Consider the following 55,045-nt stretch of genomic DNA (forward strand, 5'->3'; position numbering starts at 1 on the left):
ACGTCCGTGTCCTGTTGCCGTCCCGCAACATCGAACTCGCCTTTCCGGCACCGGTGGACATCACCGAGACCGGGCGGCTCCAGCGCCGCTGGCTGGCCCATCGCAACGCCCAGGGCCAGGTGTTGCGGCACAACCTGCTCACCCTGCGCTCCACGCACGGCATCGACGTGCACGTCACCTTCCGCGCGCTGCCCTTCACCCCGCCCGTCAAGCTGTATCTCCTCAACGGGACGGAAGCCCTGTTCGCCTACTACACGGTCAAGCGGCGCGAGCAGACGATCGACCACGAGCACCTGGAGATGTACGACGCCGAAGGCACGCGGTCGGTGCTGTTCGCCTTCGAGCAGGGCGCCGGACCGCGTGACACGACGTTCGTGGAACAGTCCCACCTGTGGTTCGACGCACTGTGGGAGACGATCAGCTCGGAGCTGGTGCTCACGAGCTGACGGCGGGCCCGGTGGCGAGGAGGGCGAGGATCACGGCGCCGGCGGAGCTGATGACCGGGCTCTTGGCCTTGATGCCGACGCTGAGCAGGAGCAGGCCGAGGGCGCCGGTGGTGCCGTACTTCCACTGGATGGTCTGCTCGACACCGACGACGAAGGCGGCGCAGAGGAGGACGAGGACGGGCATGGTGGTTCCCCCCTTCCGAGACTGGAGTGGGAGGCAAACCTTCCGCCAACTCACTCAAGTTGGTTGCCAACTATGACTATGTTGTCCCCACTTGGTGGCAGCTGTTAAACAACTTTCAAACAACTCCCGCCAGATGGATCTAAGTTGTAGCGTTTGGTCGTGACCCAGGAGAACGTGGCAGTGAACGGCAGCAGGCTCTCACCGCGTGAGATCGCCGATGTCCTGCGCGAACGCATCCGCGTCGGGGATCTCAGGGCCGGTGACCGGATGCCCACCCAGGCCGAACTGGCCGACGAGTTCGGCGTGGAGCGCGGTACCGTCCGCCAGGCCCTGCGGGCGCTCCAGGACGACGGGCTGCTCACCAACGTGAGCAAGGGCAGTCCGCCGCGGATCGCGGAACCGCCGGCGCCGGACCGCGGCGAGCCGCAGCCCACGATGGTGGGTCTGGCCCCGCGGCTGACCGCGGCCTTCGGGGTCCCGCACGTGCGGATCGACGCGGCCTGTCTCACCGCCGAGAGCCTGATCCCGGCCCTGGGCGAGCCCCTGCGGCTGATCCACGCCGGCAGCATCCGGCCCCAGAAGATCGACGTCCGTATCCTGCTGCCGTCCCGGGACATCAGTCTCGCCTTCCCGGTCTCGGTCGAGGACCGCGGGGACGACGAGGACCCGGTCCACCAGCGCTGGCTGTCGATGCGCAACGCGCAGGGCCAGGTGCTGAGTTACAACCTCCGCGCGCTGCGCTCGCACGGCGTGGACGTCAACATCACCTTCCGCGCGCTGCCGTTCACCCCGCCGGTGAAGCTGTACCTCCTCAACGGGCAGGAGGCGCTGATCGCGTACTACATGGTCGCGCGCACGGAGGAGACCACCGACAGCGGAACCCTCGACATGTACGACGTGCGCGGCACCGAGTCCCTCCTCTTCTCCTTCGAGAAGGCCGCCGGTCAGCGCGACGCCGCGTTCGTGGAGGAATCCCAGAAGTGGTTCGACGCCCTCTGGGAAACCATCACGACGGACCTGACACTCTTCTAGTGACCTCTGATACGACGCAGACTGAGCAGGTGGCAGCAGGTACCGGGAACGGGAACGCGGATCTGCGGGAGTTGATCACCCGCACGAGGGTCGTCCTGTGGGACTTCGACGGGCCGATCTGCCGGCTCTTCGCCGGCCACTCGGCGGAAGGGGTGGCCGACGGCCTCGTGGAGTGGCTCGAAGCGCGGGGCTTGCACAGCCTGCTGACGGAGGCCGAGCGGGAGTCGCTGGACCCGCACGTCGTGCTGCGCGCGGTGGACCGCCGGCACCCGGGCAGCGACCTGGTCACGGAGCTGGAGGAACGCCTCACCCAGGAGGAACTGAAGGCCACGGCCACGGCGATGCCCACGGCGTGGGCCGACCCCCTGATCCGCACACTGGTCGCGCTGAAGCTGCGGCTGGCCATCACCACCAACAACTCCCCTCAGGTGGCGACCACTTACCTGGCGAGCCGCGGGCTCACCTCCTGCTTCGCGCCGCACATCTACGGCCGCACCCAGGAACTGCGCCACCTCAAGCCCCACCCGTACTGTCTGAACCGCGCTCTGCGCGCCATGGGATCGTCGCCCGGCACCGCCCTGATGATCGGTGACACCACCTCCGACTTCCTGGCCGCCCGTGAGGCCGGCGTGCCGTTCCTCGGCTACGCGCGCAACGCGCACAAGGAGAAGCTGCTCAGAGGGGCGGGTGCCACGACGGTGGTCGACTCGCTGGAGCTGTTGCTGAACGCGGTCAGGCAGCTCTGAGCAGCAGTACCACGAGCATGACGGCCGCCCCGACGGCGAGCACGTCGTGCCGGGCCCGTACGCCCACGGCCAGGGTGAACAGCAGCATCACGCCCACCGCGCCCAGCTTGGCCTGCACCGTCAACCCCGCGCAGAACGCGAGGAGTTCCCAGAGTGCCGATAACAGGAGCACGACCTTCCACCTTCCTGCCAGTCTCTGTGAAGCTTTCAAATCCCAGTCCAATTGGACTGGTTGACTTGAAGTGGATTTCCCCTGGCCGGTTGATCCTTAATCTGGCGGAGCTGTCCGAGACCTGACCGACAGTGGTTTGCAGGTGGACGGTTGGCGGTACGGTCGTCCTGTGGACGCGCAGCAGCTGAGCGGTGACGCGGGCGGCCGGGAGTTCCACCGGGTCGCCGACGAACTGCGCGCCCGGATGACGGACGGGACGTATCCGCTGCACTCCTTTCTGCCGTCCCAGCGGGACCTCGCCGAGGAACTCGGGGTCTCCAGGGACACGGTCCAGCGAGTGCTGCGGGAACTGGTCAGCGAGGGCTGGATCCAGTCCCGTCGGGGCAGCGGATCCCGGGTGGTCAAGACCCAGCGGATACAGTCGTCCACTCCCAGAGCGACCCGGCAGCGGCACGGTGTGACACTGGGGCCGCTGCTCAGCGAGGCGTTCGAACAGCCCGAAGTCACGCTGGACGTCTACACCTTGACGTCGGAGTCCCTGGACGCGCACATCCGGTTGCAGGCCGAGCGGATCCTCTCGGGCTCCATCGACCCCCAGCGCATCCGCCTGCGCATGATCCTGCCCTCCGAGAACCTGCACCTGCCCTACCCGAGCGTCAAGGCCGGCAAGGACGACGATCGCCTCCGCGACCGGCTGCACTCCATCACGAACCGGCACACGGAGTCGCTGCGCGGGACCCTGAAGGCTCTGGGGACCGACAACCTGGTGTCCTCCGTCGACGTCGAGATCCGGCACGCCCCGCTGACACCGGCCTTCAAGCTCTATCTGTTCAACGGTACGGAGGCCTTGCTCGGGCCGTACGAGGTGATCAAGCGCAAGATCGAGCTGGAGGGGGGAGAGGTGATCACCGCCCTCGACGTGCTGGGCCTCGGCGCCACGCTCACCCATCACGTCAAGGACGACGACCCGAATTCACCGGGCACCGTCTTCGTCGACACCTGGCAGACATGGTTCGACTCGGTGTGGAACCTGCTCACCGAATAGCTCCGGCGGGGTGCGCTAGCATGCCCCAATCGCGCGAGCAATCGCTCCCGTTCCTACGTATGAGACGGCGTACAAGCGAGTCTCGAGCGGCCTGACGTTCCCTGAGTGGCACACCACCCATTGGCCTATTGACCGTCACTTCGGTCGTACGGCGCGTTTACCGTTTGCCCTAACCAGCCCAGCGCGAGTATCCGGAGCGGCCAGTGGTCGACCACCTTGTTCCCCCTCGTCACCTCGGGGAACGAGCCGCCGAGGACGTGCCAGGAGCGCTGCGGACCTTCGTCAGGGCCGCCGAAGCCACCCAGGAATCCAGCGGCCACCACAATCGCAACTATGTGCTGCCGTTGACCGAGCAGGTCGCCCCTCTGGTGGGTCGCGCCCCGGGGACCTCGGTGATCGTGCGGATCAGGCGCTCCGACGCGCTGCCCGTGGTGATCAGAACCTGGCAGGAGGAGGCGGCGATTCTCGACGCCGTCCACGGTGCCCTGCCGCACGCACCCGAATGCCTGATCAAGACGCCGGGCTACTCCATCCACAGCCATGTGGAAGGCGTACCGCTCTCCACCATCTGCGGAAACGGTAAGCCTGTCGACAACCTGCTGATCAAGGCGCTGGCCGGGCTGCTGGCCCAGATGACCCGGGTGCGTCGGCAGGCGCTGCCGCCGCTGCCCGGTTCCTGGCCCGCCAACCACAGCGACAGCCAGGCCTTCCTGAAGACCCTGACCCTGTCCGCCGACGAACAGATCCGCAAGCCCAACTGGGGCGTCTTCGGCGGGCTGTTCAAGGCGCTGGGCATCTCCGACGACGCTCTGCTGCGGCTGGCCGAGCGGGTGCCCGCGATGACCCGGCGGCCGTACAGCCTGCTCCACGCGGACCTGCACCGGGACAACCTGATCGTGTCCTACGACGGTGACCCGCCCCTGGTCTGCGTCGACTGGGAACTGGCGACCTACGGCGACCCGCTGCACGACCTCGCCACCCACCTGGTGCGCATGCAGTACCCGGCCCATCAGTGGGGTGAGGTGATCACGGCGTGGGACGAGGCCATGGGACGGTTCCGGCCCGGCGCGGTCAAGGGCCGGACCAAGGACCTGCGGCACTACGTCGACTTCGAGCGGGCGCAGTCCGTCTACCCGGATGTCATGCGTGCCGCCAGGTCGCTGGAGAGGTCGTTCACCCAGAAGAGCCTGGACGAGGCGACGGCGGAGGTGCGCAGGGCGCTGATGGCCGCCGCCGAGCCGCTCCGGCTGCGGGACGTGCCGGATCCGGCGGAGATCGAGAAGGCGCTGTACCGCTGGCTGGCCTCGCGCACCGACGGCGACATCAGCGGCAGGGACTGGATCGGACCGGCCATCTTCTGGACGGCGGACCGGCGGGTCCCCCCGCACCCGAAGTTCCCGGCGAGCGCGGTCCGGGAGGCGCTGCTGGCCGAGGGGGCCGCCCCCGCAGGAAACCTGTTCAAGGGGACCGCGCACCTCAACACGGTGGTCCGCGTGAGCGGCCATGCCGAACCCGTGGTGGTGCGTCGGCAGCTCTCCAACGTCCAGCGCAGGGAGCACAGCATCCTCAGCGAGCACGCCGTGCTCCAGGCGATCGAGAAGTCGCGGGTGAAGGTCGAGGCGCCGCGGGTCCTGGCCCTGGGCGAAAGCGGCACGAAGGACCCCTTCGCCATCCACACCTATGTCGGGTCGCGCCGAGGCGGACCTCCCGAGCACCCGGTGGACGGTCTGCGCCCGCGTGAGGCGGACGCGCTCGTCGACCAGCTGTGCGCGCTGACGAAGGTCGACCACAGCCTGGTCGACCCGCTTTCGGACAGCGGCAGCTTCTCCGTGTGGCTGCGGGACCAGCTCGTGAAACTGGTGCAGACGCTGCCGAAGGAGTCGATGCAGCTGGCCCGGATGCTCGGGCTGCCCCACCATGAGCGGTTGAGCGAGATCCTGTCCCGCCACACGTTGACCCCCCGGGCGCCGGCCCTCCTGCACGGTGACCTCAACCCGTGGAACCTGGTGCGGGGCGGCCGGTACCTGCTGACCATCATCGACTGGGAGATGGCCGTGGTCGGTGACCCGCTCTACGACCTGGTCCGGCACATGCACCTGACGCCCACCCGGCCGGAGATCAGGGACCGCATGTTCCGCCGGTGGGAGCGGAACATGCCCCCGGAGTACAGCACGAACTGGCGTGTGGACTGGCCGGTGTACCGCTGGATCGAGATCATCCGGTCGGCGTACGTCGATCTCGACCGGCTGGTGACCAGGACGGGCCTGGACGCCCCCAACGTCCGCCGCGCCGTGGACTCCTACGCCGAGACGCTGGCCGCGGCCACCGCCTCCCTCGGCCTACCGGCCTCTCGGACCCCCAATCCCTATCTCGAACTGACGTTGGTCCGGGGGCGGCTCTGATCCGGGTCCGATGTGCTCCGTGGGCGGGTGGACCTGCCCCGGTGTCCGTTCACATCCCGAGCACCACCTTCCCGATCAGTTCCCGTCCCTCGATCGCCGCGTGCGCCGCGGCGGCCTCCGTCAGCGGGAACCGAGCGCCGATCACCGGCCGCAGCCGTCCCGCGGCCGCCTCCGCCAGGACGTGCGCGGTCAGGCGGCGCGCCTCGGCCTCGCCGAACTGCAGGTCCCCGATCCCGAACAGGGTGACGCCCCGCCGTTCCGCCTCCGCCGCGTCCACGGCCGCGAAGCCGCCCGAGGGTGCCCCGTGCGCGGAGAAACGCCCACCGTCGGCGGTCAACGGGAAGGCCGCGAGCCCGAGTTCACCGCCGACACCGTCCAGTACGACATCGGCGGCGGCTTCGGCTTCGGCGGCGGCATCGGCATCGGCTTCGGCGGTGGTCCCGGTGGTGGCTTCGTCGCCTGCCTCGGCGGCGCGGGTGGGCTCCGGCCGCCCCAGGGCCTGCCGCGCCCGCTCCACCCAGTCCGGCTCCGACACGTCCACCACCGCGTCCGCCCCCAGCTCCCGCACCAGCGCCGACTTCCGCGCTCCGCGTGCCGCGGCCACCACCCGGGCGCCGCGGGCGCGGGCCAGCTGGATCAGCAGGGTGCCCATGCCGCCCGAGGCGCCGAGGATCAGGACGCGGTCACCGGGGCCCACGGCGGTGTGTTCCAGCAGACCGGCGGCCGTCACCCCGTCGTGGACGAGTGCCGCGGCCGTGCGCAGATCCAGGCCGTCCGGTACGGGGGTCGGCGCGGTGGCCGGGGCCGTCACGCGCTCGGCGTAGCTGCCGGTCACGAAGGACGTCACCCGGCGGCCCACCCACCCGGCGTCCACGCCCGCGCCGACCGCGGTGACCGTGCCGGCCACGCCGCCACCGGGGACGTAGGGCGGCTCGACGGGGAAGTAGGCGCGGAACAGGCCCGTTCGGACCTGGGTCTCCACGAAGATCGTGTCGGCGTGGGCGACCTCGATCAGGACCTCGCCGGGGCCCGGGACCGGATCCGGCAGCTCCACCGTGGTCAGGACCTCCGGTCCGCCGAACGCCTTCACCTGTGCTGCTCGCATGACATACCTCCACTGCGGTGCCGTTGAATGCGTGTGCATGGAGTCTTCGACCTCAACCCCGGTTGAGGTCAAGTGGGGTCGAGGTCGAGCGGGGCCGGGCGGCGATCGGCCCCGTAGGCTCGGTCCATGAGCGAGACCGGGCTGCGCGAGCGCAAGCGGCAGCGGATGTACCAGGTGGTGTCGGACATCGCCGTCCGGCTCTTCGTCGAGCGGGGCTTCGACGCGGTGTCCGTCGCCGAGATCGCCGCGGCGGCCGAGATCTCCAAGCCGACCCTCTTCCGGTACTTCCCGGCCAAGGAGGACCTGGTCCTGCACCGGATCGCCGACCACGAGCAGGAGGCGGCCCGGGTGGTCACGGCGGCGCGGGCCGAGGGCGTCGCGCCGCTGCCCGCCCTGCGCCGGCACTTCCTCGCCGGGCTGGCCGCCGCCGACCCCGTCACCGGTCTCAACGACCACCCGAACGTGCGCGCCTTCCACGCCATGCTCTACGGCACGCCCTCCCTGGTCGCCCGCCTGTACGGCTACCTGGAGCGCTCGGAGGCGGCCCTCGCCGGCGCCCTGGCGGACGAGCTGCCCGACGCCCTCGACGCCCGGCTGGCCGCCGGTCAGATCGTCGCCGTCCGGCGGATCCTCGCCGAGGAGAACTGGCGGCGGATCGCGGAGGGGGAGCGGGTGGAGGACGTGCGGGGGGACGCGGAGGCGGCGGTGGATCGGGCGTTCGCGGTGCTGGCGGCGGGTCTGCCGCAGCTCGGCCGACCGGTTCCCACTGGCTGATACCGAGTAAAAAATGTGACTCGGTCACGTTATTCGTTACCCTTGACGTATGACGACACCCGAGCCGGTCCCTGAGGGCGACCCGAAGAGCCCGCCGGATCTCGGCACCGCGTTGCACCACGAACGCGCCCACCACGACAACTGCCGCGCCGCCCTCGCCGCGATGGTCGAGGGCGCCGACCTCCACGTCGTCACCGGCGAGGACGTCTCCGCCTCCGGCGCCGACGCCGAGGTCCTCGGGTTCCGGCTGCGCAGCCACGCCAAGGCCCTGCACGAACTGCCCGAAGGCCCCCTGTTCTTCGGGCGGCTGGACTTCGCGCACGGCACGGGCGGCGACCACGAGGGCCTCGCCCACCACATCGGCCGGCTCCGCATCAGCGAGCACCCGGCCGCCCCGCCCCTCGTCGTCGACTGGCGCGCCCCCGTCTCCCGCGCCTTCTACCGGGCGAGCGCCCGCGACCCCCAGGGCGTGGCCGTCCGGCGGCGGTTCGGCTGGGCCCCCGGCAGCCGGGGTGACTCCGCCGACCTCACGGGCCTGGAGGACGAGCGCCTCGACGCGGGCGGGCACGTCGACGGCGGGGAGCGGGCCGGGCGTCGTGGGCCGGGCGGGGCGGGGCGGCCGGGCGGGATCGTCGCCCGTGAGATCGAACGGCCCCGCGTCGGCCCCATGCGGGACATCGCCGCGACCATCCAGCCCGAGCAGGACGAACTCGTCCGCGGGGAGCTCGCCGAGTCCGTGTGTGTGCAGGGCGCTCCCGGCACCGGCAAGACCGCCGTGGGCCTGCACCGGGCCGCCTATCTCCTCTACACCCACCCGCGGCGCATCCAGCGCGGCGGACTGCTGATCCTCGGCCCCAACCGCACCTTCCTCTCCTACATCGCCGAGGTGCTCCCCTCCCTCGGCGAGACCGGCGTACGGCAGTCGACCCTGCACGACGAGATCGCCTGCCGGCCGGCGACCGGGACGGACCCCGACCCGACCGCCGCCGTCAAGCACGACGCCCGGATGGCCGAGGTGCTGCGCCGGGCGGTGTACGGACGGGTGACGGCCGGCCGCGCCGACGACCTCTCCGTCCCCGACGGCTCCTCCCGCTGGCGGATCGCGGGCGACCGGCTGACGGACATCGTCGCCGGGGTGCTCGCCGAGGAGCCGCCGTACGAGATCGGGCGCGAGCGGGTGCGCAGCCGGATCGTGCGCCGGATCCAGGAGCAGGTGGAACGCCGGAGCGGGCCGCGCCCGGCCTCCTGGACCCGCCGCATCGAGAGGGCCCGGCCGGTGAGCGCGTGCGTGGAGGCACTGTGGCCGAAGCTGCGCCCGGAGGAGGTGCTGGCCCGACTCCTCACGGACGATGCGGAGTTGGCGCGGGCCGCGGACGGTCTCCTGGACCCCGGGGAGCAGCGGGTCCTGCACTGGCCGCGGCCGCCCCGCTCGCCGAGGTCGGCCCGCTGGTCGCCCGCCGACCTCGTCCTCCTCGACGAGATCGCCGGCCTCCTCGACCATCCCCAGGGCTACGGCCATGTCGTCGTCGACGAGGCCCAGGACCTCTCCCCGATGGAGTGCCGGGCGGTCGCCCGCCGGGTCCGCTTCGGCTCGCTCACCGTCCTCGGCGACCTGGCGCAGGGCACCACCCCCTGGGCGGCGGACTCCTGGCGGGTGCAGCTGGCCCACCTGGGCAAGCCGGACGCGACGATCGTCCCGCTGACCACGGGCTTCCGTGTCCCGGCCGCCGTTCTCACCCTCGCGGGCCGCCTGCTCGACCTCCTCGACGCCGACGTGCCGCGCGCCGACTCCCTGCGTCGGGACGGCGAACTGCGCGTCCGGCGAGCCGACGGCGACCTGCGCTCCGCGGTCGTCGCCGCCGTACGCGACGCGCTCCCCCGGGAGGGCTCGATCGGCGTCATCGCCGCGGACCCCGAGGTCGACGGGGTCCGCGAGGCCCTGACCGGGGCCGGCATCCCGACCTCCGGCCCCGAGGATCCGGCCGCCCGGGTGACGGTCGTCGCGGCGACCCTCGTCAAGGGCCTCGAGTACGACCACGTCGTCGCCGTCGAACCGGCGGCCATCGCGCAGTCGGAGCTACGCGGCCTGAACCGGCTCTACGTGGTGTTGACCCGGGCGGTCTCACGACTGGAGGTGGTGCACGAACGGGAGTTGCCGTGGGAGGCGTGAGGAGGGTGGCCGTCCCGGGCCGTCCCGGGCAGGGCGGGGCAGGTCGGGTGCTTGCGCAACGCCGCCCGCCACCGCACGCCCGGCCGGCGGTGGCGTCAGCTCCAGCTCTCCAGGGCCTCCCGCGTCGCCCGGTACCCCCGGTCGATCAGGTCCGGGACGCCGGCCGCCGACCAGGAGGAGTGGCCGGCGGTGTCGATGGTGACGGCCAGGTCGGCGTGGCGGCCGTGGGCCGGGTGGTCGGGGCGGGACTCGAACCAGCGGCGCCAGCGGGCGTTGCCGCGGCCGAAGCCCACGGCGATGACCCGCTCGGCGCCGAGCCGGTGTGCGGCCCACACCGGAGACGGCGACAGTACGGCGCCGTCGACGCAGAGCGCGCCGCCCACCTCCAGCCGGACCGGCGGGAACAGTCCGGGTACGGCGCTGCTGGCGCGTACGGCCGCCGTCAGCGAGCCGGAGTCGACCAGCCGGGGCGTCGTGGAGCGCAACTCCGTGACCACCGCGCCGAACCGGGTCGGCAGGTCCTCGATCAGCAGGTCGCCGAGCATCTCCTCGATGTTGCGGACCATGGGAGTGGTGTCCAGGAGCCCCAGGCGCGGGGCGATCGCCGCGGACCCGAAGTCCGCCCACTGCGCGCGCAGCAGCCGCCCGGTGATCCGCTCGCTGCCGGTCCCCGCCGCCCAGGCGCCGCCGATCAGCGCCCCCGCACTGGACCCGGTCACCACGGACACCTCGATCCCGGCCTCCTCGACGGCTCGCAACACACCGGCGTGCGCGGCGCCGAGGACCGCCCCGCTGGACAGGACCAGACCGACGGTGGGCGACTTCGGCGAGGCCACGTGCGCGCTCTCCTTCCGGGTGGAGCGCTCGGGTGGAGTGCTCGGGTGGGTTTCGAATGCGGTCTTCGGGTGAGGTCTTTGGATGCGGTCTTGGACGCGGTCTTGGATGCGGCCTTGGATGCGGTCCGCGGGCGGGTGCTTCGGTGGGGCGCTCAGTCTGGAGTGGCGCGACACACTATTGCAAGCAGGTGCTTGCAATAGTTAGCAAGGCTGGTGCACAGTGGAGTCATGGCATCGCTCAACGTCGGCAATCTCGGTGAGTACCTGCGCGAGCAGCGGCGCAACGCGCAGCTGTCGCTCCGGCAACTCGCCGAAGCCGCCGGCGTGTCCAATCCGTACCTGAGCCAGATCGAGCGCGGGCTGCGCAAGCCGAGCGCGGAGGTGCTCCAGCAGGTCGCCAAGGCGCTGCGGATCTCCGCCGAGACGCTGTACGTGCGGGCCGGCATCCTCGACGCGGAACGGGACGGGCAGGAGTACCGGGACGGTGCGACCCGCGCGGTCGTCCTCGCCGACCCCACGCTGACCGAGCAGCAGAAGCAGGTGCTGCTCCAGATCTACGAGTCCTTCCGCAAGGAGAACGGATTCGCGGACGGCGACGGTGCGGCGGCCCCACGGAACCACGAGAGCGACGCCGACCCGCAGCAGACGGCCGGTTGACCGGACCAGGGGACCGGCCGCACCGCTGCGGACCTGCACGACCCTCAGCCGAAAACGACGTATGTGAATCCGGGAGGACCTTCACCATGGCCATCACCGACGACCTGCGCAAGACCTTCAGCGACCCGACTCCGTTCTACTTCGCCGCGGGCACCGCCGATCTGGCCCTCCAGCAGGCGAAGAAGGTGCCGGGTCTGGTGGAGCAGCTGCGCACCGAGGCCCCGGCCCGTTTCGAGGCCGTCCGCAACACCGACCCCAAGGCCGTGCAGGAGAAGGCCGGCGCCCGCGCCAAGGAGGCGACCGCCAAGGCCAAGGAGGCGCAGGAGACCCTCCAGACCAAGGTCACCGACTTCATCAGCAGCCTCGACGGGGACATCAAGAAGATCGGCAGCACCCTCGACGCCGACCTGAAGAAGTTCGGCGAGTCCGCCCAGGACTTCGCGCTGCGCGGTGTCGGCGTCGCCGCCGAGTACGCCGTCAAGGCCCGTGAGACGTACGAGAAGGTCGCCGAGCACGGCGAGCAGGCCGTGAAGACCTGGCGCGGCGAGGCCGCCGAGGAGATCGAGGAGCTCGCCATCGCGGTCGAGCCCAAGTCGGAGCCCAAGCCCGCGCCCGTCGTCCAGCCGGTCGTGGTCAAGGACGAGCCGAAGCCCGCAGCGGCCGCGGCGCAGTCCGACGCCGCCGCGGCGAAGAAGGCCGCCGCCGCCAAGAAGGCTCCGGTCCGCAAGCCCGTCGCGAAGAAGACCACGCCGCCGGCCAAGTGAGACCGACGGCCGGGACGGACACGGCGGACAGGGACATACAGTCACGGGCCGGGCACTCATGTGGTGCCCGGCCCGTTGTACGGGTAGCGGGAGTGCGGTTGCGGGTACGGTGACCGCGTAAGGACGAGCGAGTCGAATCGCGTCGAGTCGGGTGGTGGACGTTGTGCTGATCGAAGGCTTCGCCGGGCTGGTGTGGCTGCTCTACCTCGCCATGCTGGTCCTCGCCGTGGTGGCGCTGGTGATGGCCGCTCTGTTCCGTGATGACGCCTACCGGGCTGCCGACAAGCAGAACAAGGGCTTCTGGCTGATCATCCTCGGTGTCACGGTGGCGGTGAACCTCCTGGTGCCGATGCTCTTCCTCCAGCTCGCGGGCCTCGTCGCCACGATCGTCTTCTTCGTGGACGTACGGCCCGCCCTCCGACAGGTCGGCGGTGGCGGCGGCTGGGGCCGCAGGCGCGGCGGCAGCAGCAGCGACGGCCCGTACGGCCCGTACAACGGCGGCCGCTGACCCCACGAGAACCTTCCACGCCCCGCAGCCCCCACCAGGGGCGCGGGGCGTCGCCCTGTCCGGCTCCGCCCCGCTCCCGACCAGCCCTGGACAACTCGCCCCGGACAACCGGAGCCCCGTCTCCCGTCAGGCGGCCGGTCCCGGGGGCGCCACGGCTACGGGAGCGGTGCGGGGACCCGGTCCAGCAGGACCAGTGCCACGTCGTCCGTCAGCTCGCCGCCGTTGAGCTCGCGGACCTCGTTCACCGCGGCCCGCAGCAGTGCCTCGCCGCTCAGTCCCTCGGAGAGCTGGCGGCGGATCATCTCCACCATGCCGTCCTGGCCCAGCCGTTCCCGGCCCTCGCCGATCCGCCCCTCGATCAGGCCGTCGGTGTACAGCATCAGGCTCCACTCGGCGCCCAGCTCGACCTGCATCCGCGGCCAGCGGGCGCCCGGCAGCAGGCCGAGGGCGGGGCCGTTGTTGTCGTACGGCAGCAGGCGCGCGGGCCGGTCCGGGCGGGCGATCAGCGGCGCGGGGTGGCCGGCCAGGCACAGGCCCGCCCGGCGGCCGTCGGGCGCGATGTCCACCGTGCACAGCGTCGCGAAGATCTCGTCGTCGTCGCGCTCGTGCTCCAGCACCTGCTGAAGCGTGTTCAGCAGCTCGTCCCCGCACAGGCCCGCCAACGTCAGCGCCCGCCAGGCGATGCGCAGCTCCACGCCGAGCGCCGCCTCGTCCGGGCCGTGCCCGCAGACGTCGCCGATCATCGCGTGCACGGTGCCGTCGGGCGTGCGGACGGTGTCGTAGAAGTCGCCGCCGAGCAGCGCGCGTGAGCGGCCGGGACGGTAGCGGGCGGCGAAGCGCAGCGGAGAGCCCTCCAGGAGGGGCGTGGGCAGCAGGCCGCGCTCCAGGCGGGCGTTCTCCTGCGCGCGCAGTTTGCCCTCGGCGAGCCGTCGCTCGGCCGTGTCGGAACGTTTCCTCTCCACGGCGTAGCGAATTGCACGGCTCAGCAGCCGGCCGTCCAGCTCGTCCTTGTAGAGATAGTCCTGGGCGCCCACGCGTACCGCCTCGGCGCCGCGCTCGGCGTCGCCGGACGCGGTGAGCGCGAGCACGGCGTGCCGGGGCGCGAGCTCGAGCACGTGCCGCAGGACGGCGAGCTCGTCGTCGGACTCGGCCGCCCTGCCGGGCGCCGGCAGCGCCAGGTCCAGCAGGATGCAGTGGACGTCATGGGTCAGCAGCCGCTCGGCCTCGGTGAGGTTGCGGGCGGTGCGTACGCGGATCGGCCTGCCGTCCGCGTCGAGCAGGTCGTGGACGATCGGCGCGGCCGTCGGGTCGTCCTCGATCAGCAGCAGGGTGAGCGTGGTGTGGGCGGTGCCCACACCGGTGGCACTGACGTCGGTGGCATGGACGCCGGTGGCGCTCACGCTGGTCGTGCTCACGCCTTGATGGACGCCGTCGGCGGGCGTGGCGTTGAGCGCGGTGTGCTGCGCGCTGCGGTCGTGCGCGGTGTTGTTCAGGTTCTCGGCCGTGGTCGCCTCGTTGCGAACGGTTTCTTCCTTGGAGGGGCCGCCGACTATGGGCGCGGCCTGCGCCTGACCACTCTCCACGGCCGGGATCGCTCTCTGCCGCGGTACGGGTACGGGCATCGTCTTGAGTTCCTTCCCTCCCCCCGAGGGCATGGTGGGGACGAGGGACCTCGACCCACCGACGGGGACCATAGCGGCAGAAGGCGCCGCAACGGAATGGTGTGAGACAGGCCGCTTGATCTCTGGCCACAGTCATATGCCGCGTTCTGTCCCGCATTTGGGCAGGGCGGGTGTGGTGCGGGGATGACGAACGTCACGTCCGCGCGGAGTTTGGCAGCGGGGTGGAGGTGGCCTGGGTCACGTGGAGGGCGGCGTCCGAAGGGGCCGCCCGGCCACCGGGCCTCACGCGTCCGGCCGGACCACCCCGAGTATCGGCATCGAGCCCGCCCCCGCGAGCGTGACCGTGCGGCCCGGCCGCGGGGCGTGGATGATCGCGCCGTCACCCACGTACAACGCGACATGGCTGGCGTCGTCGAAGTAGATGATCAGGTCGCCGGGGCGCATGTCCTCGACGGCGATGTGCGGCAGCTGCTTCCACTGCTCCTGCGAGGTGCGCGGTATCGCCTGCCCGGCGCTCCTCCAGGCCTCGGAGGTCAGTCCGGAGCAGTCGAAGCTGTCCGGGCCCTCCGCGCCCCACACATACGGCTTGCCGATCTGGGCGGTGGCGAACTGCACGGCCTTCTTGCCCTGGACGGACGCCGCGCTGTTGATCTCGTCGAGGACGCCGGTGTCCAGCCAGGCGGTCTGCGCCTCCAGCGCGACCTGCGCCTCCAGTTGTTCGAGGCGCTCCTTCTCCTTCTTCTCGAGCCGGGACTCGAGCTTCTCGGCCGCAGCGATCTGCTTCTCGATCCTCTTCTGGGCCGCGGCCTTCGTCTTGCGGCCCGCCTCCAGCTTCTGCCACTGGGTGGAGGCGTCCTTGGAGTACTGCTCCAAGTCCTGCTGGGTGCGGGCGAGTTCGCCGATCAGGCCCTTGGTCGCACGCTGGCCCTGGAGTGCCCGGCCCGCGCCGTCGAGGAACTCCGACGGGTCGTCGGTCAGCATCAACTGCGCCTCGTCCGGCAGGCCGCCGGTGCGGTACTGGGCGCGGGCCGCCGCGCCCGCGCGGTCCTTGAGGTCGTCCAGCTTCTCCTGGCCCGCGACGATCTTCTTGGCCAGCTCGACGATCTCCGCCGACTGCTTCTTCGCCGCTTCCTCGGCCGCGTTGTAGGCGTCGGTGGCGACCGCGGCGTCGTGGTACAGCGCTTCGAGCTTGGTGCGGACGGCCTCCAGGTCCTTGTTGGACGCGGTGGAGGGGAGCGGCGGGGTCGTGGAACTCGCCGACGGCGACGGCGTGGGGCTCGGGCTGGCGAACGCGGTGCCGGGTGCGCCCAGCACGGTGACCGCGCAGACCACCGTCACAGCCGCCGTGAGCAGGCCGCGCTTCCCCGTTCCCATACCCCGTCCCCCAACCCCTGATTAACCGTCAGTAACTTACGGTGCCCGGGGGATCGTGCCACGTCACGGCCGAAAACGACAGAGGTGACGACGGAACGACGGAGCGGCACAGCGACCGAAGCAGTCCTTCCCCTCTTCGCCACCCCGCCATGACGATCTCCCCGTCAGTGTGACGAACGACTCACGGAGATCGTTCCCGGCGGCCAGCGGGAAAGGAGGGAACGGCGGTTCAGCCGCCGGTGCGGTTCCGGGGCGCCAACGCCCCCCACCGCACCGTCACTTCCCCCTGCCGCCACCGCACCGGCCCGTCCGTCACCGGCCAGTCGGCGGTCAGGTCCCGCACCGTGCGGATCCACCGCTGGCGGGCGCCGTACGACGCGTAGGGCGCGGCGGCGGCCCAGGCGCGGTCGAAGTCGCGCAGGAAGGCGTGCACCGGCTCACCCGGGACATTGCGGTGGATCAGCGCCTTGGGCAGCCGCTCCGCCAGGTCCGAGGGGCGTTCCAGGGAGCCCAGCCGGGTGGCGAAGGTGACCGTGCGCGGCCCTTCCGGTCCGAGCGCGACCCATACGTGCCGACGCCCGATCTCGTCGCAGGTCCCCTCGACGAGCAGACCGCCGCGGGACCCGGTCACCGGATCGGCCGGCGCGAGCCGCGCGCACAGGCGCTGCCAGACCGCGGCGACCTCGTCCTCGTCGTACTGCCGCAGCACGTTGGCCGCTCGTACGAGGTGCGGCCGCCGGGGCACCGGGATCTCGAACCCGCCGTGCCGGAAGTCCAGCCCCTCGCGCTCGTACGGTTTGGCGGCCGCCACCCGGGCCGGTTCGATCTCGACGCCCACGACACGCGCGCGTGGGGCGACGGAACGCAGCCGCCGCAGCAACTCGACGGCCGTCCAGGGCGCCGCCCCGTACCCGAGGTCGACGGCGAGCGGTTCGGCGGCGCGGCGCAGTTCGGCGCCGTGCGTCGCGGCGATCCAGCGGTCCATGCGGCGCAGCCGGTTGGGGTTGGTCGTCCCGCGCGTGACCGTGCCCACAGGGCGGGCGGGGGCGCGGGATGTCATGCCTACGAGGGTAATGCGACGCCGCCTCCAGCCCGCCTCCGGAGCCGCCCCCCCGCCCCGAGTCTCACCCCGCCCGGCATCTCAGCCCGTCCGGCGTTTGAGGACAAGGCCCTTTCGGGGCCGGAAGCGGGGGTGCGGGGGCGGCAGCCCCCGGGTCGGGACGGGAAGGGGCGGCGGGGGCGAAACCGCTCGGGCCCCCACCACGCACCCCCCACCACGCACCCCCCACCACGCACCCCCCACCACGCACCCCGGCCTCGAACGGTTGAGCGATACGCGGTAATGACTGAGCAAAAACCGCCCCTTTCCGAAACCCGCCCGGAATGGGAACGCCTTCCTCCGGCGTTGCAGCCCCTTGGAGGGCCCCACACCCTCTTTCCGGCATGCCCGCAGCAAGGAGGAACGCCCCGTGAGCCAGTACACCAACAGGCTCGGGCGTCGCTCTTCGGTGGCACCCTCGCGGCTCAGGCTCCACCGCCGCCCCCGCCGCGTCGCGATGCTCTCCGTGCACACCTCTCCGCTCCACCAGCCCGGCACCGGCGACGCGGGCGGCATGAACGTCTACATCGTCGAGCTCGCGCAGCGCCTCGCCGCGATCAACATCGAGGTCGAGATCTTCACGCGCGCGACCACCGGCGGCCTCCCGCCGACCGTCGAGCTGGCACCCGGAGTCCTCGTCCGGCATGTCGACGCGGGCCCCTACGAGGGTCTCGCCAAGGAGGACCTCCCGGCCCAGCTGTGCGCCTTCACGCACGGCGTGATGCAGGCCTGGGCCGGTCACCGTCCCGGCTACTACGACCTCGTGCACTCGCACTACTGGCTCTCCGGGCACGTCGGCTGGCTGGCCGCCCAGCGCTGGGGCTCCCCCCTGGTGCACGCCATGCACACCATGGCCAAGGTCAAGAACGCCAACCTGGCCGACGGCGACACCCCCGAGCCCGCCGCCCGCGTCATCGGCGAGACCCAGATCGTCGCCGCCGCCGACCGCCTCATCGCCAACACGGCGGAGGAGGCCGACGAACTCGTCCGGCACTACCACGCGGGCCCCGACAAGGTCGCCGTGGTGCACCCGGGCGTCAACCTCGACCGCTTCACCCCGGCGGACGGCCGGGCCGCCGCCCGCGCCCGTCTGGACCTGCCCCAGGACGCGCTGGTCCCCCTCTTCGCGGGCCGCATCCAGCCCCTGAAGGCTCCGGACGTGCTCCTGCGCGCGGTGGCCGTCCTGCTCGACGAGCGCCCCGAGCTGCGCTCCCGCATCGTCGTCCCGATCGTCGGCGGCCCCAGCGGCAGTGGCCTCGCCAAGCCCGAGGGACTGCAGAAGCTGGCCGCGCGCCTCGGCATCGCGGACGTCGTACGGTTTCGTCCGCCGGTCGGCCAGGACCAGCTCGCGGACTGGTTCCGGGCGGCGTCACTGCTGGTCGTGCCGTCCTACAGCGAGTCCTTCGGGCTCGTCGCCATAGAGGCGCAGGCGGCCGGCACCCCGGTGCTCGCCGCCTCCGTCGGCGGGCTCCCGGTGGCCGTGCGGGACGGCGAGACGGGCTTCCTGGTGCAGGGCCACGATCCGGCCGCCTACGCGCGCGTGCTCGCGCGTTTCGCCGACGGCCCCGACCTCGCCGCCCGGATGGGCGCGGCCGCCACGGCACACGCCCAGTCCTTCGGCTGGGACACCGCGGCCGCCGCCACCGCCGACGTCTACGCGGCCGCGGCCCAGTCCCACCGCCGTCGCGTACGCTCCGAGCATGGGTGACGTGGAGAAGACGGCCGCACAGGTCATCGAGGGTTTCCTGCAGGACGCGGAGCTGGAGTGGGAGAGCCCGGCCCCCGGAAACTACGTGGTCCAGCTCCCCGGCACCCGGAAACTCAAGACGACCGTCTCCCTCATCGTCGGCCGCCACTCCCTCTCCCTGAACGCCTTCGTCGTCCGTCATCCCGACGAGAACGAGTCCGGCGTCCACCGCTGGCTCCTGGAGCGCAACCTCAAGCTGTACGGCGTGAGTTACGCCGTCGACCGGCTCGGCGACGTCTATGTCACCGCCCGCCTCCCCCTCGCCTCGGTCACCGCCGACGAGATCGACCGCCTCATGGGCCAGGTCCTGGAGGCCGCCGACGGTGCCTTCAACACGCTCCTGGAGCTGGGCTTCGCGAGCGCCATCCGCCGGGAGTACGAGTGGCGGGTCTCCCGGGGCGAACCGACGCGCAACCTGGACGCGTTCGCCCATCTGACGCAACGCCCGGCCGACTGACGCCGGCTCACCCCGGCAGCGGTCGGCAACCGGTCAGGAGGCGTCCGGGTCGTCCGGGTCCGGGGCGGGAGGGGTCGGGGTGGCCGGAGCGTCGAGCTGGTCGGCGAAGGCGCGCAGGGCGTCGGCCAGTTCCTGCTTGGTAGGCAGCTGGTCCAGCTTCTGGTCGAGCTCGTTCAGACGCCGGTTGATCTCGGCCAGGTCGGCCGGCGCGGTGGGCGAGGAGGTCGGCGTGGACGGCGTCTCCGTCGCGTCGGGGTCCGTCCCGCCGCCCGTGGTCCCGCCGCCCGGGGTGCCGCCGCTCGTGGTGCCGCCGCCCGTGGTGCCGCCGTCGACGCCGCCGCTGGTCCCGCCGGAGGTGTCGCTCCCCGTGTCGCCCCCGGTGTCCGACGGCTGGGTGGACGACGCGCTCGGTACGGGAGTGGCGGGTTCCTCGTCCGAGGCCGCCGCGAGGGCGATGCCGACGCTCAGGGCGATCAGGGTCGCCGCCCCCACGACGGCGACCGCTATCCGTCTCGCGTGTAAGCCGCCCCGTACGGAAGATGCCTGAGGCCCTTGAGGCCCTTGAGGGTCGGGCGTGCCGGGGGAGTGCTGTGTCTCGTCGATATCCATGAGGCGACGCTATGCGCCGGTCAGCGGCGGACGGAGGACTTCCGTCGATCTCCGTACCGCCCGGGCGTGACCCCCACCAGCTTCCGGAAATGCCGGGTGAGATGTGCCTGGTCGTAGAAGCCGGACGCCGCCGCGACCTCACCCGGCGGCCGCCCGTCGAGCAGGAGCCGGCGGGCCAGGTCGACCCGGCGGGCGGTGAGGTACTGGTGCGGCGCGATGCCGTACGCCGCGCTGAACGCCCGTACCAGATGGGCCGGATGGGCCGACACGAGCCCGGCGGCCTCGTCCAGCATCAGGCCCTGGACGACCCGTTCGTCGAGCAGCTCACGCAACCGGCGCGCCAGGTCCGGGTCGCGACGCTCGGCGGCGGTGCGCAGTCCCGCGCGCAGATGGGTCCGCAACCGCTCGCCGATCAGCGTCAGCCGGCTGTCGGCCTCCAGCTCGTCGCCGGGCCGGGCGAGCGCGGAGTGCAGCTGCCCGACCCGCCGGCGCAGCACGGGATCGCGCAGGTCGGGGGCGTCGACGGCGGCCCCGATGAGGTCCTCGCCGAGCACCTCGGCATCGAGGTACAGGACCCGCTTGCGGAAGCCGCCCGAGGTGGCCGGTGAGCCGTTGTGCGGCACGTGCGGCGGCAGCAGGGACACCGTGTCGTGCGGGGTGCCGTGCTCGTGCCGGTCGAGGTCGTACCGTACGGCGCCGTCGTCGACGATCAAGAGCGTCCACGCCTCGTGGACGTGCATCGGGTACGCGTACTCGGTGAAGTGGGCATGGAAGACCTCCACCACGCCCGGGACGGCCGGGCGCCAGGCGGAGACGTCGGCCGTCCGCTGCGGGGCCATGCAAAGAACGTACAAGACGGCGCCGTAGGCCGGTCGGCAGTCTCGAACCATGAACGACGAGACACCCACCGCACCCGCAGCACCCACCGCACCGGTCCCGACCACCGCCCCCCTTCGCTTCGACACGAAGATCGCCGTCCTGCTGCGCGAGGACCTGGAGACCTGGCAGCGCCTGAACGTCACCGCGTTCCTGGTCAGCGGCCTCGGCACGGCCCTCCCCGAGGTGATCGGGGAGCCGTACGAGGACGCGGACGGCGTGGCGTATCTGTCGATGTTCCGCCAGCCGGTGCTGGTCTTCGAGGGCACGAAGGAGACGCTGACCGCCGCTCACGCGCGCGTGCTCTCCCGGTCCCTCCCGCGCGCGGTGTTCACGAGCGACCTCTTCGCCACCGGGAACGACCGCGACAACCGCGCGGCGGTGCGTGCCGTACCGACGGCCGGGCTGGACGTCGTAGGACTGGCGGTCTACGGCCCGAGGAACGCGGTGGACAAGGTGCTGAAGGGCGCACGGATGCACCCCTGACCGCCGCGCCCGCCGCTCAGACGGCGCCGGCGGCCGCAGGCTCGGCGGCAGCGCCGGCCTGCTCGCCGGGGACGGTCGCCGCGACCTCGATCTCGCCCTTGCCCTCGCCCTCCACGGGAAGGCGTCGCATCAGCACGGCGTAGCCGACGCCCGCCGCCGTCCCCACGACCGCGCACATCCCCCACAGCCACTCCGCCCCGAACCGGTCGATGACGAAGCCGGACATCACGGGGGCGACCAGGGAGGCCACGGCCCAGGAGAGCGTGTACATGCCCTGGTAGCGCCCGCGCCCGTGGGTGGGGGAGAGGCGGACGACGAGCCCGGTCTGGGTCGGCGCGTTGACGATCTCCGCGAGGGTCCACACGCAGACGGTGAGCGCGAAGACGCCGACCGACCCGGCGAAGGCGGTGAGCCCGAACCCGTACCCCGCGAGCACCGAGGAGACGATCAGCAGCCGCCGCGGGTCCCGGTGCTCGATGAACCGGGTGACCGGGATCTGCAACGCGACGATGAGCACGCCGTTGACGGCGATCGCCATGCCGTAGTCGGCCGGGCTGAACCCGGCCGCGCCCATCGCCACGGGCAGCCCCACGGACCCCTGCTGGAAGACGAGCGCGACGAGGAAGGACAGCCCGACGACGCTCATGAACCGCCCGTCCCGCAGCACGGTCCCCAGCCCGACGCTGTCCTCCCGTACGGCCTTCTCCTCCCGCTCGGGCCGGGACTCGGGCAGCTTGAGGAAGACGACGACCGCGCAGACGAGGGTCATCCCGGCCTCGAGCAGGAACCCGGCGCGGTAGCTGACCTCGGCGATGAACCCGGCGGCCGTCGAGGAGACGGCGAAGCCGAGGTTGATGGCCCAGTAGTTGAGCGAGAAGGCGCGGACCCGGTCCTCGGGCCGCACGATGTCGGCCATCATCGCCTGCACGGCCGGCCGGGAGGCGTTGGAGGCCATGCCGACGAGGAAGGCGACACCGGCGATGGCGACGGGATGCTCCACGAACCCGAGCAGCGCCACGGAGGCGGCCGTCGAGGTCTGCGCGACGAGCAGGGTGGGCCGCCGCCCGAGCCGGTCCGCCATGACCCCGCCGCCGAGCGACGAGACGACCCCGCCCAGCCCGAGCAGGGAGGCGACGAGCCCGGCGTAGGAGGCGGAGTACCCGCGGTCGAGTGTCAGGTACAGCGCCATGAAGGTGGCGACGAAGGCGCCGAGCCGGTTGACGAGAGTGCTGGTCCACAGCCACCAGAACTCGCGCGGCAGCCCGGAGAGGGTCTCGCGGGCGGCACGTCTCAGGACGGCGACGGACATGGCGGATCCCCCGGGAAGTATGCGGCTCGTGCAAGCGGCTCGTGCAAGCGTGTAAGTGGCTCAGGCGGCGCTCAGAACTTACGAGAGGCGAAGCGCGGGAGGCCACTCAATTAACAGATCCCGTCAACCGTCAGGCGGCCTGTCCGCTGTACGAGCGGGCGCACAACGGATCGGAGCGGTGGATTACGCTCATACGCATGGCCGACGCACCGTACAAGCTGATCCTCCTCCGTCACGGCGAGAGCGAGTGGAACGCGAAGAACCTGTTCACCGGCTGGGTGGACGTCAACCTCAACGAGAAGGGCGAGAAGGAGGCGGTCCGCGGTGGCGAACTCCTGAAGGATGCCGATCTCCTCCCCGACGTGGTCCACACGTCGCTCCAGAAGCGCGCGATCCGCACGGCCCAGCTGGCCCTGGAGTCCGCCGACCGCCACTGGATCCCGGTCCACCGCTCCTGGCGCCTGAACGAACGCCACTACGGCGCCCTCCAGGGCAAGGACAAGGCGCAGACCCTCGCGGAGTTCGGCGAGGAGCAGTTCATGCTCTGGCGCCGCTCCTACGACACCCCGCCGCCGCCGCTGTCGGACGACTCCGAGTTCTCCCAGGCCGCCGACGCCCGCTACGCGTCCATCCCGCCGGAGCTCCGCCCCCGCACGGAGTGCCTGAAGGACGTCGTCGTCCGCATGCTCCCGTACTGGTACGACGGCATCGTCCCGGACCTCCTGTCCGGCCGCACGGTCCTGGTCGCCGCCCACGGCAACTCGCTCCGAGCCCTCGTCAAGCACCTCGACGGCATCTCCGACGCCGACATCGCAGGCCTGAACATCCCGACGGGCATCCCCCTGGCCTACGAACTCGACGCATCCTTCAAGCCCCTCACCCCCGGCGGCACCTACCTCGACCCGGACGCAGCCGCGGCGGCAATCGAAGCAGTCAAAAACCAGGGCAAGAAGAAGTAACGCGACGTCGATAAGCCCCCGACCTGCGAGTTTCTCGCGGGGCGGGGGCTTTTTGGTGGGCCTGGGCCGTCCCTGGGCCGTCAGGTGCGACGACGCCAGCGGCGGACCCGGATGTCCCGGGTCTGGGAGCTCAGTTGCCCAGGTTTTCTTGAAGAGGTCAGCCGGGCGCGCCGATGGACGCGCGACGTCCTACGTGGCTCCCCTTTTGCCGAAGACGCCGAGTTGATCGTGAGCGGGCTGAGCGCGAACGCGATCCTCCACACGGCCAGTGGCCTGGAGTCCGACAGCTTCCACCTGGCCGTAGCCGTCTCAGCGCAGGTGGTCGCGGTCTCGGTGACAGACGACGGAGGCACCGGCACGGCCCCCAAGGCCGAGCACCAGGACCAGGACGCCGAATACGGCCGAGGCCTCGGCATAGTCAGCGCCATCGCCCATCGAGTCGTGATCCACGACAGCGACGGAGGCCACACGGTCACCGCGGAGCTCTTCACGGACGTACGCCGAGGAGGCCATTCATGCTGAGGACGACGCCCAGCCCCGGCTTCTGGTGCGAGTGCTGGACGGAACGGCTAGACAGGCGACGTCCGCCGGCACTCTTCGGATCCTTCGACGCCTACTCGGCGGTCGAGGCGAACAACTGGGTGGCAACGATCCTGCGCACCATCTCGCCAGCTCTCGACACGGCTGCTTCTCAAGAAGCGTGGACGCGACTCCACGACGACCGCATCGACACGAGACGATCCCTGTTGCGCCGGGAGCCTTGGACGGTGTCCATCACCCACGTCAGTACCTGCATCACATGGACAGTCCGACCAGCGCTCTTCCTGCCGATGGCACGCCGACAGCCCAAGCAACTTCCCTCGTGCTCATACGACTTCAAGCCGCACAGGCCCCGCACGACCGACTGAGCTACAACTTTCTCTACTGGTTCAAGGCGGCTCGCTCCGCTCACCGCACGCGGCCCGACCCCCGGCCGGGCCTGCGCTCCTGTCTCCGCCCCGCTACAGCCCGGCCGGCGCCCGCGCCGCGCTCACAGCAATCAGCCGCTTGATGCCAGAGGCGTTGTTCACATCGCCTCTGGCATCACCGTCCGGATGGCCGCTCGAGTAATCCTCCGGTGACCAAGCAGACGGGTCAACGTGCTCTCCACACTCCCTAGTGATTGTGCCAGGTGATCGTGATGTCGGCCTTATCGTCGGGTTCCGACTCCAACGCATTCGACACGTGGAACGTTTGAGTGAGTGATTGCCCCTTCGGGATACGCAGAGACGTGGCGTACAAGCCGCCCCAGGGGTAGCCGCCGTCCAGGTCATTGGTTTCGGCGCTGGCACCCTCGAAGAGCTTGATCTGTCCCTGTCCCAGGCTTACCGAGCCGTCACTGTTGCCGAAGATCCTGTAGTGGATCTCGGCTCTTACCTCTCCGCCACACTTTCCGAAGTACCAATAGAACTGAGGCAACTGTCCGGTGCCCTGATTGACGATTGGATTATCGTGGTGGCAGCGTTCGTTCGCGCCGAAGTCCTCGTGGTCCATCATCTGGAATACGACTCTGCCGGTCACTAGCCAGGGCTCGTTGGGGGCAGCCTGCGCCGATTGGGCGGCCGTCACCAATCCGGTGATTGCCATAGCCATCGCTGCAGGAACAGCGAGCAACCGCCTACCTTTTTGGCCCCACAATGGGTGACGAACTGAGCGATTCATGTCTCCGCCTTCCCCTAGTTTTTGATTCGGTAGTTCCTCATACCAGTAGACTCCTCGCCCGCCTACTTGGCATCCCGAATTCATTAGCGCTTCAACTTTTGATTGCCTTACCGACCCTGCCGGGGCGGCCGATCAAGGGGAGTCGTTCGCGCGTATCTCTAAGGATTTTTCGTCGCTCCAGTTTCTACGCGTAAGAACTCGCGCAAGACGGCTCAGCGCTCCCAAGTAAATAGGGGGCAGCGTCCGCTGTTCAGCGAGATTGTTCCATAGTCAATTAAAAGTGGCGCTGAGTGCACGGCTTTGTGCCACTGATCACCGATTGCTAAAAGGGACCGAGGCTCGGGCCGGCCGACGCGGCGTACTCCCGTCGACGACACAAGCCGATAACGTGGCTGAGGCCGGTGGGGGTGCATCGAGGCACACGCGTGCCTGGTTGGTCGGCGCGCCCGCCGTCGTGGCTGACTGTCGTCGGCTGAGGCACAGACGGGCCCGTATCCAGCTCTGAGCAGACGTCATCGGTCACCCACTTGCGGCTGGCGCGTCAGAGTTTTGCATCCTGGGCACCATGACGAACCCCGAAGGCCCGTACGTGAAGGTGCACTTCCGGCTTGAGATCGAAGAGGACTGGCCCCCGGCATCGGTGGAGAGTCTGTGGGCGGTCGACCAAGGCGACGGCACCGCACGGCTCGACAACACCCCCTGGTTCGTCCGAGGCATCGCCTGCGGGGACATCGTGGCCACCGAGCCCGATGACGAAGGTGTGCGGTGGGCCGGTCAGGTGATTCGGCGTTCCGAGAACTGCACCATCCGCCTCATCGTGCTCCGTGACGGCGGTTCCGGAGCCGCACGGCAGAGCGTGCTCAACGCCTTTCACGAACTCGGTGTATGCGGCGAGGGCATAGAACGCTTCCGCATGGTCGCCCTGGACGTTCCACCCACCGCTGATCTCGCCAAGGTGCAACGGTTGCTCAACCACGGTGTGGCCAAGGAGTGGTGGGACATGGAAGAGGGGTGCATCACCGCGCAATGGCGGGCCGCCTCCGCCGGCTGACGCCGTCCACGCGACCCAAGGCTGGGCCGTCCCTGGGCCGTCCGAGGTTGCTCAACAGTGGCCAATGACGACCAACGACGACCACCAGGCGCACGAGCCCACCGCTCCTGAGCAGCGAAAACGCAGGTCGGCAAGATCCCCGGCAAGACCGAGGGCAAGAAGAAGTAAGAAGCACCCTTTGGGCCCCCGACCTGCGGTTTCTTCGCGGGGTGGGGGCTTTTTGGTGACTTCGAGGCCCGCACCGCCACCTGGGACGGAGATGGCCGACTCGCTGGTGGACCTGATCACGAAACTCGTACTGTGGGTCCGCTCGGTAGGGGAAGCGGTGTCGAGGCGGGCGGGGTAACTCATGGGAAGTACAGGCAAGTTCCTCATACCGGCCGCCGCCGTGGCGGCGCTGCTCACGGTCTCGGGGTGTTCGTCGGAGGACAAGCCGGCCGCCCAGGCTTCCCCGTCCGAGCTCGCTCACTACACGGCCGCTCCCGGCCCGGCCACTCCGACGCAGAGCCCGACGACGGCCGCGCCCGCGAAGTGCGTGAAGACCAGTGGCATGAGCGTCGTGCAGCTGACCGACTATCTGAAGGAACTGCGCAGCGGCAGCGGCGCATATCAGTCCAGGGGCTTGACCCTGGACGCCTCCGGCCTGAACTTCGCCCCGGACGCGACCCAGAGACCGTGTGAGGCGGTCACGGTGAAGCTCGCCCGCTATTGGGTCGATGTCGAGAAGACGAGGGAGGAGACCGCCGTCACCCCGGCCCGCTACGAGTACGACTACACGCTGATCAACGTCACGTCCCACAAGGCCGGTCCGAAGGACGGCAGGGTCCCCGACACCGCGCCGCCGGGGGGCGCCGACTGCCAGGGCACGGTTTCGGTGGCCTACCTCGGCGAGGACATCCCGCTGAAATCCCTGCCGTACGACCTGGAGCTGAACGATACGACAGCCGCTGTCCCGGTCGAGGTGGACGGAGACGGGGTGCTGTCCGCGATCTACGTCTCGCCCGTCGGCGTGGAGTCCTGCTGACCGCGATTCCTTCCGGACGCCGGCAGTCATACATACGGCGCAGGCCCCTGCCGGTGATCGGCGCGCGGTTTCAGGAGGTGCCGGGTCGGGGTGGCAGTGGCGGTGTGGACAGTGCTGTCAGGTAGGGAGGCAGGGCTGTTGAGGTGGCGGGGAGGGGGAAGCGGGTGGCGAGGTGTCCGTCGGGGCGGATGACGTAGGCGGTCGGGCCGTTGGGGTGGTAGAGGCGGGCGAACTCGCCGGTGGCGTCGCGGTAGGCGGGGACGGGGAGGGTGTCCGGGGCGGACAGCTCGGGTGCGGTTTCGCGGGCGAGCAGGGCGATGAGCTGGAGGTCGGGGCCGGTGGCCGCGGTGGCCTTCGCTGTGGCTTTCACGGAGTCGGCTGCCGCTGCCACCGTCGTGGGGTCCGTCGTGTAGAGGAGGACGACGTGTCCCGTGCGTTCGCGCAGGACGTCGAGCAGGCGCCAGGGGTAGGCAGACCCGGAGGCCGTCAGGCCGGCGCAGTCCGGGGCGCGGTCGCCGGGATGGAGGGTTGCTGCCAGGGAGTCTTCCGGGGCGCGGTCGCCCGGCCGGGGTGCTTCGGGGGAGCCGTCGAGGTGGGGAGCCAGGGGTCCGTTGCGGTAGTTGACGAGGAGTTGGGCCTCTCGGAGCAGGATGGTGCGTGGGTCGTCGGGGTCGGCCTCGATGCCCTGGGTGGCGTGGCGGACCGTCCGGCCGACGACCTCCTCGCCGATCGGGCGGCGCTCGGCGTCGTAGGTGGCCAGGAGGGCGGGTCCGGCCTCTCCCCGGATGACGAGGGCCAGTTTCCAGGCCAGGTTGCACGCGTCCTGGATGCCGGTGTTCATGCCCTGGGCGCCGGTGGGCGGATGGATGTGGGCGGCGTCGCCCGCGACGAAGACGCGCCCGTCGGCGTAGCGGTCGACGATGCGGTGGCTGATGCGGAAGACGGAGGACCACCGCAGTCGGGAGAGGACCGCCGGTTCCGGGGCGAGGCGGTCGACCACCGCTTGGAGGTGGTGCAGCTCCGGGGCGCGACCGCTCTCCAGGCCGTGCGCCACGCCGTCGCCGGACGTCACTCTGCCGCCGGACGTCACACTGCCGTCGGGCGTCGCACCGTCGCCGGGCGTACTGCGGTCGGTGTCTGTCCGCGTGGAGAGTTCGGGTGGGACGAGCATCGACATGCGGTAGCGGCCGGGGCCGGGGAGCGGGATGCAGACCAGTAGGTCGTCGGTGGAGCCGTCGGCGGCGAGGTGGCTGGAGCGGATGCCGTAGCCGTGGGGGATGTCCCAGTCCGCCTCGACGTCGCCCAGCATGTACTCCTCGTCGAAGGCCGCCCCCTCGTAGCCGAGGCCGAGCCCCTTGCGCACGGTGCTGTGGGCTCCGTCGCAGCCGATCAGATAGCCGGTCCGCACCGCCTCCGTACCGGAGGCGGTGCGCAGGCGGGCGGTGACCCCGTCCTGGTCCTGGGTGAACGACAGCAGCTCGGTGCCGCGTTCGATGGACGTACCGAGGCCGGCGACGTACTCCTCCAGGAGGCGCTCCGTCTCGTACTGCGGTAGCGCGGCGAATGCGTAGGGCACCTCGGGCGGCAGCGTGAGTTCGATGCGCGCCCGCTCCCGGCCGTTGACGTGGATCAGCTGACCGCGCAGCACCGCGGCGGCCTCCAGGACCGTGCGGGCCAGGCCCATCCGGTCCCAGATCTCCAGGGTGCGCGGCTGGATGCCGACGGCCTTCGCGTACGGGAGGCGGGCGGGCAGCCGGTCCACGAGCCGGCAGCGCACCCCCTGCCGGCGCAACTCCGCCGCGGCGCTCAGGCCGACCGGGCCGGCGCCCGCGATCAGTACGTCGGTCGTTCCGGTGCGTGTCACGGGCGCCTCCCGGTGTGGTGCTCGGCCCCTGGACCGGTCCCGTCACTCATGGTCACCCGGCGTCGGCCGGACGGCGAGCGGGGCAGGCCGCCGCCACGATCGACCGGATATTCCGATTTACGGGGTTCAGTCGATGTGGCCGGATATCGTCACCGATGCGTCACAGGTCGGTCCTCGGGAGAACCCGTTCGCCTGCCCGTTCTGTCTGCGTTGACGGACGACACGCAGGTGGGTCGGTGGCTTGGTGGGTGCTGAGGGCCGACGCCCTCGGCGATTCGGATCCGGGGGGGGCAGCATGCGGCACGCGAAGACGAACGAGAACGCCAACACGAACGAGAACGACAACAAGAACGACAACACGAACGCCAATACGAACGCGAACGCGGACAGGAACGGGAACGGGTACATGCGCTGGAACAGGTTCGGAATTCGGGGTTCCGTGATGGCGGCCGCCGTGGCCTCGGCCGCTCTGGTGGTGACGGGGTGCGGTTCGGGGGAGTCACCCAGCGCCTCCGCGAGTCCAGCCTCCGGCAGCCCCGCCTCCGTCAGTCCCGACTCCGCGACCCCCACCCACGTGACCTCCCCTTCCGTGACCTCCCCTTCAGTGGCCTCCCCTTCCGTGGCCTCCCCTTCCGTGGCCTCCGCCTCCGCGAGTGCCGCCGCCGTGACGCCCGCCGTGGACAGTTCCCGGGGTGCCGCCGCTGCCGCGCCGGTCTGTTCCGTGGGGAGCCTGAAGGTCGCCGCCCGGCAGGCCGCCGATCGCCCGTCGGGTACGGGGACCGGGGCGGCGATCGTCGAGTTCACCAACAGCTCGGCCAAGGCCTGCGTCCTCAAGGGTCATCCGACCGTCGCGGGAGCCGGCAACGGCTCTCCGGAGAAGAACGCCCCGCTCTCCGTCACGAACACCGGAACCGCCTCGCCGGTGACGCTGGCCCCCAAGGGCAAGGCATGGGTGAAGCTGACCTTCGTACAGGTGCAGGGGGAGGCCGACGGGTTCTGCGAATCCGGTGCGGAGCCCGTGGTGTACCCCACGCTCGTCATCGGCCTGCCGGGCGCGGGGAAGCATCAGGTCGCCCTGGACGACGGCCAGTTCGCGCAGTGCGACAACAAGGTGACCGTCACCGCGGTATCCGCGGTCAAGCCCACCTGACCCGGTCAGCGCCCCTCGGCGGACGCTCCGAGCGATCTCACACCGTCAGCGGCACCGGGTGGATCTCGTCCGCCATGTGCCCCGTGCGCTCGTGGACGCGCAGGACGGCCTCCGCCGAGGGCCCTTCGGAGAGGCAGTAGACGGTTCCGGACTCCGGGTCCGCCCAGGCCCGTTCGAAGTGCACGCCCTCTTCGCCCTCGATGGCGAGGTCCGCCCGGTGGGCCTCGAGGAGCTGGTCGGCGGTGATGCCGTGCATGTCGTGGTGGACGTCCATGAAGCGGGTCATGACTGCCCGCCCCCTTCCAGTCGCCGTGCCTGTGCCTGTGCCTGTGCCTGTGCCTGTGCGTGTGCTTGCGCGTGTGCCCGTGCTGTGCCTGCGTCCGCGACTTGCGCGGCTGCACTTCCATGCTGCGCTCGCGCTCCCCGCGCGGCGACCGGACGCGGAGCGGTCCGGGCATGACGAGGGGCCCGGTGCCGGTATCGGCGCCGGGCCCCTCGTTCACCCGCGTTCGTCGTACGGCTTCAGCCGCACTGGCAGGGGTTGCCCGACTGGCACCCGCAGCCGCACCCGGAACCGCAGCCGCACGCGCCGATGAGCATCAGGTTCCTGATCTCGGCGGGCTGCTCGGTCGGGCGTTCCTGTGCGGGGTCGGGCGTGGGAGTGATGGGGGACTCGGCCATGGGTTCCTCCCGGAGGCGTAGGACCTGTGCCCATTGCATGCCCGTTCCGCTGGGCGCATCAACGGCTCAACGGCGCACAGCGGCTTGCGAGCGCCCTGAGGAGATCCGGTACGCCCCCGCCGGACGACCCCCGCGGTCACCTACTCACCGCCGCAGGCTCCCGGTCACCCACTCACCGTCGAAGCCTCGGGTCACACGCTCACCGTCCGGCTCAGACTCCCTCTGCCGCCGTCCCCGTCCCCGTCCCCGTGCCCGCTCCGGTCGTCGGCTGGATGTCCGGCTGGATCTCCGGCTGGAGCTCGTCCGCGTGCTCGCCCGTCACCAGGAACACCACGCGCTTGGCGACGGCCACCGCGTGGTCGGCGAAGCGCTCGTAGTAGCGGCCCAGCAGCGTGACGTCGACGGCGGTCTCGATGCCGTGCTTCCAGCGGTCGTCCAGCAGGTGCTGGAAGAGGGTGCGGTGCAGGAGGTCCATCGCGTCGTCGTCCGACTCCAGCTGGAGGGCGAGGTCGACGTCCTTGGTGACGACGACCTCCGCCGCCTTCGCCATCAGGCGCTGCGCGAGCTGGCCCATCTCCAGGATGGTGGCGTGCAGGTCCTGCGGGACCGCGCGGTTCGGGAAGCGCAGCCGCGCCAGCTTCGCCACGTGCTGGGCGAGGTCGCCGGAGCGCTCCAGGTCGGCCGACATCCGCAGCGACGTGACGACGATCCGCAGGTCCGTCGCCACCGGCTGCTGCCGGGCCAGCAGTGCTATCGCCCGTGCCTCCAGGTCGTGCTGGAGCTCGTCGACCTTCTTGTCGGCCTCGATGACGCTCTCGGCGAGCTTCAGGTCGGCGTCGAGAATGGCGGTCGTGGCGCGTCCGATCGCCGACCCGACCAGCCGGGCCATCTCCACCAGGCTGTCGCCGATCGAGTCCAGTTCCTCGTGGTACGCGTCCCGCATCAGGGTTCCCTCTCGTACGTCGTGCTTGGGGTTCGGGTTCGGTTCCGGGGGCCAGAACCGGCCGCGAACCGGGTCGTAACCGGCTGCTGCACCGGCGCCGACCGGCCGTGGAACCGGTGCTGCGAACCCCACGGTGCCACGCTCCGCCCCGTACGCGTCGATTTCCGGCACCCCAAATGAACCACCACTGGCTCCAAGGTGAACTCTGGGCGACGAGTGTTCGAGGTCGCACCTCGATAGCTGTGGCCAGGACCGATCGCGTGCCTAACCTGGTGGCATGGACGTGAACGCGGCGGTCGCCGCAGCGGCAGCGATCGCCGGGGTACTCACCGGTGTCATCGCCATGCTGGCGTTCCGCTGGAGCGAGCGGGAACAGAAGCGCCCCACGCGCACCTCGCTGCACACGGACCCGGTGCTTCCGCCGGGTGTGGACACCGTCCTCTCCGTGCTTCGCTCCTCCGCCGTCGTGCTCGACGAGGCCGACGCCGTCGTGAAGGCCAGCTCCGCCGCCTATGCCCTCGGGCTGGTGCGCGGCGGCCGGCTCAGCGTCGAGCCGATGCTCAAGATGGCCCGGGACACCAGACGCGACGGAGAGATACGCCAGGTCGAGCTGGACCTTCCCCGGCGCGGGACCGGGCGCGGCGAGGCTCTCGCCGTGTCCGCCAGAGTGGCCCCGCTGGGCTCCCGGCTGGTCCTCCTTCTCGTGGAGGACCTCACCGAGGCCCGTCGTATCGAGGCGGTCCGGCGGGACTTCGTGGCGAACGTCAGCCATGAGCTGAAGACCCCGGTCGGCGCGCTCTCCCTTCTCTCCGAGGCCGTCATGGACGCCTCGGAGGATCCGGAGGCGGTGGAGCGGTTCGCCGGCCGTATGCAGATCGAGGCGACCCGGCTGACCAGCCTGGTCCAGGAGCTCATCGACCTCTCCAGGGTCCAGAACGACGATCCTCTCGAGGACGCCGAACCGGTCGGCATCGACGAGCTGGTCGCCGAGGCCGTCGACCGCTGCCGTCACCAGGCCGGGACCAAGCAGATCACCATGGCCGCCGGCGGCACCGCCGACCTGCGCGTCTTCGGGAACCGGGGCCAGCTGGCCGCCGCCCTCGGCAACCTGGTCGAGAACGCCGTCAACTACTCGCCCGCCCGGACCCGCGTCGGCATAGCCGCCCGCCGGGTGAGCGCGCCGGGCGGCGACCTGATCGAGATCGCCGTGACCGACCAGGGCATCGGCATCTCCGACAAGGACAAGGAGCGCATCTTCGAGCGCTTCTACCGCGTCGACCCGGCCCGCTCCCGCCAGACGGGCGGTACGGGGCTCGGGCTGGCGATCGTCAAGCACGTGGCCGCCTCGCACGGCGGGGAGGTCACGGTGTGGAGCGCCGAGAACCAGGGCTCCACGTTCACCCTGCGGCTGCCGGAGGCGGGCGTGGCCCGCGACCGCGCACAGCAGCATCCCGACCCGGACGAGGTCGACGACGTCGACGACCTCGGTGACGTCGACGACGTCGACGGCCTCGACGAGGTCGGTCACTCCTCCCCTCACCGCTCCACCCAGTCACCACCCCGCGCCTCATCCCCCGATTCGTCCGCGTACCGGACGCTTTCCGCCCCGGAGGTCCTTCCGTGACCCGAGTGCTCGTCGTCGAGGACGAGGAGTCCTTTTCCGACGCCCTGTCCTACATGCTCCGCAAGGAAGGCTTCGAGGTCGCCATCGCGGCCACCGGGCCCGACGGACTCGACGAGTTCGAGCGCAACGGCGCCGACCTCGTACTTCTCGACCTGATGCTGCCGGGCCTGCCCGGTACGGAGGTGTGCCGTCAGCTGCGCGGCCGCTCCAACGTCCCCGTGATCATGGTGACCGCGAAGGACAGCGAGATCGACAAGGTCGTCGGCCTGGAGATAGGAGCCGACGACTACGTCACCAAGCCCTTCTCGTCGCGCGAGCTGGTCGCCCGTATCCGGGCCGTCCTGCGCCGCCGGGGCGAGCCGGAGGAGGTGACCCCGGCGGCCCTGGAGGCCGGCCCGGTCCGTATGGACGTCGACCGCCACGTCGTGACGGTTTCCGGCTCCAAGGTCGACCTGCCCCTGAAGGAGTTCGACCTCCTGGAGATGCTGCTGCGCAACGCCGGCCGCGTCCTGACCCGTATGCAGCTCATCGACCGGGTCTGGGGCGCCGACTACGTGGGCGACACCAAGACCCTCGACGTCCACGTCAAGCGCCTGCGCGCCAAGATCGAGCCCGACCCGGGCGCCCCGCGCTACCTGGTGACGGTCCGCGGCCTGGGCTACAAGTTCGAGCCGTAGACCGGCCGCGGTCGCGGCCGCTCCCGCCGACGGACGGAGTCCGGCGCAGCACTGCGAAGCCCGCGCAGCGGTGCGAGGGGTGCGTCGGGGATGGTGCTCGAGCCCGACCCGGGTGCTCCGCGCTACCTGGTGACGGTCCGCGGCCTGGGCTACAAGTTCGAGCCGTAGACCGGACCGGCCGCGGCCGGTCCCGCCGACGGCGAGGGGTGCGTCGGGGATGGGCGGGCAAGCAAGGAGGGCGGCGCCCTGTGTGGGGTGCCGCCCTTCTGTGCGTGTGTGCGTACGAGGTCAGTGACCGGCGGCCGCCGACTCCGACTCCGACGCGGAGGCCGAGTCCGACGGGGAGGCCGAGCCGGACTCCGCGGAGCCGCCCTCGGCGGCCGCGCCCGAAGCCGACGCGGACGGGGACGCCGACGCGCTCTCGGCAGGGGACTCCGCGGCGCTCGGGATGTCGCTCGGACCCCACTTGGTGAAGTAGCTCTCGGCGGGGACGACGAAGGCGCGCAGGCTGATCGCGCCGGTCTCGCTGAAGGTGAAGGTCACCTTCTGGGCGTCGCCGTCCTTGACGGCCTCACGGCTGCTCGACAGGACGGCGGAGGCGTTGTTCGCGCCGCCGATGACGACCGAGCCGCCGGCCGGGACGGTCAGCCGGCCCTTGCCCTTCGCGGGCGAGAGCGCGGCGGACTTGCCGCCGTCGAGGGTGATGGACTCCAGCGTCTGCGCCTTGCTGCCGCTGTTGAAGACGGTCGCCGAGATCACGGCGGGTCCGGTCGACTCCAGGTCGGGCTGGGTGATGACGATGACGTTCTGCAGCTTGATGTCGCCGACGCTGGTGGCGGCGTTGTCCGGCTTGATCTCCAGGGTCTGGGAGTCGTTGCCGGCCCCACAGGCGGCGAGCGAGGCGATCGAGAACGCGATGGCGGAAGCGGCGAGGGCGCCGCGTCGAAGGCTGCTGCTCACGGCGGCGGCAACTCCTTGTACACACGGACGGCCTTCCTTTGGATAAAGCCGTCCTAAGGGTCTGTCAGCGGCCTTAGGTTACCGAGCCGTTCTCGCGCCACCGCACCCGACCCGCCTCTAGAGCGATCCCGTGCCTCGACGGACGCGCTGAACGGCCTCCGGCACCACCTGTCCCGACCGTCACAAGTGACCCATGAGTCACTTTGGCTTCACCCGCCGTCTTCCTCCTCGTCTCCCTCCTCGTCTTCCTCCCCGTCTTCCCGCTCCTCTTCGCGCTCGTCTTCGCGCTCGTCTTCTCACTTCTCTTCCCGCCTCTCCCTGTCCTCTTCCGGCTCGCCGGTCCATTCGCATAACCGCGCCGGACGTCCGATCGCGGATTTTCGGTGAAGGAATGCGAGGTCGTCCCCGGAATTGATCACGGGTCGGGTCGAGGGGCCGATGATCAATTCCGGAAACGGCTCGTATCCGGCCACGTGAACCGAACGGAGTAGCGGAAGTCGCACTCCTGGAAGCGGACATATGTGGACGTTCGGCCGTTCGGGCGGGGCTCCGGATGTGTGTAACGTGCGCGTTTCTCCCCCCACGGAGAGCGCCTCCGACCTGCGAATACCTGCTTCCGTCGCCCCTCCGCAGCACGTTCCTGTTGCTGTTGTCAAGCCCCGAGATATGCCCTGACCTGCGAAAACGCCATTCAGAACCCGCAGTTTCCGTGTTACCCTGGATAGCCACGGAAGGGGTACCTGTCACATGACGTTCAAGGTTGGCGACACCGTGGTCTATCCCCATCACGGGGCCGCGCTGATCGAGGCCATCGAAACTCGCCAGATCAAAGGCGTGGACAAGACCTACTTGGTGCTGAAGGTCGCCCAGGGTGACCTGACGGTACGTGTGCCAGCGGACAATGCGGAGTTCGTCGGCGTACGTGATGTGGTCGGTCAGGACGGGCTGGACCGGGTCTTCGAGGTGCTGCGCGCGCCGTACGCCGAGGAGCCCACGAACTGGTCGCGTCGTTACAAGGCAAATCTGGAGAAGCTCGCCTCCGGCGATGTCATCAAGGTCGCGGAAGTCGTGCGTGACCTGTGGCGTCGTGAGCGCGAGCGCGGACTCTCCGCCGGTGAGAAGCGCATGCTCGCCAAGGCCCGCCAGATCCTGGTGAGCGAGCTCGCTCTCGCGGAGAACACCAACGAGGACAAGGCCGAAGCCCTGCTCGACGAGGTGCTCGCGTCCTGAGCTCGACGCGTTTTTCGAGTGCTGAAGCCGGCCCGAGACCGGTCTCCGCACGCTGAAGAACACGCACACTGAAGAACACTGAAATGCCGCGGTGCCCGATGACGAATTTCCCGTCGCCGGGCGCTGCGGCATGTTCGCGCCAGGACAACCGCCGCACGCCGTACCCCCACAGGGGTGGTCGGTCGATACTGCCCCCGAAGCGCCCCCGATAATGCGACCGATGCTTCGATACTTGGTGTGCCGGGCCCGGGCTGCTGCCTCGACCGGCACGTCACGGAAGGGTCCGGTCAAGGCGTCGCGCCCGGCACTTCCAGGGCCATACCCACGCCAGGCCGGAACACAAACCTGACAGGAACCGATGTCTGACGATTCGCGTCCTCTCCCCACGCCCACCCGCACGGCCGCGGTGATTCCGGCCGCCGGGCGGGGTGTCCGCCTCGGTCCGGGTGCCCCCAAGGCGCTCCGCACGCTGGGCGGCACGCCCATGCTGATCCACGCGGTGCGCGCCCTCGCCGCCTCCCGCGCCGTCTCCCTGGTCGTCGTCGTGGCCCCGCCGGACGGCACCGCCGAGGTGAAGTCGCTGCTCGACGCACACGCGCTGCCCGACCGCACCGACTTCCTGGTCGTGCCCGGCGGTGACTCCCGCCAGGAGTCCGTGAAGCTCGGCCTGGACGCGCTGCCGCCCGGCCACGACATCGTCCTGGTGCATGACGCCGCCCGGCCCCTCGTCCCCGTCGACACGGTGGACGCCGTGATCGAGGCCGTACGTGACGGAGCCCCCGCCGTGGTGCCGGCGCTGCCGCTCGCGGACACCGTCAAGGAGGTCGAACCGGCCGGGACCGCCGGCGACCCCGAGCCGGTCGTCGCGACGCCCGAGCGCGCCCGCCTCCGTGCCGTGCAGACCCCGCAGGGCTTCGACCGGGCCACCCTGATCCGCGCCCACGAGTCGGTCACGGAGAACGTCACCGACGACGCGAGCATGGTCGAGCAGCTGGGGCTGACGGTCGTGGTCGTTCCCGGCCACGAGGAGGCCTTCAAGGTCACCCGGCCCCTCGACCTGGTCCTCGCGGAGGCGGTCCTGGCCCGCAGGAGGCTCAACGATGGCTACTGAGGCGCGGCCCGTGCTTCCCCAGGTCGGCATCGGCACCGACATCCACGCCTTCGAGGAGGGCCGCGAGCTGTGGTGCGCGGGCCTGAAGTGGGAGGGAGAGGGCCCCGGGCTGGCCGGGCACTCCGACGCGGACGTCGTCGCGCACGCCGCCTGCAACGCGCTCTTCTCCGCGGCCGGCCTCGGTGACCTGGGGCAGCACTTCGGCACCGGACGCCCCGAGTGGTCCGGCGCCTCGGGCGTCACCCTGCTCACGGAGGCGGCCCGGATCGTCCGCGCGGCCGGCTTCGTCATCGGCAACGTCGCCGTACAGGTCGTCGGACCCCGCCCCAAGATCGGTAAGCGGCGCGACGAGGCGCAGAAGATCCTCTCCGAGGCGGCGGGCGCGCCGGTGTCGGTGTCGGGTGCGACGACGGACGGGCTCGGGTTCCCGGGACGCGACGAGGGCCTGATGGCGATCGCGACGGCGCTGGTGGCGCGTACCGGCTGAGCGGCGCCGTCGGCACCGGCCGACATATGCCATGGCATGTCACGAATGTGTGGCCCTTGGGTGGAAGGGGCTCGGGGCATTGCTCCACGCCCACTACCCTGGAGAGGTGACCATTCGCCTGTACGACACCAGTGCCCGGCAGATCCGTGACTTCGCCCCGCTCCAGCCGGGTTGTGTCTCGATCTACCTCTGTGGTGCCACCGTGCAGGCGGCTCCGCACATCGGGCACATCCGTTCGGGCCTGAACTTCGACATCATGCGCCGGTGGTTCGCCCACCGCGGCTACGACGTCACGTTCATCCGCAACGTCACCGACATCGACGACAAGATCATCGCCAAGTCGCACGACCAGGGCCGCCCCTGGTGGTCGATCGGGTACGAGAACGAGCGGGCGTTCAACGACGGCTACCAGGCGCTGGGTTGCCTGCCGCCGACGTACGAGCCGCGCGCCACCGGGCACGTCCCCGAGATGATCGAGATGATGCGCGGGCTGATCGAGCGCGGTCACGCCTACGAGTCCGAGGGCAACGTCTACTTCGACGTGCGCTCGTTCCCGGGCTACCTGGAGCTGTCCAACCAGGACCTCGACGACCTGCGTCAGCCCTCGGGCGAGGGCGAGACCGGCAAGCGCGACCAGCGCGACTTCGCGCTGTGGAAGTCGGTCAAGCCGGGCGAGCCGAGCTGGGAGACCCCCTGGGGCCGCGGGCGTCCCGGCTGGCACCTCGAGTGCTCGGCGATGGCGCACAAGTACCTGGGCCCCGTCTTCGACATCCACGGCGGCGGACTCGACCTGATCTTCCCGCACCACGAGAACGAGATCGCCCAGGCCAAGGCCTACGGCGACGAGTTCGCCCGGTACTGGGTGCACAACGCCTGGGTCACCATGGCCGGCGAGAAGATGTCGAAGTCGCTGGGCAACAGCGTCCTCGTCTCCGAGATGGTGAAGCAGTGGCGCCCGATCGTGCTGCGCTACTACCTCGGTACGCCCCACTACCGCTCGATGATCGAGTACAGCGAGGAGTCGCTGCGCGAGGCCGAGTCGGCGTTCGCGCGGATCGAGGGCTTCGTGCAGCGCGTCGTCGAGAAGGCCGGGGGAGTCGTCGAGCCGGCGGCCGAGGTCCCGCCCGCATTCGCCGAGGCGATGGACGACGACCTGGGTGTCCCGCAGGCGCTCGCCATCGTGCACACGACGGTCCGGCAGGGGAACTCGGCCCTCGCCGCCGACGACAAGGAAGCCGCCGTGGCCCGCCTCGCCGAGGTCCGTGCCATGCTCGGTGTCCTCGGTCTGGACCCGCTCGACGCCCACTGGGCCGGCGAGGAGAGCCGGGGTGAGGACCTGCACGGCGTGGTCGACAGCCTCGTACGACTCGTCCTCGACCAGCGCGAGTCGGCCCGCGCGCGCAAGGACTGGGCGACCGCGGACGCCATTCGCGACCAGCTCGCCCAGTCCGGCCTGGCCATCGAGGACGGCCCGCAGGGGCCGCGCTGGAGCCTCGGCCCGCGGTAGGGCGGCCCCGGGGCTGTCCTTGATCGACTGTGCCGCCCGGCCTTCCGGGCGGCACACTGCATAAGACGTACGTACGAAAAGCTCACGGAGACGAGAGACTCATGGCAGCCAACAACCGCCGCATGTCCGGCAAGAAGGGCGCGCAGGTCGGCAGTGGCGGCCAGCGGCGCCGGGGCCTGGAGGGCAAGGGTCCCACCCCGCCCGCCGAGATGCGCAAGAAGCACAAGGCGAACCGCATCGCGACCGCCAAGGCGAAGCAGGCCGTGCGCCGGCCCGCACAGCGCGGCCGTGGCGGCAAGGGCACGTCCGAGATGGTCGTCGGCCGCAACTCCGTCGTCGAGGCGCTGCGCGAGGGCGTGCCCGCGACGATGCTCTACGTGCAGCAGTTCATCGACAACGACGAGCGGGTGCGCGAGGCGCTCCAGCTCGCCGCCGAGCGCGGTGGCATCCACCTCATGGAGGCCCCGCGTCCCGAGCTGGACCGCATGACCAACGGCCTCAACCACCAGGGCCTGGTCCTCCAGGTCCCGCCGTACGAGTACGCGCACCCCGAGGACCTGGCGTCGACCGCCTACGACCACGGCGAGGACCCGCTGATCGTCGCCCTCGACGGTGTGACCGACCCGCGCAACCTGGGTGCCGTCGTCCGCTCCGTCTCCGCCTTCGGCGGTCACGGCGTCGTCGTCCCCGAGCGCCGCGCGGCCGGTATGACGGCCGGCGCCTGGAAGACGTCCGCCGGTGCGGCCGCCCGTACCCCGGTCGCCCGCGCCACCAACCTCACCCGCGCCCTGGAGGCCTACAAGAAGGCCGGTATCGCGGTCGTCGGCCTGGCCGCCGACGGTGAGCACGAGGTCGGCACGCTGAAGGCCCTGGACGGACCGGTCGTCATCGTCGTCGGCAGCGAGGGCAAGGGCCTCTCCCGCCTGGTCGGCGAGACCTGCGACTTCCGGGTGCGGATCCCGATGCCGGGTGGCGCGGAGTCCCTCAACGCGGGTGTGGCGGCCGGGATCGTGCTGTACGAGGCGGCTCGGCGCCGGGGCTGAGGCAGTCCGGGCTGCGCCGGCCCGGGCCGGCGCAGCCCGCCGGTCGGAGGCCGGCGCAGCCCTGCGCAGCCGCGTCGCGTGCGAGGGCGGCAGAGGGAGACGGTGCACTCACGGTTCACTCGGACGGGTTAATCCCGGCGAGTAGTGCAACCTTGACGGAGCCCGGACAGATCCGGCGGGTCAAAGCAGTGTCCTAAACACACGTCACTCGGTTAGATGAGTGTGGACACCAGAACACCCCGCACACCCACGGGGGACCGCTCGTCGGGATTCGACGACGCTCCCGCGCTGAGCATGGTGAAGGTGCCGAGCGATCCGGCGCAGATCATCGTCAGCCACGCGAGCTTCCGCGTGCAGCTGGGCGCGTCGGCGCGGCGTAACCAATCCCCGCGGATCGCCCGGCACGTGAGCGCCATCGATGACACCGCGCGCATGGCCGCCGTCGGGGCGGTCGGCAGAGCGGGCGCCGCTTCCGGTGGCCGTCGGCGGGCCGTCGTCTGGAGCGGCAAGTCCGCCCCGGACGACACCGGCGCCCACCGACTGCTGCAGGCCGTGCGGGCAGGCAGCGTCGGCCACGGCGAACCGCCCGGTGCCGACGCCGGAGCCACCCAGGTCATCCCCCGCGTCGGCATGGGCGGCCGCGGGTACGACGGCGACCTCGCCGCGCAGACCCTCGAGACCCCGATCGTCGGCGCCCAGCGGACGCCCGTCGACGGCGCCCAGCGGATCCTGCCGAACATGCGAGGCGTCGGCAGCGCCTACGACGAACCCGCCTACGACGACGGCCAGTTCGAGGACTTCGGGGAAGCCGACGTCGACCCGGACCCGGCGCCGCGGAGCCGGCGGCAGGGCGAGGACCCCGCCCGGCACGCCTACTACCCGGGCCGCCGGATGAACCTCGGCGTGGTCCTGCTCCCGCTGCGCGTCTTCCTCGGCTTCATCTCCATCTACGCCGGCATGGGCAAGCTGTGCGACCCCGTCTACTTCGACGGCGGCAAGCGCGGCTCCATGGTGAAGTGGCTCAACACCCTGCACCCGTGGGAAGTCGCCGAGCCGCTGCGCCAGTTCGCCCTGCACCACCCCGTCGGCTCCGGCCTCGTCATCGCCTTCCTCCAGGTCGTCGTGGGCGTGCTGACGGTCCTGGGCTGCTGGCAGCGGGTCGCCGCGGTCGTCGGCGCCGGGCTCTCGGCGGCGCTCATCGTCACCGTCAGCTGGAAGACCGTCCCGGTCTACGACACCCCCGACATCATCTACCTCGCCGCCTGGTCGCCGCTGGTCATCGCCGGCGCCCCCGTCTACTCGGTGGACGGCCGGCTCGCCGCCGGTGCGTGGCGTCGGCTCGGTCCGCGCTCCGACCTGTGGGAGCTGCGCCGTTACGTGCTGCGTCGTGGCGCCCTGGTGACCGCGATCGCCGTCGGGCTCACCCTGCTCGTCGGCTCGCTGCTCGGCGGCGCCGTCCGCGACGCCGACCGGGTGGTCGTCCCCGGCCCGGGCGAGCCCCCGCGCAACGAGCTGCCCGGCTCCCCGCTGCCGGAGAAGTCCGGCACGCACAAGGCGTCCCGGCAGCCCGCCGCGTCCAGCTCGCCCACTCAGGGCGCCACCTCGGCGGCCCCGACGGCGGGCACGGACAGCGAGCCCTCGAAGGCGCAGGACTCCGGCACCACCGGCAGCGGAGACGCCGGCGCGCCCAGCCAGACGCAGGGCACCGCGGGCGAGGCCCCTCCGGAGCAGTCCACTCCCGTGGAGCAGGCGCCCGCCACCAGCTCCGGCCCGTCCTCCGGTGGCTCCGCCACCTCAGGCGGTTCGACGAGCGGCGGCGGTGGCGGCTCTGACGGGGGCTCGTCCTCCTCCGGCCAGCCGGGCCTGGTGGGCGGCTTGCTCGGGTAGCGCGGAACTGAAGAAGGGCCAGGGTGCCGTGCGCTGACAAGCGCACGACACCCTGGCCCTTCTGCTTTTTGAGGGGCGCGGGGAACTGCGCGACCAGCCCCATCCGGGCCGGTGGCCGACAACGAACCGCTCCGCTCCACCCGCGGAGCGACTCAGCGGCTCAGCGGCTCAGCGCCGCCAGTTCCTTCGCCGCCTCCGTGAGGTCCTTCGCGGTGTCGATGGCCCGCCAGTACGCCCCCTGCGGGAGCGGGAACCCGGCCAGCCGCCGTTCGCGGGCGAGGTGCGGGAACGTCGTCCGCTCGTGGTCCCCGCGCTCGGGGAGCAGGCCGGCGAACGCGGGGGAGAAGACGTAGACGCCCGCGTTGATCTCGTACGTGGTGGGCGGCGCCTCGATGAAGTCCGTGATGTGGCCGAACCCGTCCGTCTGCACCGCGCCCCACGGAATACGCGGACGCGCCAGCGCGAGGGTCGCTATGGCGTCGCGCTCGGTGTGGAAGTCGGCCATCTCGCGCAGCGAGAAGCGGGTCCAGATGTCGCCGTTGGTGGCGTACCAGGGCCGGTCGGGGTGGGGCAGGTGGGCGGCCGCGTACTTCAGCCCGCCGCCGCGGCCCAGGGGCTCGTTCTCGACGACGGTGGTGACCTTGACGGGCAGGTCGGCCGACTTCAGCCAGTCCTGGAGGACCTCGGCGAGGTGGCCGCAGGAGACGACGACGTCGGTGACGCCCTCCTCGGCGAGCCAGACGAGCTGATGGCCGATGATCGGCGTCCCCGTGCCGGGGATCTCGACCATCGGCTTGGGCCGGTCGTCGGTGTACGGACGCAGCCGGGATCCCTGGCCACCGGCCAGGATGACGGCTTGCGTGGGGCGGGACGCGGCGTGCGGATCGGTCATGCCCGCACTGTACGTGCCGCTTGTTCCGGGGCGTGCGGCTCCCCCGGAGGGAACCGCACGCCCCGGTCGCTACGGCCGGCCCGGCGGCCCGGTGGCTCAGCCCCGGGCCGCCAGGACGCCCGAGGCGAAGGCCGTGTCGCACACCGGGCGGGAGTACGACTGGGCGCGCGAGGGGCCGTACACGCGGACGGCCGCCCGGCCCAGGGCGCGGGCGATGGAGGAGCAGTGCTTCGCCAGCGACGGCTTGCCGTTCACGGCGGCCTGGAGGTGGGTCAGGGCGACGCCCGGATCCTTCTCCTGGAGCTCGGTCAGCAACTGGTCGCGCAGCACGTCCTGCGGGGCCTTGGCGGCCTGGTGCGAGGACTGCTGTGCGGCGGAGACGTCGGAGGCGGTGAGCACCGAATCCGAGGGGTTCCCCGACCAGTTGACCCGGGTGACCGCGAGGGTCCCGGAGAGCACCATGACGACGGGCAGGACGAGGGCGAGCGAGCGGCCGATCCGGCGGGCTGGGCCGCCCTGGCCGCGGCGCGTGCGCTGGGTGGTGGAGTGGTTCGCGGAGTGCTTCACGCGTGAGAGGGTAGCGTGCAGTAATGATTTGGCGACATTTAGTCACCCGGACGGGGGATGAAGCCGTGCTCCCTTTTGGGTAAGGGGTTGACGGACCTCGGTCGAAATGTCCGCTGTGCCGGGGATTTTCGCGGGCAGGGAAAAGGGCCCCGCAGCAGGCTGCGGGGCCCTTTTCGTCAACCCGGGTGAATCACCCGGGTTCAAACCGGGTCAGTCGGAGAGACGCGCACCCGTCGACGTCGAGAAGACGTGGGTCTCGCCCGCGCGCGGGACGACGTGCAGCGTGCTGCCCTTCTCCGGGACGTCACGGCCGCCGACGCGGACCACGAGGTCCTTCGACTCGCTGCCGACCTTGGCGGTGCCGTAGACGAAGGCGTCGGAGCCGAGCTCCTCGACCACGTTCACGACGACCGCGAGGCCCGTGTCGGCGTCGGCGCCGGCCACGTCGAAGTGCTCGGGGCGGACACCGACGGTGACCGTCTTGTCGGTGGCGGCGGCGAGCGCGTCACGCTGGACCGGGACCACCGAGTTGCCGAACTTCACGCCGCCGTCGGCGATCGGCACCTCGACGAGGTTCATCGCCGGGGAGCCGATGAAGCCGGCCACGAAGAGGTTCGCGGGCCGGTCGTACATGTTGCGCGGGGTGTCGACCTGCTGGAGCAGACCGTCCTTGAGGACCGCCACGCGGTCGCCCATGGTGAGGGCCTCGACCTGGTCGTGGGTGACGTAGACGGTGGTGATGCCGAGGCGGCGCTGCAGCGAGGCGATCTGCGTACGCGTCGAGACGCGGAGCTTGGCGTCCAGGTTGGACAGCGGCTCGTCCATGAGGAAGACCTGCGGCTCACGCACGATGGCGCGGCCCATCGCGACACGCTGGCGCTGACCACCCGAGAGGGCCTTCGGCTTGCGGTCCAGGTACTCGGTGAGGTCGAGGATCTTCGCGGCCTCTTCGACCTTCTGCCGGATCTCCGCCTTGTTGACGCCGGCGATCTTGAGCGCGAAGCCCATGTTGTCGGCGACCGACATGTGCGGGTAGAGGGCGTAGTTCTGGAACACCATGGCGATGTCCCGGTCCTTGGGCGGCAGGTGCGTGACGTCGCGGTCGCCGATGCGGATCGCACCGCCGTTGACGTCCTCGAGCCCCGCGAGCATGCGGAGCGAGGTGGACTTGCCGCAGCCGGACGGGCCGACCAGGACGAGGAACTCGCCGTCCGCGATGTCGATCTCGAGAGCGTCGACGGCGGGCTTGGTGGAACCCGGGTAGATCCGGGTCGCCTTGTCGAACGTGACAGTGGCCATGGTGAAGGGCCCCCTTCTACCGGCAGGAACGTGCCGGACGATCCGTTGTAGGAAGGTGGTTGGTGTAGTCCACATGAGCGAACTGGGTCAGGACGGTACCTGGCGTTTCCCGGTCTGTCAGTACCCGGAGGCATGTGAACTTCGCGGAAACTTTCGAGTGGGGCGGAGCCGCCCGCTGGTCAGAGCCGCGCGGACCGCGGAAGTCCGTGGCCCGGGGAAAGCGCGGCTGTGTACAGTGGTCCCGCCCTCGCGTGCGTGCGGTGGCGCGCGATGCCTCCTTAGCTCAGCTGGCCAGAGCAGCTCACTTGTAATGAGCAGGTCGTCGGTTCGAATCCGACAGGGGGCTCTCTGAAAAGCCCAGGTCAGCTCTTGTGCGACCTGGGCTTTCCCCTGCCCGCGACCCGTGATTCGCCGATACTGGGCCGGGTGAGACGGCTCTGCGGGCTTTCCGGCGTCCGGCGGGCGGTGTGGGCGTACGTCCGCAGCGCGCCCGGCACCTATGTGTGGCTGGCGGTCCTGTTCGTCACCACGGTGGCTCTGCACCACATGTCGCCGGAGTTCGAGCAGGAGTTCCTGCGGCAGCGGTCCACCAACATCCATGAGCTGTCCCGGCACCCGGTGCGGGTGCTGGTGGCGAGCGCGATGTGGATCGACGGCGGGTACTGGCTGCCGTACGCGGTGCTGTACTCCGTCTTCCACGCCCGGGCCGAGCGGTGGCTGGGCACCGCGCGGTGGCTGGCGGTGTGCGCGGCCGCGCATGTGCTGGCGACGCTGATCAGCGAGGGGGCACTGGCGAAGGCGATCGGGGACGGGCTCGCCCCGCAGTCGGCGGTCAACACCCTCGACGTCGGGGTGAGTTACGCGCTGTCGGGGGTGGTGGCGGTGCTCGCCTACCGCATCGGTCCGCCCTGGCGGTACGGGTATCTCGCGGCCGTGCTCGTCTTCTACGGCTTCCCGCTGACCGCCGAACCGACCTTCACGGACTTCGGCCACTTCGTCTCCGTCCTCGTCGGGCTGGCGTGTTGTCCGCTGGTCAGAGGGCGCGAAAGAGTACGGAATCCGAAGGAGACAGCGCCTGTGCCGCCGGGTTAACGTCCGGCCATGAGCAGCTCGGCAAGCGGTGTCGTGGACGGCGTCGTCAATGGCGGCATCTCCTTCTGGTACGCGGACGACGGCCTTCCGGCGGTGCGGGAGCCGCTCGCCGGTGACGCCTCCGCCGATGTCGTGATCGTCGGCGGCGGGTACACGGGGCTGTGGACGGCGTACTACCTGAAGAAGGCGGCGCCCTTCCTGCGGATCACCGTCCTGGAGCAGAGGTTCTGCGGATACGGCGCCTCGGGGCGCAACGGCGGCTGGCTGTACAACGGCATCGCCGGCCGGGACCGATACGCGAAGCTGCACGGCCACGAGGCCGCCGTACGGCTCCAGCGGGCGATGAACGACACCGTCGACGAGGTCGTCCGGGCGGTGGCGGAGGAGGGCTTCGACGCCGGTGTCCACCGGGGCGGGGTGCTGGAGGTGGCCCGGACCCCCGCGCAACTGGCGCGGCTGAAGGACTTCCACGCGCACGAGCTGTCGTACGGGGAGCGGGACCGCGAGCTGTACGGCGCCCGGGAGACGGCCGAGCGGGTGCGGGTGGCGGGCGCCGTGGGGTCGAGCTGGACCCCGCACGGGGCGCGGGTGCACCCGGTGAAGCTGGTCAAGGGGCTTGCGGCGGCCGTGGAGGCGCTGGGGGTGGAGATCCGTGAGTCGACCCCGGTGACGGAGATCCTCCCGGGCCGGGCGGTGACGCCGTACGGGACCGTGCGGGCGCCGTACGTGCTGCGCTGCACGGAGGGGTTCACGGCCGCGTTGCAGGGTGAGCGGCGGACCTGGCTGCCCATGAACTCCTCGATGATCGCCACCGAGCCGCTCACCGACGAGCAGTGGGCGGCGGTCGGCTGGTCGGGGCGGGAGGCGCTCGGCGACATGGCGCACGCCTACATGTACGCCCAGCGCACGGCGGACGGCCGGATCGCGCTCGGCGGGCGCGGGGTGCCCTACCGCTTCGGCTCGCGGACGGACAACGACGGACGCACGCAGCTGGAGACCGCCGGGGCGCTGCGCGAGATCCTGGTCGGGTTCTTCCCGGCGCTGGCCGGGGTGCGGGTCGCGCACGCCTGGTCCGGGGTGCTGGGCGTGCCGCGCGACTGGTGCGCGACGGTCACGCTGGACCGGGCCACGGGCCTCGGCTGGGCGGGCGGTTACGTCGGCTCCGGCGTCGCCACCGCGAACCTGGCCGCGCGGACCCTGCGCGACCTGGTGCGGCTCGACTCGGGCCAGGAGGGCCGCACCGACCTCACCGACCTGCCCTGGGTCGGCCACAAGGTGCGCAGGTGGGAGCCGGAGCCGCTGCGCTGGCTGGGGGTGCGGGGCATGTACGCGACCTACCGGGCGGCGGACCGGCGGGAGACGGAGCGCCACGCGCCGGGGTCCTCACGGCTGGCGCGGGTCGCGGACCGGGTGGCGGGACGCCACTGACGCAGGCCCCTGCCTCGACCCCGGACCCCTTGCCGCTCCCGGCCCGCCGGGAGCTGGGCGGTCAGCCCACCGATTCCGGTACGGCCGCCGCCGGGGCATGTCTCGGGGGGCCGGTGGTGACCATCAGGCCCGCCACCAGGCCGGCCAGCAGCATGATTCCGGCGGCCCACCAGATGGCCACCGTGTAGCCGTGCACGGTGGCCTCGGCGGCGACCTGGGACCGGCGCGCGGGGCCGGTCAGATGGGCCGAGAGGTAGGCGGTGCTGCTGGTGGTGGCGATCGTGTTGAGCAGCGCGGTGCCGATGGAGCCGCCCACCTGCTGTGAGGTGTTGACGGTGGCGGACGTGACACCGGCGTCCTGAGGGGCGACCCCGGCGGTGGCCGTGGAGAAGACCGGCATGAAGGTCAGGCCCATGCCGAGGCCCATCAGGAGCAGGGCGGGCAGGATCTCGTCGGAGTAGGAGGAGTCCACCGTCATCTGGGTCAGGATCACCATGCCGCCCGCGGCGAGGAGCATGCCGGGGACCATCAGCATGCGCGGCGGCACCCGGTTCATCAGCCGGGCGGAGATCTGGGTGGAACCGATGATGATCGCCAGGGTGAGCGGGAGGAAGGCGAGGCCCGTCCTCAGGGGGGAGTAGCCGAGGATGACCTGCAGGTAGTAGGTCATGAACAGGAACAGTCCGAACATCCCGATGATGGCCAGGCCCATGGTCAGGAAGCAGCCCGCGCGGTTGCGTTCCTTGATGATGTGCAGGGGCAGCAGCGGCACCCGCGCCTTCGTCTGCCACCACACGAACACCGTGAGCAGGACGATCCCGCCCGCGAAGAGCCCCAGCACCAGGGGGTCGGTCCAGCCGCGCGGCTCGGCCTCGCTGAAGCCGTAGACGATCGCGACCAGGCCGCCGCAGCCCAGCACCGCGCCGGGCACGTCGAGACGGACGTCCGCGTGGCCGGGGCGGTCGTGGAGCAGCGCGAGGGCGCCGAACACGGCGACGACGGCGATGGGCACGTTGACGTACAGGCACCAGCGCCAGTCGAGGTACTCGGTGAGCAGGCCGCCGACGATGAAGCCGATCGCGGCGCCGCTGCCGGCGAGGGCGCCGTAGATGCCGAAGGCCTTGCCGCGTTCCCTGGGGTCGGTGAACGTCGTCGTCAGGAGGCTGAGCGCGGAAGGGGCGAGTACGGCCGCGAAGGCGCCCTGGAGGGCGCGGGCGCCGAACAGCATGCCCGAGCCGGTGGCCGCCCCGCCGAGCGCGGAGGCGACGGCGAAGCCGATGAGCCCGATGACGAACGTGCGTTTGCGGCCCACCAGGTCGGCGATCCGGCCGCCGAGCAGCAGCAGGCCGCCGAAGGCCAGGGTGTAGGCGGTGATCACCCACTGGCGGTCGCCGTCGGAGATGCCCAGGTCCTCCTGTGCGGAGGGCAGTGCGATGTTCACGATCGTCGCGTCCAGGACGACCATGAGCTGGGCGAGGGCGATGATCACCAGGCCCCACCAGCGGCGGGGATCGGGTTCGGTGTCGGCGGAGGATTCACCTGTCCGGGTGACACTCATTCCGACAGAACACCATGAATCAGTGCTTATCGCATCCCTGGGCCGGCTGCCACTGGTGGGTCATGGGACCAGGACGACCTTTCCCACCGTTCCGCGGGTCTCCAGCGCCCGGTGCGCGGCGGCGGCCTCGGCGAGCGGGAAGGTCTGCACCGCCGGGGTCAGCCGGCCGGCGGCAGCCTCGGCGAGGGCGCGGAGCTCCAGGGCCCGCAGGCCGCCCGCCTTCTCGATCATCACGGGCCCCAGGACCGATTGGGAGACCCCCTCGACGAAGTAGCCCTTCCCGTCGCGGACGCCCTCGGCGGACCAGCCGAAGACGAGGTGCCTGCCCGCGGGGCCGAGCAGGGCGACGGCCGCACGGGCGACGTCACCGCCCACCCCGTCGAAGACGACGTCGGCGGTGCGGCCGCCCAGCTGGGCGCGGACCTTGGCGGGCCAGGCGGTCTGCGTGTAGTCGACGGCGGGATCGGCGCCGTTCGCCGCGACCCGGGCCACCTTCTCCGGCCCGCCGGCCAGCCCGACGACGGTCGCGCCCGCGTTCTTGGCGTACTGCACCAGGAGCGTGCCGAGGCCGCCCGCGGCCGCGGTGACCACGGCGACGGACCCGGGCCCGAGCTCGGCGAACTGGAGGATCCCCAGCGCCGTACGGCCGGTGCCGATCATGGCGACGGCCTGGGCGGGATCCAGGTTCGGCGGGATCTCGTGCACACGGTCGACGTCGGTGACGGCACGTTCGGCGTACCCGCCGGGCGCGAAGCCGAGATGGGCGACGACGCGCCTGCCGAGCCAGCTGTCGGGGGTGCCCTCGCCGACCGCCTCGACCACGCCGGCGATCTCCCGGCCGGGGATCGTGGGGAGGGTCGTCGGCGTGGGGGCGGGGCCCTGGAGGCCCTCACGCAGGGCGGTGTCCAGGAGGTGGACGCCCACGGCCTCGACGGTGACACGGACCTGGCCGGGGCCGGGCACCGGGTCGGCGACCTCCTCGTAGCGGAGGTTCTCGGCGGGACCGAAGGCGTGGAGGCGGATGGCGTGCATGGTGATCCCCCGTGGGTGGTGGGTCGTGGGTGATGGGTGAGGAGCGGCGGGTCGGGGACGGGCTGTTGCCCGACTGCTCCCACCCTTCAACCTGAACCTTGCTTGAGGTCAAGGGCTTTCCGGCTGCCGGGGAGGGGATGGGGGGAGCGGCGGGGAGGGGAGGGGCCAGGGGGATTGTCAGTGGTGGGGTGCAGCATGGGGGCATGGCGAGGACTGGGACCGGGAGAACCGGCAGGGCCGGCGGCGGCACCGGCGGCAGGGCCGCTGCGGCGGTGAAGGGTGCGCGGCGTCCGGAGGTGCGGCTGCCGCCCCTCGACCCGTACCGGGGCGGGGGGCTGGAGCCCGACGGCGACTACGACGGCGTGGAGTTCCGTGAGCTGGACCTCGCCGGGCAGGACGGCGGGGGCGCCCGCTTCATGGACTGCGCCCTGACGGGCTGCGCGCTGGACGAGACACGGCTGCGCCACACCCGCTTCCTCGACTCGGTCCTCACCGGCATCCGGGGCGTCGGCACCGACCTGGCGGAGGCGACCCTGCGCGATGTGGAGCTGCTCGACGCCCGCCTGGGCGGCACCCAGTTGCACGGCGCCGTCCTGGAACGGGTCGTGATCCGCGGCGGCAAGATCGACTACCTGAACCTGCGGCAGGCGCGGCTGCGGGACGTGGTCTTCGAGTCGTGCGTCCTGGTGGAGCCGGACTTCGGCGGGGCCCGCCTGGAGCGGGTCGAGTTCGTCGACTGCGCCCTGAAGTCCGCCGACTTCACCGCGGCGACCCTGGCGGACGTGGACCTGCGCGGAGCGGTGGAACTGGGCCTCGCGGGAGGCGTGGACCGGCTGTCCGGCGCGGTGATCAGCGCGGCCCAACTACTCGATCTGGCACCCGTGTTGGCTGCCGAGCTGGGGCTCAGGGTGGAGGGCTAGGGCGTGTCCGACCATTCCCGCCGGGCGCGCGACCGGTCGGACACGCCCTAGCGCACCCGGGGGAAGCGGGCTTGCAACGTCCAGATCGCCGGGTTCTCGGCCAGGTCCTCGTGCAGGTCGCTCAGGTCGGCGAGGAGGTCGTGCAGGAAGTCGCGGGCCTCGCGGCGCAGTTCGGCGTGGGAGAAGGTGAGCGGGGGCTCCTCTGTCGGCATCCAGTCGGCCGTGATGTCCACCCAGCCGAAGCGGCGCTCGAACAGCATGCAGTCGGTGGACTCGGTGAAGTCCAGTTCCGCGTACTGCGGGCGGGAGGCGCGGGAGCCCGCCGGGTCCTGGTCGATCAGCTCCACGATGTCGCACAGCGCCCACGCGAAGTCCAGTACCGGCACCCATCCCCAGGCTGTGGACACCTCACGGTCCGCCTTGGTGTCGGCGAGGTAGACGTCGCCGCAGAACAGGTCGTGGCGGAGGCTGTGGACGTCCGCGCGCCGGTAGTCCTTCTGCGGCGGGTCCGGGAAGCGGTTGGAGAGGGCGTAGCCGATGTCGAGCACGTAGGCGATGGTGTCACGCCCCCGCGCAGGGGCCGGCCGTCCCCATAAGATCACTGACATGTCCCGATCCGTGCGTCTTGTTCCGGCGGCGGCCGCCGCGGCGCTCCTGCTCGCCCTGACCGCGTGCGACGACGAGGGGGCGCCGGACACCTCGGGCGCCCGGGCCCGGGACGTCTCGGGTGCCCCGGGCGTCGGCGATCCGTACTTCCCGAAGGCGGGCAACGGCGGCTACGACGTCTCCCACTACGGCCTCACCCTCGCCTACACCCCCGACGGCAACCGGCTCACCGGCACCGCCGTCGTCACCGCCCGTGCGACCGAGGACCTCGCCGCCTTCGACCTGGACCTCGCGGGCATGAAGGTCGAGGAGGTGACCGTCGGGGGCGACACGGCCGGCTTCCGCCGGGACGGTCAGGAGCTGATCGTCCGGCCGCCCGGCGCCCTGTCCGACGGGGAGACCTTCGAGGTCCGGGTCCGCTACTCCGGCAGCCCGCGGACGATCACCGACCCGGACGGCTCGAAGGAGGGCTGGCTGCGCACCGCGGACGGAGCGCTCGCCCTCGGTGAGCCGACCGGTTCCATGGCCTGGTTCCCCGGCAACCACCACCCCTCCGACAAGGCGTCGTACGACATCGCCGTCACCGTCCCGAAGGGCCTGACGGCCGTCTCCAACGGCGAGTTGCGCGGTGCGAGGACGGCGGACGACGGCCGCACGACCTTCACCTGGCACACGGCCGAACCGATGGCGAGCTATGTGGCGACCCTCGCGATCGGCCGCTACACCGTCACCCGCTCCGCGACCGAGGGCGGGCTGCCGGTGTACGTCGCCGTGGACCCGTCCCAGGTGACCGCGAGCCGCGAGGTGCTCGCCCGGCTCCCCGAGGTCATGGAATGGGCGGAGAACAACTTCGGCCCCTACCCGTTCTCCTCCACCGGCGCGATCGTCGACCGCCCCGAGGACGCCGAATACGCCCTGGAGACCCAGAACCGTCCCGTCTACCCCGGCGCCCCGGACACCGCGACCCTCGTCCACGAGACCGCCCACCAGTGGTTCGGCGACTCCGTCACGCCGAAGAGCTGGCAGGACATGTGGCTCAACGAGAGCCTGGCGACCTACGCCGAGTGGCTGTGGACGGAGGACGAGGGCGGCGCCACGGCGGAGGAGACCTTCACGGAGCTGTACGACCACGGCGAGGAAGAGTACGAGGACCTGTGGGCGTTCCCGCCCGCGAAGCCGACGAGCGCGGCACACGTCTCCGACACCCCCGTCTACCAGCGCGGCGCGATGGTGATCCACCGCATCCGCCGGACCGTCGGCGACGACACCTTCTACGACATCGTCCAGGGCTGGGCCGCCGCCCACCGCCACGGCAGCGCCGACACCGACGACTTCACGGCGTTCGTGGAGAAGCAGGCGCCGGACGAGGACTTCGACGAGATCTGGGCGGACTGGCTGTACGGGGAGGGCAAACCCGCCCGCCCGTGAGCCGTCACGCCGGTCCCGGACGACGGTGGCCGCTCTCCGCCTCCCACGCGTCGAGCAGCGGGGCGAGACCGGGCGGCCACACCGGCTCCGCCTCCCGTGCGAGCTCCTCGCGCGTCCACCAGCGCCAGCCGAGGATGCCGTCCGTGGCGTGGGAGGCCGCGAGGCCGGGCCCGCCGGGTTCGCGACGCGGGCCGGGGGAGACGTAGATGTGCTCGTGCTGGGTCACGAGGATGCCCATGCGGGTGAAGTCGTGTTCCCAGGTGCACAGCAGGGGGCCCGGTTCCAGGTCCGCCCACCCGGTCTCCTCGCGCAGTTCGCGCAGCGCCCCCTCGCGCGGCGACTCGCCCTCCTCCAGGCCGCCGCCGGGCAGCGCCCAGTGCATGCCGGCGTCGGCGTTGTGGTACCGGAAGAGGAGGACGGCGCCCTGCGGATCGACGACGGCGACCCGGCCCGCACGGCGGGACCTGCGCAGCGGCTTGCGCAGCACGGCGCACGGACGGCCGAGTTGCAGGTCGGGCCGGTGCCCGACGACCCGGTACCCGAGCGCGGTCCAGAAGGCGAGCCCCTCGGGGTTGGCGTCGAGCACGGCGAGCCGCAGGGCATCGCGGCCGGCCTCCCGGAAGCGGTCCTCGACCTGCCGGACGATCCGCCCGCCGTGGCCCTGCCCCTGCACGGCCGCGTCCACCATCAGCAACCCGACCCACGGATCGGGATCGGCCGGGTCGGGATGCCGGTCGAGGGTGACCACGACCCCGACCAGCCGCCCCTGACTGCGGGCGAGCAGCACCTCCACACCCTCGTGCGCCAACTCCCGCGCGAGCGCCGCCGCCACCTGCTCCGGCCGGATGTCGTCCGGATCCGGGAAGTCACCGCTGAGGGCGTGGAACGCGTGCTGGGAGGCGTAGAGCGCGGTGAGTTCGGTGAGCAGGGGCGCGGGGATGTCGTGGTCGGGAGTGAGGGGGAGGGGGTCGAGAAGCATGGGAAGCACGCTAGTCGGCGCACCCGGTCCGACGGGTCTCCCGCCGGCTTGTCACATCCCCGGGACCGGCGGTGTCTTCATGCCGAACACATTGCGCAGGCCGAGCGGGCCGCACCGGCCGAGGCGGCCGAAGCGGCCACCGACACAGGGAGAACACCGTGACACCGCGTATGCCGAAGGCGGAGCTTCCCGCCGAGTTGAAGGAGAACCTGATCAAGCAGTTCGGCGCACTGCCCGAGCCCGTGGAGGTGGGGTTCAACAACCCCGCGGTCGCCATGGCCACCTTGGAGTTCGGGGCGAAGGCGGCTGAGTGGGACACGGCCGACGAGAGCCTCAAGACCTTCGCGCACATGGCCGTCGCGGCGCAGGTCGGCTGCAGCTGGTGCCTCGACGTCAACTACTTCGCGGCGCTGAACCGGAACCTGGACCTGGTCAAGGCGAGCCAGGTGCCGCGCTGGCGGGAGGCGGACGTGTTCACGCCGCTGGAGCGGGACGTGCTGGAGTACGCCGAGGCGATGACGAACACGCCGCCGACCGTCACCGACGAGCTGTCCGCGCGTCTGCTCGACCGGCTCGGCCGGGCGGCACTGGTCGAGATCACCGTGCTCATCGGCTTCGCCAACCTGTCGGCCAGGACCAACGCGGCGCAGGGGGTCACCTCGCAGGGCTACTCGGACGCGTGCGACATTCCGCTGGCCGCGCGCCCCGGGCAGTCCCCGGTGGCGTCCACGGCATGACCGGGGCCCCCTTTGTCGCCCACCGCGGCCTGCTGTTCACGGTCGCCTACGAGATGCTCGGGTCGGCGGCTGACGCCGAGGACGTGCTTCAGGAGTCCTGGCTGCGGTGGGCCGAGGTGGACCACACCCAGGTGCGTGACCCGCGGGCGTACCTCGTCCGCATCGTCACGCGGCAGGCTCTCAACCGG

At 71.2% G+C, this 55,045-nt stretch carries 56 protein-coding genes and 1 tRNA gene (2 of these 57 cut by a window edge); 34 read left to right on the top strand and 23 right to left on the bottom strand.

The genetic code is table 11. The annotated features are described in order from the left end of the window. Nucleotides 1–446, top strand: the 3' portion of a protein-coding gene (locus OG933_RS23875; protein WP_405628841.1) for a winged helix-turn-helix domain-containing protein. 421 nt of this gene lie to the left of the window's left edge; 446 of the gene's 867 nt are visible here — the last part of the coding sequence; the start codon falls outside the window, past its left edge; its stop codon occupies nucleotides 444–446. On the opposite strand, the gene OG933_RS23880 is transcribed toward OG933_RS23875, so the two are convergent. Next, nucleotides 436–630, bottom strand: coding sequence for a hypothetical protein (locus OG933_RS23880; protein ID WP_054243849.1), 195 nt, complete (start codon nucleotides 628–630; stop codon nucleotides 436–438). The genes OG933_RS23875 and OG933_RS23880 overlap by 11 nt on opposite strands. Before the next feature lie 153 nt (nucleotides 631–783). On the opposite strand from OG933_RS23880, the gene OG933_RS23885 reads away from it, so the two are divergent. Both OG933_RS23885 and OG933_RS23890 read left to right on the top strand, forming a co-directional pair. Beyond that, nucleotides 784–1,662 (top strand): GntR family transcriptional regulator, encoded by an 879-nt coding sequence (locus tag OG933_RS23885; RefSeq protein WP_362528628.1) that lies wholly within the window; start codon nucleotides 784–786, stop codon nucleotides 1,660–1,662. 29 nt (nucleotides 1,663–1,691) lie between these two features. Continuing rightward, nucleotides 1,692–2,408 (top strand): HAD family hydrolase, encoded by a 717-nt coding sequence (locus OG933_RS23890; RefSeq protein WP_362528625.1) that lies wholly within the window; start codon nucleotides 1,692–1,694, stop codon nucleotides 2,406–2,408. On the opposite strand, the gene OG933_RS23895 is transcribed toward OG933_RS23890, so the two are convergent. Continuing rightward, nucleotides 2,395–2,580: a hypothetical protein gene (locus OG933_RS23895; protein WP_362528622.1), complete on the bottom strand. Its 186-nt coding sequence runs from the start codon at nucleotides 2,578–2,580 to the stop codon at nucleotides 2,395–2,397. The two genes, OG933_RS23890 and OG933_RS23895, sit on opposite strands and share 14 nt — an antisense overlap. A gap of 169 nt (nucleotides 2,581–2,749) precedes the next feature. On the opposite strand from OG933_RS23895, the gene OG933_RS23900 reads away from it, so the two are divergent. Together OG933_RS23900 and OG933_RS23905 are read left to right on the top strand one after the other, a co-directional pair. Further along, the gene (locus OG933_RS23900; RefSeq protein WP_362528620.1) at nucleotides 2,750–3,625 is read left to right on the top strand and encodes a winged helix-turn-helix domain-containing protein; all 876 of its coding nucleotides are present in this window, start codon (nucleotides 2,750–2,752) and stop codon (nucleotides 3,623–3,625) included. A 257-nt stretch (nucleotides 3,626–3,882) separates the two neighbouring features. Then, on the top strand, nucleotides 3,883–6,027 hold the full coding sequence (locus OG933_RS23905) for an aminoglycoside phosphotransferase family protein (RefSeq protein ID WP_362528617.1): 2,145 nt from the start codon (nucleotides 3,883–3,885) through the stop codon (nucleotides 6,025–6,027). Nucleotides 6,028–6,076: 49 nt separating this feature from the next. Here OG933_RS23905 and OG933_RS23910 read toward each other — a convergent pair whose 3' ends face one another. Beyond that, a complete protein-coding gene (locus OG933_RS23910; protein ID WP_405628843.1) occupies nucleotides 6,077–7,132 on the bottom strand; it encodes a zinc-binding dehydrogenase in 1,056 nt (351 codons plus the stop codon). Nucleotides 7,133–7,258: 126 nt separating this feature from the next. Between OG933_RS23910 and OG933_RS23915 the strand changes: the two genes are divergently transcribed. Both OG933_RS23915 and OG933_RS23920 read left to right on the top strand, forming a co-directional pair. Next, entirely contained in the window at nucleotides 7,259–7,906 is a 648-nt protein-coding gene (locus OG933_RS23915; RefSeq protein ID WP_405628844.1) for a TetR/AcrR family transcriptional regulator, read from the top strand. A gap of 49 nt (nucleotides 7,907–7,955) precedes the next feature. After that, nucleotides 7,956–10,076, top strand: coding sequence for a HelD family protein (locus tag OG933_RS23920; protein ID WP_405628846.1), 2,121 nt, complete (start codon nucleotides 7,956–7,958; stop codon nucleotides 10,074–10,076). A 95-nt stretch (nucleotides 10,077–10,171) separates the two neighbouring features. Here OG933_RS23920 and OG933_RS23925 read toward each other — a convergent pair whose 3' ends face one another. Then, nucleotides 10,172–10,912: a patatin-like phospholipase family protein gene (locus OG933_RS23925; protein WP_405628848.1), complete on the bottom strand. Its 741-nt coding sequence runs from the start codon at nucleotides 10,910–10,912 to the stop codon at nucleotides 10,172–10,174. A 228-nt stretch (nucleotides 10,913–11,140) separates the two neighbouring features. Here OG933_RS23925 and OG933_RS23930 point away from each other — a divergent pair, with 228 nt between their 5' ends. The 3 genes from OG933_RS23930 to OG933_RS23940 all read left to right on the top strand — a co-directional run bounded on the left by OG933_RS23930 (nucleotide 11,141) and on the right by OG933_RS23940 (nucleotide 12,841). Further along, the gene (locus OG933_RS23930) at nucleotides 11,141–11,569 is read left to right on the top strand and encodes a helix-turn-helix domain-containing protein (RefSeq protein ID WP_054243857.1); all 429 of its coding nucleotides are present in this window, start codon (nucleotides 11,141–11,143) and stop codon (nucleotides 11,567–11,569) included. A gap of 86 nt (nucleotides 11,570–11,655) precedes the next feature. Beyond that, entirely contained in the window at nucleotides 11,656–12,333 is a 678-nt protein-coding gene (locus OG933_RS23935; RefSeq protein ID WP_362528601.1) for a hypothetical protein, read from the top strand. 163 nt (nucleotides 12,334–12,496) lie between these two features. Continuing rightward, nucleotides 12,497–12,841: a DUF2516 family protein gene (locus OG933_RS23940; RefSeq protein ID WP_028806934.1), complete on the top strand. Its 345-nt coding sequence runs from the start codon at nucleotides 12,497–12,499 to the stop codon at nucleotides 12,839–12,841. Between the two features lie 155 nt (nucleotides 12,842–12,996). On the opposite strand, the gene OG933_RS23945 is transcribed toward OG933_RS23940, so the two are convergent. The 3 genes from OG933_RS23945 to OG933_RS23955 all read right to left on the bottom strand — a co-directional run bounded on the left by OG933_RS23945 (nucleotide 12,997) and on the right by OG933_RS23955 (nucleotide 16,897). Next, nucleotides 12,997–14,463 (bottom strand): PP2C family protein-serine/threonine phosphatase, encoded by a 1,467-nt coding sequence (locus tag OG933_RS23945; RefSeq protein WP_405628849.1) that lies wholly within the window; start codon nucleotides 14,461–14,463, stop codon nucleotides 12,997–12,999. Nucleotides 14,464–14,745: 282 nt separating this feature from the next. Beyond that, on the bottom strand, nucleotides 14,746–15,837 hold the full coding sequence (locus tag OG933_RS23950) for a C40 family peptidase (RefSeq protein ID WP_142264955.1): 1,092 nt from the start codon (nucleotides 15,835–15,837) through the stop codon (nucleotides 14,746–14,748). Between the two features lie 229 nt (nucleotides 15,838–16,066). After that, the gene (locus OG933_RS23955) at nucleotides 16,067–16,897 is read right to left on the bottom strand and encodes a class I SAM-dependent methyltransferase (RefSeq protein WP_362528595.1); all 831 of its coding nucleotides are present in this window, start codon (nucleotides 16,895–16,897) and stop codon (nucleotides 16,067–16,069) included. A 409-nt stretch (nucleotides 16,898–17,306) separates the two neighbouring features. On the opposite strand from OG933_RS23955, the gene mshA reads away from it, so the two are divergent. Next, nucleotides 17,307–18,644, top strand: coding sequence for a D-inositol-3-phosphate glycosyltransferase (mshA, locus tag OG933_RS23960; protein ID WP_405628851.1), 1,338 nt, complete (start codon nucleotides 17,307–17,309; stop codon nucleotides 18,642–18,644). Continuing rightward, nucleotides 18,637–19,140, top strand: coding sequence for a YbjN domain-containing protein (locus OG933_RS23965; protein WP_405628853.1), 504 nt, complete (start codon nucleotides 18,637–18,639; stop codon nucleotides 19,138–19,140). The genes mshA and OG933_RS23965 overlap by 8 nt, the downstream gene beginning before the upstream one ends. Before the next feature lie 33 nt (nucleotides 19,141–19,173). On the opposite strand, the gene OG933_RS23970 is transcribed toward OG933_RS23965, so the two are convergent. Both OG933_RS23970 and OG933_RS23975 read right to left on the bottom strand, forming a co-directional pair. Continuing rightward, on the bottom strand, nucleotides 19,174–19,632 hold the full coding sequence (locus OG933_RS23970; protein WP_405628855.1) for a hypothetical protein: 459 nt from the start codon (nucleotides 19,630–19,632) through the stop codon (nucleotides 19,174–19,176). A 137-nt stretch (nucleotides 19,633–19,769) separates the two neighbouring features. Further along, the gene (locus OG933_RS23975) at nucleotides 19,770–20,588 is read right to left on the bottom strand and encodes an AraC family transcriptional regulator (RefSeq protein WP_405628856.1); all 819 of its coding nucleotides are present in this window, start codon (nucleotides 20,586–20,588) and stop codon (nucleotides 19,770–19,772) included. A gap of 49 nt (nucleotides 20,589–20,637) precedes the next feature. Between OG933_RS23975 and OG933_RS23980 the strand changes: the two genes are divergently transcribed. Further along, on the top strand, nucleotides 20,638–21,111 hold the full coding sequence (locus OG933_RS23980) for a DUF2000 family protein (RefSeq protein ID WP_405628858.1): 474 nt from the start codon (nucleotides 20,638–20,640) through the stop codon (nucleotides 21,109–21,111). A 16-nt stretch (nucleotides 21,112–21,127) separates the two neighbouring features. On the opposite strand, the gene OG933_RS23985 is transcribed toward OG933_RS23980, so the two are convergent. After that, complete coding sequence (locus OG933_RS23985; RefSeq protein WP_405628859.1) at nucleotides 21,128–22,420, bottom strand: MDR family MFS transporter; 1,293 nt, start codon at nucleotides 22,418–22,420, stop codon at nucleotides 21,128–21,130. 197 nt (nucleotides 22,421–22,617) lie between these two features. On the opposite strand from OG933_RS23985, the gene OG933_RS23990 reads away from it, so the two are divergent. Next, nucleotides 22,618–23,379, top strand: a complete 762-nt coding sequence (locus OG933_RS23990; protein WP_020130328.1) for a phosphoglyceromutase — start codon at nucleotides 22,618–22,620, stop codon at nucleotides 23,377–23,379. 111 nt (nucleotides 23,380–23,490) lie between these two features. Continuing rightward, entirely contained in the window at nucleotides 23,491–23,901 is a 411-nt protein-coding gene (locus OG933_RS23995; protein WP_405628860.1) for an ATP-binding protein, read from the top strand. Between the two features lie 633 nt (nucleotides 23,902–24,534). Here OG933_RS23995 and OG933_RS24000 read toward each other — a convergent pair. Then, entirely contained in the window at nucleotides 24,535–25,011 is a 477-nt protein-coding gene (locus OG933_RS24000) for a hypothetical protein (RefSeq protein WP_405628861.1), read from the bottom strand. Nucleotides 25,012–25,645: 634 nt separating this feature from the next. Here OG933_RS24000 and OG933_RS24005 point away from each other — a divergent pair. Together OG933_RS24005 and OG933_RS24010 are read left to right on the top strand one after the other, a co-directional pair. Further along, a complete protein-coding gene (locus OG933_RS24005) occupies nucleotides 25,646–26,131 on the top strand; it encodes a DUF4265 domain-containing protein (RefSeq protein WP_405628863.1) in 486 nt (161 codons plus the stop codon). A gap of 349 nt (nucleotides 26,132–26,480) precedes the next feature. Then, nucleotides 26,481–27,155 carry a hypothetical protein gene (locus tag OG933_RS24010; RefSeq protein ID WP_405628865.1) on the top strand — a complete coding sequence of 225 codons (675 nt, stop codon included), beginning with the start codon at nucleotides 26,481–26,483 and terminating at the stop codon, nucleotides 27,153–27,155. A 70-nt stretch (nucleotides 27,156–27,225) separates the two neighbouring features. Here the strand turns inward: OG933_RS24010 and OG933_RS24015 are convergent, their stop codons facing one another. Continuing rightward, entirely contained in the window at nucleotides 27,226–29,019 is a 1,794-nt protein-coding gene (locus OG933_RS24015; protein ID WP_405628866.1) for an FAD-dependent monooxygenase, read from the bottom strand. Nucleotides 29,020–29,314: 295 nt separating this feature from the next. Between OG933_RS24015 and OG933_RS24020 the strand changes: the two genes are divergently transcribed. Next, complete coding sequence (locus OG933_RS24020; protein ID WP_405628868.1) at nucleotides 29,315–30,169, top strand: DUF4232 domain-containing protein; 855 nt, start codon at nucleotides 29,315–29,317, stop codon at nucleotides 30,167–30,169. Between the two features lie 37 nt (nucleotides 30,170–30,206). On the opposite strand, the gene OG933_RS24025 is transcribed toward OG933_RS24020, so the two are convergent. From OG933_RS24025 to phoU, 3 genes are all read right to left on the bottom strand, one after another. Continuing rightward, entirely contained in the window at nucleotides 30,207–30,455 is a 249-nt protein-coding gene (locus OG933_RS24025; protein WP_142264944.1) for an SCO4226 family nickel-binding protein, read from the bottom strand. A gap of 236 nt (nucleotides 30,456–30,691) precedes the next feature. After that, nucleotides 30,692–30,850 carry a hypothetical protein gene (locus OG933_RS24030; protein WP_171398028.1) on the bottom strand — a complete coding sequence of 53 codons (159 nt, stop codon included), beginning with the start codon at nucleotides 30,848–30,850 and terminating at the stop codon, nucleotides 30,692–30,694. 211 nt (nucleotides 30,851–31,061) lie between these two features. Beyond that, entirely contained in the window at nucleotides 31,062–31,793 is a 732-nt protein-coding gene (gene phoU, locus OG933_RS24035; RefSeq protein WP_385256105.1) for a phosphate signaling complex protein PhoU, read from the bottom strand. Nucleotides 31,794–32,070: 277 nt separating this feature from the next. Between phoU and OG933_RS24040 the strand changes: the two genes are divergently transcribed. Further along, on the top strand, nucleotides 32,071–33,417 hold the full coding sequence (locus OG933_RS24040; RefSeq protein WP_362528564.1) for an ATP-binding protein: 1,347 nt from the start codon (nucleotides 32,071–32,073) through the stop codon (nucleotides 33,415–33,417). Then, a complete protein-coding gene (locus tag OG933_RS24045; protein ID WP_007382946.1) occupies nucleotides 33,414–34,094 on the top strand; it encodes a response regulator transcription factor in 681 nt (226 codons plus the stop codon). The genes OG933_RS24040 and OG933_RS24045 overlap by 4 nt, the downstream gene beginning before the upstream one ends. Nucleotides 34,095–34,382: 288 nt before the next feature. On the opposite strand, the gene OG933_RS24050 is transcribed toward OG933_RS24045, so the two are convergent. After that, the gene (locus OG933_RS24050; protein WP_405628872.1) at nucleotides 34,383–35,054 is read right to left on the bottom strand and encodes a DUF461 domain-containing protein; all 672 of its coding nucleotides are present in this window, start codon (nucleotides 35,052–35,054) and stop codon (nucleotides 34,383–34,385) included. A gap of 203 nt (nucleotides 35,055–35,257) precedes the next feature. On the opposite strand from OG933_RS24050, the gene OG933_RS24055 reads away from it, so the two are divergent. From OG933_RS24055 to OG933_RS24085, 7 genes are all read left to right on the top strand, one after another. Next, nucleotides 35,258–35,407 carry a hypothetical protein gene (locus OG933_RS24055; RefSeq protein ID WP_405628874.1) on the top strand — a complete coding sequence of 50 codons (150 nt, stop codon included), beginning with the start codon at nucleotides 35,258–35,260 and terminating at the stop codon, nucleotides 35,405–35,407. Nucleotides 35,408–35,801: 394 nt separating this feature from the next. Beyond that, nucleotides 35,802–36,284, top strand: a complete 483-nt coding sequence (locus OG933_RS24060) for a CarD family transcriptional regulator (RefSeq protein ID WP_003953493.1) — start codon at nucleotides 35,802–35,804, stop codon at nucleotides 36,282–36,284. Nucleotides 36,285–36,642: 358 nt separating this feature from the next. Beyond that, nucleotides 36,643–37,395 (top strand): 2-C-methyl-D-erythritol 4-phosphate cytidylyltransferase, encoded by a 753-nt coding sequence (gene ispD, locus OG933_RS24065; protein WP_405628876.1) that lies wholly within the window; start codon nucleotides 36,643–36,645, stop codon nucleotides 37,393–37,395. Then, the gene (gene ispF / locus OG933_RS24070; protein ID WP_362528558.1) at nucleotides 37,385–37,882 is read left to right on the top strand and encodes a 2-C-methyl-D-erythritol 2,4-cyclodiphosphate synthase; all 498 of its coding nucleotides are present in this window, start codon (nucleotides 37,385–37,387) and stop codon (nucleotides 37,880–37,882) included. Before ispD ends, ispF begins: the two co-directional genes overlap by 11 nt. A 106-nt stretch (nucleotides 37,883–37,988) precedes the next feature. Then, nucleotides 37,989–39,389: a cysteine--tRNA ligase gene (gene cysS, locus OG933_RS24075; protein ID WP_362528555.1), complete on the top strand. Its 1,401-nt coding sequence runs from the start codon at nucleotides 37,989–37,991 to the stop codon at nucleotides 39,387–39,389. Between the two features lie 101 nt (nucleotides 39,390–39,490). Then, complete coding sequence (gene rlmB, locus OG933_RS24080) at nucleotides 39,491–40,432, top strand: 23S rRNA (guanosine(2251)-2'-O)-methyltransferase RlmB (RefSeq protein WP_054243878.1); 942 nt, start codon at nucleotides 39,491–39,493, stop codon at nucleotides 40,430–40,432. 216 nt (nucleotides 40,433–40,648) lie between these two features. After that, a complete protein-coding gene (locus OG933_RS24085; protein WP_405628877.1) occupies nucleotides 40,649–42,319 on the top strand; it encodes a DoxX family membrane protein in 1,671 nt (556 codons plus the stop codon). A 160-nt stretch (nucleotides 42,320–42,479) separates the two neighbouring features. Here the strand turns inward: OG933_RS24085 and OG933_RS24090 are convergent, their stop codons facing one another. The 3 genes from OG933_RS24090 to OG933_RS24100 form a co-directional block, all read right to left on the bottom strand. Next, nucleotides 42,480–43,211, bottom strand: a complete 732-nt coding sequence (locus OG933_RS24090) for a nucleotidyltransferase family protein (RefSeq protein WP_362528548.1) — start codon at nucleotides 43,209–43,211, stop codon at nucleotides 42,480–42,482. Between the two features lie 96 nt (nucleotides 43,212–43,307). Further along, a complete protein-coding gene (locus tag OG933_RS24095; RefSeq protein WP_020130313.1) occupies nucleotides 43,308–43,778 on the bottom strand; it encodes a hypothetical protein in 471 nt (156 codons plus the stop codon). A 210-nt stretch (nucleotides 43,779–43,988) separates the two neighbouring features. Next, nucleotides 43,989–45,077, bottom strand: coding sequence for an ABC transporter ATP-binding protein (locus tag OG933_RS24100; protein WP_020130312.1), 1,089 nt, complete (start codon nucleotides 45,075–45,077; stop codon nucleotides 43,989–43,991). A 272-nt stretch (nucleotides 45,078–45,349) separates the two neighbouring features. Here OG933_RS24100 and OG933_RS24105 point away from each other — a divergent pair. From OG933_RS24105 to OG933_RS24115, 3 genes are all read left to right on the top strand, one after another. Further along, nucleotides 45,350–45,423: transfer RNA gene (locus OG933_RS24105), tRNA-Thr, on the top strand. Nucleotides 45,424–45,503: 80 nt separating this feature from the next. Next, entirely contained in the window at nucleotides 45,504–46,169 is a 666-nt protein-coding gene (locus OG933_RS24110) for a rhomboid-like protein (protein WP_405628880.1), read from the top strand. Nucleotides 46,170–46,178: 9 nt separating this feature from the next. After that, the gene (locus tag OG933_RS24115) at nucleotides 46,179–47,597 is read left to right on the top strand and encodes an FAD-dependent oxidoreductase (RefSeq protein WP_362528541.1); all 1,419 of its coding nucleotides are present in this window, start codon (nucleotides 46,179–46,181) and stop codon (nucleotides 47,595–47,597) included. Nucleotides 47,598–47,658: 61 nt separating this feature from the next. On the opposite strand, the gene OG933_RS24120 is transcribed toward OG933_RS24115, so the two are convergent. Next, on the bottom strand, nucleotides 47,659–49,155 hold the full coding sequence (locus OG933_RS24120) for an MFS transporter (protein ID WP_405628882.1): 1,497 nt from the start codon (nucleotides 49,153–49,155) through the stop codon (nucleotides 47,659–47,661). A gap of 60 nt (nucleotides 49,156–49,215) precedes the next feature. Continuing rightward, nucleotides 49,216–50,187 carry a zinc-binding dehydrogenase gene (locus OG933_RS24125; RefSeq protein WP_405628884.1) on the bottom strand — a complete coding sequence of 324 codons (972 nt, stop codon included), beginning with the start codon at nucleotides 50,185–50,187 and terminating at the stop codon, nucleotides 49,216–49,218. A gap of 203 nt (nucleotides 50,188–50,390) precedes the next feature. On the opposite strand from OG933_RS24125, the gene OG933_RS24130 reads away from it, so the two are divergent. After that, the gene (locus tag OG933_RS24130) at nucleotides 50,391–51,107 is read left to right on the top strand and encodes a pentapeptide repeat-containing protein (RefSeq protein WP_362528532.1); all 717 of its coding nucleotides are present in this window, start codon (nucleotides 50,391–50,393) and stop codon (nucleotides 51,105–51,107) included. A 47-nt stretch (nucleotides 51,108–51,154) separates the two neighbouring features. On the opposite strand, the gene OG933_RS24135 is transcribed toward OG933_RS24130, so the two are convergent. Further along, a complete protein-coding gene (locus OG933_RS24135; RefSeq protein ID WP_028806929.1) occupies nucleotides 51,155–51,655 on the bottom strand; it encodes a hypothetical protein in 501 nt (166 codons plus the stop codon). 58 nt (nucleotides 51,656–51,713) lie between these two features. Here OG933_RS24135 and OG933_RS24140 point away from each other — a divergent pair, with 58 nt between their 5' ends. Next, nucleotides 51,714–53,141, top strand: coding sequence for a M1 family metallopeptidase (locus OG933_RS24140; protein WP_362528528.1), 1,428 nt, complete (start codon nucleotides 51,714–51,716; stop codon nucleotides 53,139–53,141). A 4-nt stretch (nucleotides 53,142–53,145) separates the two neighbouring features. Here OG933_RS24140 and OG933_RS24145 read toward each other — a convergent pair whose 3' ends face one another. Beyond that, complete coding sequence (locus OG933_RS24145; protein ID WP_362528525.1) at nucleotides 53,146–54,120, bottom strand: bifunctional GNAT family N-acetyltransferase/NUDIX hydrolase; 975 nt, start codon at nucleotides 54,118–54,120, stop codon at nucleotides 53,146–53,148. Between the two features lie 158 nt (nucleotides 54,121–54,278). Here OG933_RS24145 and OG933_RS24150 point away from each other — a divergent pair, with 158 nt between their 5' ends. Together OG933_RS24150 and OG933_RS24155 are read left to right on the top strand one after the other, a co-directional pair. After that, nucleotides 54,279–54,857: a carboxymuconolactone decarboxylase family protein gene (locus OG933_RS24150; protein ID WP_362528522.1), complete on the top strand. Its 579-nt coding sequence runs from the start codon at nucleotides 54,279–54,281 to the stop codon at nucleotides 54,855–54,857. Then, nucleotides 54,854–55,045, top strand: partial view of an RNA polymerase sigma-70 factor gene (locus tag OG933_RS24155; RefSeq protein WP_405628885.1) — the start only. The gene runs 678 nt beyond the window's last position; only the first 192 of its 870 coding nucleotides appear in the window; the start codon lies at nucleotides 54,854–54,856; its stop codon lies off the right edge, out of view. Before OG933_RS24150 ends, OG933_RS24155 begins: the two co-directional genes overlap by 4 nt.

Origin of the sequence: Streptomyces sp. NBC_00016 (assembly GCF_045040885.1) — a bacterium.
In the GTDB taxonomy this organism is placed as follows: Bacteria; Actinomycetota; Actinomycetes; order Streptomycetales; family Streptomycetaceae; genus Streptomyces; species Streptomyces coriariae.

Bases quoted from the DNA above. Each gene is read 5' to 3' on its own strand.
- OG933_RS24010 (WP_405628865.1), top strand. From the start codon at position 26,481: ATGGGAAGTACAGGCAAGTTCCTCATACCGGCCGCCGCCGTGGCGGCG.
- OG933_RS23935 (WP_362528601.1), top strand. From the start codon at position 11,656: ATGGCCATCACCGACGACCTGCGCAAGACCTTCAGCGACCCGACTCCG.
- phoU (WP_385256105.1), bottom strand. From the start codon at position 31,793: ATGCGGGACGCGTACCACGAGGAACTGGACTCGATCGGCGACAGCCTG.
- OG933_RS23965 (WP_405628853.1), top strand. From the start codon at position 18,637: ATGGGTGACGTGGAGAAGACGGCCGCACAGGTCATCGAGGGTTTCCTG.
- OG933_RS24115 (WP_362528541.1), top strand. From the start codon at position 46,179: ATGAGCAGCTCGGCAAGCGGTGTCGTGGACGGCGTCGTCAATGGCGGC.
- OG933_RS23910 (WP_405628843.1), bottom strand. From the start codon at position 7,132: ATGCGAGCAGCACAGGTGAAGGCGTTCGGCGGACCGGAGGTCCTGACC.
- OG933_RS24090 (WP_362528548.1), bottom strand. From the start codon at position 43,211: ATGACCGATCCGCACGCCGCGTCCCGCCCCACGCAAGCCGTCATCCTG.
- OG933_RS24030 (WP_171398028.1), bottom strand. From the start codon at position 30,850: ATGGCCGAGTCCCCCATCACTCCCACGCCCGACCCCGCACAGGAACGC.
- OG933_RS24125 (WP_405628884.1), bottom strand. From the start codon at position 50,187: ATGCACGCCATCCGCCTCCACGCCTTCGGTCCCGCCGAGAACCTCCGC.
- OG933_RS24145 (WP_362528525.1), bottom strand. From the start codon at position 54,120: ATGCTTCTCGACCCCCTCCCCCTCACTCCCGACCACGACATCCCCGCG.
- OG933_RS24100 (WP_020130312.1), bottom strand. From the start codon at position 45,077: ATGGCCACTGTCACGTTCGACAAGGCGACCCGGATCTACCCGGGTTCC.
- OG933_RS23985 (WP_405628859.1), bottom strand. From the start codon at position 22,420: ATGTCCGTCGCCGTCCTGAGACGTGCCGCCCGCGAGACCCTCTCCGGG.
- OG933_RS23955 (WP_362528595.1), bottom strand. From the start codon at position 16,897: ATGACATCCCGCGCCCCCGCCCGCCCTGTGGGCACGGTCACGCGCGGG.
- ispF (WP_362528558.1), top strand. From the start codon at position 37,385: ATGGCTACTGAGGCGCGGCCCGTGCTTCCCCAGGTCGGCATCGGCACC.
- OG933_RS24005 (WP_405628863.1), top strand. From the start codon at position 25,646: ATGACGAACCCCGAAGGCCCGTACGTGAAGGTGCACTTCCGGCTTGAG.
- OG933_RS23950 (WP_142264955.1), bottom strand. From the start codon at position 15,837: ATGGGAACGGGGAAGCGCGGCCTGCTCACGGCGGCTGTGACGGTGGTC.
- OG933_RS23990 (WP_020130328.1), top strand. From the start codon at position 22,618: ATGGCCGACGCACCGTACAAGCTGATCCTCCTCCGTCACGGCGAGAGC.
- OG933_RS24025 (WP_142264944.1), bottom strand. From the start codon at position 30,455: ATGACCCGCTTCATGGACGTCCACCACGACATGCACGGCATCACCGCC.
- OG933_RS23915 (WP_405628844.1), top strand. From the start codon at position 7,259: ATGAGCGAGACCGGGCTGCGCGAGCGCAAGCGGCAGCGGATGTACCAG.
- rlmB (WP_054243878.1), top strand. From the start codon at position 39,491: ATGGCAGCCAACAACCGCCGCATGTCCGGCAAGAAGGGCGCGCAGGTC.
- OG933_RS23920 (WP_405628846.1), top strand. From the start codon at position 7,956: ATGACGACACCCGAGCCGGTCCCTGAGGGCGACCCGAAGAGCCCGCCG.
- OG933_RS24120 (WP_405628882.1), bottom strand. From the start codon at position 49,155: ATGAGTGTCACCCGGACAGGTGAATCCTCCGCCGACACCGAACCCGAT.
- OG933_RS23880 (WP_054243849.1), bottom strand. From the start codon at position 630: ATGCCCGTCCTCGTCCTCCTCTGCGCCGCCTTCGTCGTCGGTGTCGAG.
- ispD (WP_405628876.1), top strand. From the start codon at position 36,643: ATGTCTGACGATTCGCGTCCTCTCCCCACGCCCACCCGCACGGCCGCG.
- OG933_RS24000 (WP_405628861.1), bottom strand. From the start codon at position 25,011: ATGGCTATGGCAATCACCGGATTGGTGACGGCCGCCCAATCGGCGCAG.
- OG933_RS24130 (WP_362528532.1), top strand. From the start codon at position 50,391: ATGGCGAGGACTGGGACCGGGAGAACCGGCAGGGCCGGCGGCGGCACC.
- OG933_RS23995 (WP_405628860.1), top strand. From the start codon at position 23,491: ATGTCCCGGGTCTGGGAGCTCAGTTGCCCAGGTTTTCTTGAAGAGGTC.
- OG933_RS24060 (WP_003953493.1), top strand. From the start codon at position 35,802: ATGACGTTCAAGGTTGGCGACACCGTGGTCTATCCCCATCACGGGGCC.
- OG933_RS24020 (WP_405628868.1), top strand. From the start codon at position 29,315: ATGCGGCACGCGAAGACGAACGAGAACGCCAACACGAACGAGAACGAC.
- OG933_RS23945 (WP_405628849.1), bottom strand. From the start codon at position 14,463: ATGCCCGTACCCGTACCGCGGCAGAGAGCGATCCCGGCCGTGGAGAGT.
- OG933_RS24085 (WP_405628877.1), top strand. From the start codon at position 40,649: ATGAGTGTGGACACCAGAACACCCCGCACACCCACGGGGGACCGCTCG.
- OG933_RS24140 (WP_362528528.1), top strand. From the start codon at position 51,714: ATGTCCCGATCCGTGCGTCTTGTTCCGGCGGCGGCCGCCGCGGCGCTC.
- OG933_RS24040 (WP_362528564.1), top strand. From the start codon at position 32,071: ATGGACGTGAACGCGGCGGTCGCCGCAGCGGCAGCGATCGCCGGGGTA.
- OG933_RS23930 (WP_054243857.1), top strand. From the start codon at position 11,141: ATGGCATCGCTCAACGTCGGCAATCTCGGTGAGTACCTGCGCGAGCAG.
- OG933_RS23980 (WP_405628858.1), top strand. From the start codon at position 20,638: ATGAACGACGAGACACCCACCGCACCCGCAGCACCCACCGCACCGGTC.
- OG933_RS23975 (WP_405628856.1), bottom strand. From the start codon at position 20,588: ATGGCCCCGCAGCGGACGGCCGACGTCTCCGCCTGGCGCCCGGCCGTC.